Origin of the sequence: Leptospira paudalimensis (assembly GCF_026151345.1) — a bacterium.
GTDB lineage: Bacteria > Spirochaetota > Leptospiria > Leptospirales > Leptospiraceae > Leptospira_A > Leptospira_A paudalimensis.
This window is the reverse complement of the sequence record NZ_JAMQPR010000001.1, coordinates 3,524,431-3,582,101: the sequence shown is the minus strand read 5'-3', so window position 1 is coordinate 3,582,101 and position 57,671 is coordinate 3,524,431. Positions and strand designations below refer to the sequence as shown.

Below are 57,671 nucleotides of genomic sequence, written 5' to 3'. Positions count from 1 at the left end.
TAACCTTTCCTCTTCTACTCTTAGAGTGGTTTCCTATTCTTTATTTCCGGAATACCAAAAGAACATCCAACTTCAATTTTTAGATCAATACTTTGATGCTTTGGACAAGTTCCAACATACAGATGATGAAAACTACTTGGATGCATTTGCAAAAAGTTTAACACCCGATTTTTGTACGGATGAAACTTTATTAATCTTAAAAAAATTCACAAACAATCACCCAAAATTGCCAGCTCCAGTGAAAAAAACCTTACTCAAACAAATCGATTCAGAGAAGAAATGCATTCAAATGAAATACAAACATAAAGAATTAATGATTCAATAAAGGTTCAAACTTTGGTTCAAAAAAAAATATTTTTGAGTTTTCTATTGTTTGCACTTTTTCATCTGATATTTGTTAGTTGTGCGTCACCAGGATTTGGTCCAAGAGGATTTATTTTTACAAAAACCAAAATCGGTGTTTATGGTACAGGAGAACCTTCTAAAAGACGAATCACTTCCTGTGTCCATTCCATTCTTGGTTTATTTTCATTTGGAAATGCATCATTTGAATTTCTAAAATCTAGGTCCAAAATCCAAACTGTCACTGAAACCAATTGGACAACTCTTGTTGTACTTGGTGTGTATGCCAACCTATGTGTTGAGATCTCTGGAAACGAATGAAAGTGAAACTTCAAAGGATTCAATTTTATTTTGTCTTTTTGATCCTCTTAGGATACCTTAGCTCTTGCGCTAATTTAGGCCAACCACAAGGTTTAGGTCCAACAGGGCTTCTATATGCTTCCTATACAATTGCTGTTTCGGAAAGACCTCTCCCCAAACAGTCATTAAAACAAGGAAAGGCATGCCTAAAACGGATTGGATTCTTTTATGTGACGGGAGATGGTAGCATTTTATCAGCAGCACAAGAGGGAGGAATCCAAGAAGTGTTTCGAATCGAAAAAGAGGCAACGAATTACCTCTCTCTCTATTCTACTTTGTGTACGGTTGTTTGGGGGATTTAGTTTTTTTTACGAACCACTTTATCTAACATATCTGGATAATCGGATATAATTCCATCAACACCACAAGTTACCAAACGATTCATTTCCTTTTCGGTATTAACCGTCCAAGGAATCACCATCATCCCTTTGTCATGAGATGTTTTGACAAATCTTGGTGTTACATATAAAAAATATGGTGAAACGATATCTGCTTGTTTCTCTTTTGCTAAACCAAGAATTGTCTCCCTATATCCATTCCCAAGTCCAATGGTCATTAAAAATCCTTGGAAATATGTTGGTACGAACAACGCACTTGTTTTAATTTTTGGATTCTTTTGTTTCGACACTGAAAGTGTTCTCATATCAAATGATTGGATTGTCGAACGATCTACCACTTTATATTTTTCTATGATTTGAATGAGTTTTTCAGTATGTTCTTTGACTAAACTATCAGGTGCGGATCCATCATCTGGAAATTTGGTTTCGATATTAAATTCATATACTTCTTTCGATTTTTTTTCATGTCTCAAAACTAATTCAAAAAATTCTTCGAGTGATAAAAGTTTTGTTCCAGGTACAGGAATTTGTTTTGGAAAATTAGGATTTTGTTTAGAACCACAATCTAATGCTTGTAATTCAGCAAGTGTAAGTTCATATAATGATTTTTTTTGGATTTGAGTTCCATCAACATTTTGGCAAATGACTGGATTGGTATCAGAATCATGATGGATGACCACACGTTTGTCTTTTGTTAAAACGGTATCTAATTCTAAAGTAACCATTTTATATTTGATTGCTTCTTCAAACGCTGGCCATGTATTTTCTGGTTTTAATCCGCGTGCACCACGATGTCCCTGTAAGTCGATGTCTTTACGCAAACGATTGGGAGTTTCAACTGTAGCACAATTCACAACTAACAAACTAAAAAAACTCACGGCTATGTAGAGTTTACTAAATGAGAGAATCAATTTCATCAAAGGTTACCTGCTTTTACAAAATTCCATTGATTTATTTTATTGCATCAAGTAAGAAAAAAGTTTCGATTTTACAAAAAAAATGAAATGATTCGCAGATTGAAAAATTGAATGGATTGTTTCTTTTTGTCTTCTTTTGCCAGTCTCAAAAAGGAAAAGAATGGAAAAAACGAGCACACCACCTACGGTAACATCGGTGGTGGCTCCAGAAAGGAAATTTAGCGTAAATTCAGCGTAACGCAAATTTTCCAATCTAAGTCAACCTTATCCATGCGAATCTTATACATCCAAACCGTTCTTAACGTTTTTGGAGCCTTTTCAGAACGTAAATAACGGTTTTTTACAATTTTTTTTGGGAACTCATGGAAAAATTAAATCATTTCAGAAATTATAGAGAGAGAAGAAATCTCACACGCATTCAATTATCAGAAAAATTGAATATTCCACGATCAGCTATTGAGTTATTGGAATCAGAAGATTGGATCCGCTCTAAATTTGATTATGTCGTTTTGGTCTCTAAAGAGCTTGGTCTATCACTCATTGATCTCATTCGAAATGAATTTGATTACGATTTAGAAAGAGAATTTTTTAATGAGGAAGAATTTGAAGAGATTGTAGCTCGTTATGCCAATGCGAGAGTCACTTTGATACTTTCAGAACTCAAACTTTTCTGTCGGAATGCCAAAGTGCGATTAGATGATTTTGATGTGACAGAACTTTCCTTTTCCATGGGAAGTTTACACAAACTCATCACACTCAATCAAAAATTGGAACGTGGTGAAATTAGCACAAAGGATGCGCTTGTTGAATTTCCACCGAAGTGGGGAAAATTTAGCAACCGAAGTAACTAAAGAAAAATTCGAAACGAAACCTGTGGACTAAACCACAAGTTCGTCTTCTCCCGCACGAGCCACAACGATCTCGCCCGCTTCTTCCAGTTTACGGATGATGTTTACAATTTTTTGCTGAGCGTCTTCCACGTCTTTCAAACGAACAGGTCCCATAAAGTCCATATCCTCTCGGAGTAAGTTGGCAGCACGTTTGGACATGTTTTTAAAGATTTTATCTTGTACTTCGGAATCTACGGACTTGAGTGCTTTCGCCAAATCTGTGTTATCGACTTCTCGCATTACCTTTTGTATCGCACGGTCATCGAGTAAAACGATATCTTCGAATACGAACATTCGTTTTTTGATCTCTTCGGCAAGTTCCGGGTCTTCTTCTTCCAAGGCTTCGATGATGGTTTTTTCTGTTCCGCGGTCTACTAAGTTCAAAATTTCCACCACAGAATCAATACCCCCAGCAGAAGTATAATCTTCAGAAGCAAGAGTAGAGAGTTTACGCTCTAACACACGTTCTACCTCGCGAAGTACGTCTGGTGAAACACGGTCCATCGTTGCAATCCGTTTTGCCACTTCCGCTTGGATTTGGTGTGGAAGGTTCGAAAGGATATTGGATGCTTTTTGCGGATCCAAATAGGATAAAATAAGGGCGATGGTCTGAGGGTGCTCCCCCTGGATAAAGTTGAGAAGGTGGGCCGGGTCTGTTCTACGAATGAAGTCAAAGGGCCTAACTTGCAGAGACGAAGTGAGCCGGTTAATGATATCTATGGCTTTTTGGTTCCCGAGTGCTTTTTCAAGTAGTCCCCGTGCAAAGTCAATACCACCATTTGTGATAAACTCTTGTGCCATCATGAGTTCATTGAACTCAACGAGTACCTTCTCTTTGTCTTCAGGAGTGATTTTATCTAAACGAGCAATTTCGAACGTGATTTGTTCGATCTCATCTTCACGAAGGTGTTTAAAGATTTCGGAGGCCACTTCGTTTCCAACCGCAACCAAAAAGATGGCGGCCTTTTGTCTTCCTGTGAGCGATGGCTTCTTATTGATCATACTTCGTCCCGAAATCCGTACTACTTAGTTTATCGGCGGACTCTGAAAAAAACAATGAGATTTATTCTGGGAGAAATTTCCCACCTTCTGCCAAATTTTGTTACGCACAGGAGATGGGCATTTTTTATGTTGACCGGTCTATTATTTTCTTAACGAATGGGTTTTGTGGGCAAAAAGGGAAGTGTTACCAAACAAAGGATCATTGAGGTCATGGCCGGACTTTTGGAAGAAAACGGGTATGAAACAACAGGCCTCAGCGAATTGGGAAAGGAAACAAATACTCCGAAAGGTTCACTGTACTTTCACTTTCCTGGTGGGAAGGAGGAACTGACGAGTCTTGCCATCTTACACTCGGGAGTACAATTAAATGAATTTTTTCATCTTATACTCTCAAAAAGTGAAAGTCCAACTCATGCCATCAAACAAGTGTTCTCTGCTTTGGAAGATCGGATTGTAACAAGTGATTACAGAAAAGGATGTCCCATTGCCACGACAGCAATGGAAGCCGCGAATCAATCAATCCCAGTGGCAAATGCTTGTAAAGAGGTGTATGTTTTATGGTCAAAAACAATTGAATCTTATCTAATTCAAAATGGGTACAACCCGAGAGTTGCAAAAACACTTTCTGTTTCCATCCTTTCCTTATGGGAAGGAGCCCTTCTCTTATCAAAACTCCAAAAGTCTCCCGAACCCCTTCGAATGGCGCAAAAAACAGCAGATCTTTTGCTAAAAACTTAAAATGAAAAACGATTTCATCTAGAATTCAAAATCAAAGTTACAATCAAATATAGGAAATGAAACAAATGAAACCTCTATCAAAACAAAAGTCCATCTCGATACTTACCATCATTGTCTTGGTATGTTTTACATTGTATTTTTTAGGATATCCGAATGAAACCATCCAAATGGATTTAACTTCCAATCCAAGCATAAACCAAATTCCAAAACCGAAGGCTAAATCCAGTTTGGTATTTTCCATCTTAAAAACAGGAGAAGCAAAAACTCTTGAAGGGTTTGTGATTGAAGGTGGCTCAATTTTGAATATAGTCACTGTTTCTCATTCTAGTTTTTACATCCAACACCCGAAGGGAAATTTTCTTTTTGATACTGGCCTTGGAACCAATATCGAAGAACAGTTCACGGTATTTCCTTTTTACTTAAAACTATTAATGGAATATAAACTGAATGAAACGACAAAATCACAATTACAATCCAATAATGTTAATATCAATTCGATTGAAGATGTATTTTTTTCACACCTACATTGGGACCATGCCAGTGGGCTTAAGGATTTTCCAAATGCAAACATTCATAGTGTAAAAGAAGAATTAAACAATCCAAAGATCGAACTAGGTTACATTCCTTCGCAATTTGAAGGTGAATCTGTAAAATGGAAATATTTAAATTTTACGAATACACCTTATGCTTCTTATGCGAAAAGTATCGATTGGTATGGAGATGGAACTGTTGTTTTTGTTCCTATGAAAGGTCACAGTGAAGGTTCAGTTGGTTTATTTTTACATACAGAAAATGGAGAAACATACTTTTTAACAGGTGATATTGTTTGGCGAAAAGAAGGATTTGTGAATCTCAAACACAAACCTCGTGGCGCAAGATGGATTGTCGATTTTGATACAAAAGAGTTAGGAGAAGAAATTGCCCGTGTCCATCAGCTTCTAATCGATAACCCAGGACTCAAAGTCATCCCTGCTCATGACTATGATACACAATTCCCACTTGGGTTTTATCCAAAAGTAATTGGTGGAACCAAACTTTTGACAATGGAGTGAGCAACAAAATTAGAAAGGTAAAATCCATTGGGGTTTCAAAATCAATGAAAGAAACTGAAAATTATATTAAGATTCCCCAATCCAAGTGTTAAAATTAACCGTTCGTATCTTTGTTTTCCGACTCCACCGACTTCTTTTGGAGTAACAGTCCTTTGATCCCTTGTAAGGATTGTTCCAATCGTTCGATTTCTTTTTGAATGGAGTCACGATTTTCTTGGATCACATTGTGAAAACCATGTGCTTTGCCCATAAACTCGTGGTAGTCAAGTGATACTTGGTGGAGAGCTGCATCCCATTGTTTGGGAGCAATTCGTCTTTTTTTCCAATACACCTTTTTGCCAATACCATAGAGCCATTGGCCCATACCAATAGCATGTAAAGGCACAAGGATATACAACGAAGCAATGATGACCTTGCTATAGGTTACTTCTTTGGCGAACAAACCCCAGAAGTAAAGCCAAAGTGCAGAAAGTAAAACAACCGAAATAGTCAAATTGGTTTTCGGTGTACTAGGAGAGATTGAGTTAAAAATAGAAAGGAGGATGACAGAAAAGATCAGTAAAAGGAGAACTTCCCAAGGGACTAATGTAAAAAATAAATCCCAAAACTTTTGAAAGTTTTCCCAACTGGTTTTGATCTGATTGATCGTGGTTTGGATTTCAACAATTTGGTTTTGGATTTTTTGAAAGAAGTCTGTGATTGCTGACATGAACCAAATACTAAACAAAATCAAAAATCAGGCAAGTGGTTTCTTTGTCCGATTTATCTCACCTAGCACCACAAGAAATTTACTCGTATTGTATGCGATTTTGGTGATACCATTTTTCGTTTATCACGAATCCCATCTTCCATGGCATTATGTGTTAGTTTTATGTTTGGTCTCTTTATTCGTCGGACTTCTCATTACTTACATAAGTTTATACATCATCCAATTGTACTGGAGAGAAACGTTTCATCCATTGGTTGAAATTGGAGTGTTAATCCTCTTTATCTTTGCTCTTTGGTTAGCAGAAGTGTTAATTTTTGAAGCAGGCACCGTCTTTTTATTTATCTTTGTTATCATCGCATTTTTCATTCGTATTTTACAATTAACAGAATATGCTAGGCTTTTACTCGCATTTTGTCTTGTGGCGAGTAATGCATTCATTTCATTTAAAGCGTTACAAGGTGCTGAAGTTTTATCTGCCTATTTACTCTTTAAAAACAAATACCAAATAGAAGAAAAAAACTTAAACAATTGGGTTATCATCAATGAAAAAGAACATTGGAATGAAGAACTTCAATTTGGATTTACTTTACCAGAGGGAATGTTTTTTTATAAACCAGATGATTTAACCTTGGAAAACAAAACGGGTGTAGGTCAAATTGCTGGTCTCTTATCATTTAGCGATCATGATGCAGAACGGTATCCATTTGTAAGGATTTTTTATTTTCCTGATTACGTTGGGTTTCAAAAAGAACAAGCGATCCAGGAATTTTCAGAATTTTTAAAAATACAAGTCAGTAAAGGTGACATCGAGGACTTACAAGAAATCCAACAAAAAGAAATCGAAGAATTTATCTTAGTCAGTAAATTTTGGACATTTTATGATTTGTTACGGCCCCGTTATTCAAAAACCGGTTTTATGATCATAGAAACAAATAATCACGATAAACTTTTGTTACATATTACTGAAAATTTAGAAAAAGGAGAAATTCACGAATCAGTCATTCGTGAATTTTTGGCATCAATTCGATTCAGAAATTGATTGTAACGCAATGAGTGAAAGTGGATCAACTAACACTCCATTAATTTTTGCACCCAAGTGTAAGTGAGGGCCAGTGGACATACCAGTAGTTCCTACTGTTCCAATCTGCTGTCCTTGTTTCACTTGTTCACCAACTTTCACTTTAATCTCATCTTGGTGCATATAAAAAGAAAAGATTTTATTCCCATGATCGATGATGGTAAAATTTCCTTCATAATAAGTTTTTTGTGCTAAAACAACTGTTCCATCTTGAATCGCATACACAGGTGTTCCTGTTTTCCCTCTAAAATCAACACCACCGTGAGGGCGACCTTGTTTGTTATTATAATCTCGTCTTACATAGAATTTACTTGTGATGTAAATAGACTCTAAAGGATTTTTAAAATTCTTTTGGAATTGTAATTGGCTCGATTTTGAAAATGCTAATTCTTTTGCGTTTTTACATTCTTGGATAAAATCTAAGACTTCCTTTGGCAATTCCTTTGTGACAAACTTTTCATCGACTTTGATTTGTTGGTTTTTTTTGATCACTTGGAACTTGGTTGGTTCCAAGATAATTTGGTATTGTTTTTGGCCACGTTTGACAAAAAAGATTTTGGAAACTATCTCTAAGGTCATCGCTCCTGCTGGAGTGTCTGGAGAGATTGGTAAAAATGCGATCATACTATTTTCGCGTTTGGTTAATATGACGTCTTTTCCTAACCAACTCACTTTGTAGGATTCATTGATCCATTTCTTATCTTTTGGAGTTAATCGTAAAAAAATTACTTCACCCCGACCAAACCTGCGAGCTTCCATTAGAAGCGAAAAATTTTTCTCTTCTTTTTTTACAAAATAATTTCCTGAAGACGTTGTATGTTTGGGAGATTTCTTTTTATTTTCACGTGATTCAGCAGGTACTGCTTGGACAAAGAAAATGATTATGAAGAATATAGAAAAATAACGAACCATCTCTCCAAATTTCGGCTATTTTGTTTTCGCGGATTCGTTAAATTTTTGTACAAACGCAACAAATTCTGGCTCAGGTAGTGGTTTGCTGTATAAATACCCCTGGATCATATGACAACCCAAGTCATGTAACAAATCCCTTTGAGCAGGGTTCTCAACACCTTCTGCAATTACTTCTAGACCTAGAGAATGTGCCATATTGATGATTGCCTTACAAATAGCGCGATCATCTTCATTGAGTTCTAAATCAACAACAAAGGATCGATCAATTTTGATCACATCCGCGTTGATTTTTTTGAGATAACTCAAGGAACTATAACCAGTTCCAAAATCATCAATTGAAACTTTGATCCCGAGTTCGGATAAATACTCAAATGCTTCGATGCTTTTTTCTGGATTTTCCATGATTGAACTTTCAGTGAGTTCTAACTCAATTTCTTCCGGATTGATTCCATATTGTAAAATCGTTGCCTGTACTCGGTGAGACCAATTAGCACGCGCTAGCTGTTTACCACTCACATTGATACTGAGTGGAAAACTTGGTAAATTCATTTCGCACCAAGTTTTTTTCAAACGACAAGCTTCTTCTAAAACCCAATCCCCGATCCGCTCGATGATACCCGAGTCTTCTGCAACGGGAATGAATTCAATTGGTGGAACCCAACCCCTTTCTGGATGTTTCCATCGGATGAGCGCCTCAGCTCCGCAAACTTGGTTGGTAATCGTAGAGATTTTAGGTTGGAAAAATAAAATTAACTCTTCGTTTTGGATGGCCTTTCGAAGTGAGTTTTCAATGTACAAACGTTTTTCGGATCGTAAAATGAGTTCGTTTGTATAAAATTTATAATTATTTCTGCCTAATTCTTTTGCTTTGTACATGGCCATGTCAGAATTTTTTAGTAACTCGGCAGATGTTACACCGTCATTAGGTGAAAGAGCAATTCCCATACTGACAGTCGTGAATAAATCTCTTCCCATGATATGAAATGGTTGGCTTAAGATATCTAAAATTTTTTGCGCAAACTCAGCAGCCGCACTTTTATTTGGAACATCAACTTTCAGAATTGCAAATTCATCTCCACCAAAACGAGCAACGGTATCCACTTCTGTCATCACTCGTTTGAGTCTTGCTCCTACCATTTGTAATAAAATATCACCTTTGGTATGACCCAAACTATCATTGATGAATTTAAAATTATCGATATCAAAAAAGTAAAACGCGAGTAAGGTTTCTGTTGATTTATGATTTTTGAGTGCTTGGTTCGCATGATCAATAAATAGAGTACGATTTGAAAGTCCTGTTAATGCATCATAATAAGCTAGGTAGGTAATTCTTTCTTCCGATAATTTACGTTCCGTAATATCTACACCAAAACTAATAAATCGTTTTTGTTTGGTTTCGGAATCGTCAATAGGAATGTACTTTCTTAAGAGATAAGTAACTTTATCATTATGATCTTGGATGAGTTCTTCGAATTCAACGATTTCATTTTCTTTCGCTGCAACTTCTAAGAATTTTTTCCTACGTTCATAAAACTCTGGAGGTAAATCTAATTTTTCAGCAAGGTCAACATCTGTTTTTTTGAATAACCATTTGCGAATTTCTTTATTGGATAAAAATACTGGGTTTGTATATTCATATTCAAAATTTGAATTTAGCACTGCAATGTCAGAGTCCAAATTATCCAAAATAAATTCATAAAATGCTTTTTGGTTTTTGACTTGTTCTTGTGATCGTTTCCGTTCCGTGATATCTCGGAACGTAGCCCATATCGCCATCTTACCATTCACTGGAAACAACCGGAAAGAAGACTCTGTTGGGATCAATCTACCTGATTTTGTTCTGAGTGCAGCACTTTCGATTAAGTTTCCTTCAAACTCTGCATCTTCATCAACTTCAACCGGTGGCATAAAGTATGAAAATTCTTTGCCAATAATTTCATCTAGTGTATATTCCAATACAACAACTGCTTGTTTGTTTGCATTGATGATTTGTTTGGTAGTTGGATCAATTTGCATTAGAATGTCCAAAGACTCTTCAAAGACATTTTCTAAAACCACAACCTTTTCGCGAATTTTATCATAGGCAATCGATCGGTTCATATCTTCTATCAAGCGTTCTGCGAAGTTTAATACCAAATCCAAGTTTCCTACTGAATATGTAGGTTCCGCTAAATGTAAAAATGTAGGGTGTGCAACTTGGGATAGTTCTTCTGGTGAAAGAATGTTAGGCGATAAAATGATATAAGGAGATTCAGGAAAATGTTCAAAAATAAATTTTTGTTTTTCCATTGCATTGGAATCATTCCAAAATAAAAACACAGCTGATTCTTGGATAGAGCCAGGTTTGATTTTTAAGATCGATGGGAAACTATGTACATGACAAGTTTCAATGTTCGTTATGTCACGTAACAGCCGATTGTAGAAGTTATGATCAGATTCTTCAATATAGATTGTGATCTGTTTCAGTGACATGACCTAGGCATAGTAGACGAAAAATCCTTTTCCTTACAATAGATTTTTTTAACCATACGCGTATGCGACATGAGAGTCATCGATCCTTTATGTATGAGTATTGTATGACCAATCATAAGGAAAATAGACTCTTTCTGTCACAGTACTGTCATGGTTCGAAAAAAAGATCATTCCCTATAAAATGAAATTGATTCTCAATAACAGTACGGAAGTTTGGATAAAAAAGACCGAGGTTCTCATGAATTTCTTAGCTACAAAGTTTAAAACATTACTTCTACTGGCTCTCTTAGGTGGACTCACCTTCCAGTGTGAAAAAAAAGAAGATAACCAAGATACAGTGACTGTTGCGGCACTTGCTGCGATCTTTAGCTCAGCAGGAGACTGTACAGTCAATGCCCCTCCAAGAGCAAGTATCAACACATTTACGACATCCATTACTGCAAATGGGTCTGGGACAATTTCTCAAACTGGAACTGTACCAGTTGTAGCGCATAAAAACGCAGCTTTAAAACTCACTGCGAAAAACACAACTGCAGTCGCATTTTCAGGTGGAAGTGCCTTCCTAATCGTATACCAATCATCCTCTTGTCCTTTAACGACTTCAACGACATCAGGTTTTACGACTAGTATCTCCTCTTCTACTGAATTTACCAATTCTTATCTATTGAGTAACTCAGGTACGATCACGTTTAATACTGCGGGAGATTATTACATATTCATCTATGCAATTCCTTCCAGAGGACAAACTGCAAATTTATCCTATACTGTAACTAACCTATAAACACTTTGAAGTACATTGTTTTTGGGATTCTAATTCTATTTGCGTCATGCGCAAGGCAGAAGGCTGCCTTGACAGACCAAGATTTGCTTGTGAATAATTTAATCACGAGCATTGTGAATGCTGGGAATCCCAATGCATTGGATAAAATTGTTTTTTCCCGTTCCAATGGGGATGGGAGTTATACAACAAGGTTTAACGCAACCAATTTAGATTTTTATATTTATTTCCAATTTGAAGCGAATAAACAAATTCCTTTTTCAGACAAAGACAAACTCACATGGGATATTGCATTTAATCGTTATAAGGTGGCTACAAATTCAGGCGACACAAATCGGTTTGGACTAGGTGGTGGATGTAAAAGTAATACAACTGATTTTGGAATCGCTAGTTCCACTTCTGCCACTTCTCAAGGTTGTACAAATTTCACAACAGACATCTCCACAACGACACAAGGGATTGGTGGAGCCGGTGCAGTTTACATAGGCAATCCACTCGTGACTGAATGGTATAATTATACGATTGGTTTTTTATCGCCAAAAACTGATATCTTTCTGATCCGTTCTGGTACAGGAGCGGCAATTTACGCCGTACATATTGAAAATTATTATAGTGATGCAGGAACTTCTGGGTATCCTACCATCCGTTGGAAAAAACTTCCTTAATGATAACAAATTTACAATTCTTATTCCCAATAATATGTTTGTTTTTACTCTTTTTAGGGGAACTCCATGCACAAACTCGCACAAATGGAAAAACAACAAAACCTACACCTAACACAGAAACTACAGCACCAAATCCACAACCGAATCCTCCCGTAGAACCAAAATCCAACCCAGGACAAGAACAGGGGCAGGAAAAAACTCAAACAGGAACTTTTGAAACAAAACCAGAAGATAACACAGAAGAGGATCGATTTAAAGAGTTAGATAATAAAAACGGAATTGTTGTCACTGGTTCCCGTGGAGAACGTCGGCTCAAAGACTCTGCTGTTGCCACAGAAGTAATTTCCCGCAAACGAATTGAACAAACAGGTGCGCGTAACCTAGGTGAGGTGTTAGATACCCAACTTGGAATCAATGTAACTCCATTTTTCGGCGGATCACAAGTTCAAATGTTGGGCCTTGATTCGAAGTATGTATTATTTTTAGTGGATGGACAACGGGTTGCAGGGCGACTCAACAACACAATCGATTTGACTCGATTTAAAGTGCAAAATATCGAACGGATTGAAATTGTAAAGGGTAGTTCTTCTTCTTTATACGGTGCCGATGCCATTGGGGGTGTGATCAATATAATCACCAAACAAGCAGAAAAACCAGAACATTACCAATTCCGTACTTCTTATGGAAATGGCCGACAAATGAATTTTGGATCCCAAGGCGAAAAGAACATGATTGCCGATGTTGGTTTCAAAAATGATTTTGTAGCGACTAATTTTTTTGGTGGGTTCAATCAATCCGCAGCATACGACTTAGATCCAAGAACTCCTGCAACCACTGGAAACTCTTTCCAAGACAATAGTCTCGGTGGGAACATGACATTTAATCCGGATGGGCAATTCAAAGTAAAAACTGGAATAAATTATTTAAATCGTAACCAAGCTGGTGTAGATTCTCGTGCTACTGGTGGTGTGTTTGACCGTACCAATATGACAAACGACTTCCTAGCATTAGGCGCTCTTGAATACACATATGGAAAAAGAAATATGGTTTCACTGCGAGGTAATTTTTCTCGTTGGGAAAACCATTACAAATTGGACCAACGAAATTCAAATGAGCTCGATGTAAAAGAAATAACCAATGAATTTTCTTCGCAAGGTGTCGCACAAATTGATCATGAAGTTCACAAAGATCATATGATCACAGCTGGTTTTGAATCGTTTTCCGAAGAATTACAAACAGATCGACTGGAACGAAGGAATGCATACCGAACAAGACGTGCTGCTTTTATCCAAGATGAATGGGTAGTTTGGCGCCAAGGTTTTGTTTGGCGGTTGGTTCCTGGAGTGAGACATGATGTGGATTCGCAATTTGGTGGCCAAACCACTCCTAAAATTGCAACAAAAGTAGATATCACAAGTAATCTTGTATTTCGAGCCAGTTATGGAAAAGGATTTCGACCACCTTCCTTTCGTGAATTGTACTTACGTTTTGAAAACCCTGGTGTTGGTTATACCGTCGAAGGAAATGACAAACTCCGACCTGAAAAATCAACCACAGTGAATGCGGATATCGAATACACTCCATACAAATTTTGGACACTCTCTCTCAGTGTGTTTCGAAATGATATCACCGACCTAATCCAATATAGTTTTGGAACTCGTACAAGTGAATTTGCCACCTTCCAACTTAAGAACGTACAACGTGCATATACAAGAGGTGTGGAAGCAGGCTCACGTGTTCGTTTTTTAAAGTATTTTGCATTAGAACTTGGATATAACCAAACTGATACAAGGGACCTAACAACGGATAGGCCTTTAGAAGGCCGAGCTCTCCACCAAGGTACTATGAATTTTTTTGTGAATGCTCCAGGTGGTTGGGAATTCGCTCTACGTGCCAAACGGCTTGATAAACGTCCGTTTTATAGTACAACAAACGATTTTACGGCAGGGACAAGTACAGCTCTCATTGACCAACAAACAAAAAGTGTTGAAGATAACAACAAAGTGGTGTATGGAAAAGCGTTCACTCTTCTGAACGTACGAATGGAGAAAAAATTTTTTGAAGGGAGGATGTCGCTATTTTTCGGAGTAGACAATGTTTTGGACCAATACGAGCTTACTTACAATCCTATTCGTCCAAGGTTTTACTATGGCGGACTCCAAGCTACATTCTAAATTCAGTTCGCTTTTCCTTTTACCCTTAGGCATTTTTCTATTTATTTTCTCGATCAAACCTTTATTTTCCGATGAATCGAAGTTAAATGCAAAACAGAACAAAATTCTAAAAGAAACGTTTGCCTATTTAGAAACATTAGAACCCAAACGAATCAAAATCGATAAAACCACTTACAACCGACACAGTCAGTTCGAATCGTTTTTTAAATTTCCTTTTTCGGGCAAAAAACTTTCCCGTTGGATCCAATCACGCAGCAAAAAATATACATTTGGTTCCACTGGGGATTATGTAGCCATGTACCAAGACGGAGAAATTCTTTTAGGGAGGGGGTTTTTTAGTCTCAATCGATTGGATCGAGTACTTGTTTTATTACATGAAGCAAGGCATGCAGATGGTAAAAATTATAGCCATGTAGTTTGCCCTGATGATTTTCCTTATCTGAATACTCGCGATTGGAAAATCCACCCTGCCGGTAAAAAAGGATGTGACTCTGTTCCAGATGGAGGTTACGGAATCACAGCTTCTTTTTTATTTGAATTAGGTGCTTATGGATTTTTAAGCCAATCAGATGCTGCGTATCGTTATAATTCGGAAATTTCCCGAGTGATACGTGACTAGTGCATACAAACTAATTTTAAATTGGAATGCGATGCAATTTGAGTTTTAAGACGAGTTAAAATTTCCTTCGATCGATATTGATTTTCCAAATCTGTCTTACTAAATAAATACGAATGATTTTCTTTCATTAATTTACCCAATTCATTTGCATGAGTTGGACAACCAAGAAGAGTCGCCATAGCTCTAATCCTTTCACCACTCCCTTTTGTTGAATCTAACTCTAATGCACTTTCATTATAAGCAATGAATACTTCCTGTGCCATTTCTTGTTTCACAATACCATCTGTTGTACAATTGGATGTGCCTGAAGTAATTCCAAAGGTTTGAGATGAAAAACTGACATTCGTTGTCGCAGCTAGAACTTGCCCAATGTCATTTTTCCAAACAGGAACCATGGAACCAAGTCCACATCCCGCCATTCCATAAGATTCTGCATACATTGGATGATTGTTAAAAAATAATATTAAACTAATAAATGTTATGTGGAGAAAAAAAAATGTCCTGCCCCGAAAGTGATGCATAAAAAACTCCTAGTTTAAAATGTAAATAGGGAATCGGAACTTTGGTCGATATGAGGGTGCTCGGAACCTCGAACCAAAACCTCTCCTGTCATAGAAATCACAGCCCAAGTGGTTTCGGTTTTGGATTCTGTTTGCAGAGATTGGAGCATTGTATTGGTAAAACTCTCCAATTTTTGGTGAAGGACGGAGTTAGGAAATGGATAGGACTTCTTTTCTTGTACTTCTGTCGATCTCATGCAAATGATTTCCCTTTGGTTTAAGGATCGGCGGGAGAGCCGGAATGACTAAAGTTTAAAAAATCCAAATTTTGAGTCAAGGAAGAGACATAATTCTTCGGACGAAAAATGAAAGATCCAAGTTCTCCTTTTCCCGAACCCCAACCTTGCCAAACTTGACGTAAAACCACCTGTTACGAGGACGACTTTGCTTACCCCTCAGATTAATTTATTCAAAAAATCCAATCCCATCCAAGCCCAAGTCTTAGCAAACACCCGTTTGACTCCCGAACTCGGCAAAGGAAAACGCCAATCCAAGGAAGGAGAGGCCGCAGTCCACCGCATCACAGTTGCCATCGACCATTCTGTGTACCCGTATATGATTGGGCAAAGTGCTGGGATCATCCCTCCTGGGCTTGATCCAGAAAAACAGGCAAAAGGCTTAGCTGATGCCAGTTATACGGTGCGGCTTTATTCCATTGCGTCTCCATCCTATAGTTTTGGCCAAACCAAGGACAATATCGAATTCATCGTCAAACGTGACAATGTATATGATGAAAACGGAAATCTTGTCCATAAAGGGGTTTGTTCCAATTATATCTGTGACTTAAAACCTGGAGACGTCATAACGATGACTGGTCCTGCAGGGAAAAAATTCCTTTTACCACAGACGGATTTTAACGGTGATATTTTCTTTTTTGCAACAGGAACAGGGATCAGTCCTTTTTTTGGAATGGTGGAAGAGTTACTCGTCCAAAAACTAATCCAATTCCAAGGCCAACTTTGGCTCATTTACGGAGCACCTTATTCCGATGAAATTGTCCTTCGCGATTATTTTGAGGAAAAAGCAAAAGAACACTCTAGGTTTCATTTTGTTACGGCAATCAGCCGCGAAGAAAAAAACAGTTTTGATGGTGGAAAGATGTACATCACCCACCGTGCAAAAGAAAATGCCGAAGCCATTAAAAATGCTGTGAATGGAAACGGTAAGTTTTATATTTGTGGCGGTCCTAAGGGAATGGAGAAGGGAGTGATTCAGGAAATCATGTCTGCATGCGGAACTGAGCTCACTTACGAAGCATTCAAAAAAGACCTAGAAGAAAAAGAACAATTATTTGTAGAGACGTACTAACATGGCAAAAACAGGAATCATCCGAGACATTGACAAGGGAAGAGGGGAAGTCATCCGAGTTGAGATTTCCGAATACAAAGGACAAACTTTTTTTAACATTCGAGTTTGGTATACAGATCCCAATGGAGAATTAAAACCAACCCAGAAAGGGATCGCCATTGCACCTACTCTTGTCAGTGAATTAAAAGAAGCAATTGAGGAAGCCGAACGCTGGTTAGCCTAACCAATTCAAATGATTTGATCCCCTTCATTCGCATAAACGATCCTCTGTAAAATTTCTTTTGCAGAGGGCAAATTTTCTGCTACTCGGATGTGATTGTACAACCTCGTAATCTCAAAGATTTTTTTCACTGAGTCACGAATGTTTGTGACAACAAGTTCTCCACCTCTCCTCCGTAACCATCCCACAATTTGAATTACCATACCGATTGCGGAAGAATCGATGTGAGACGTTCTGGAAAAATCAAATATCATATAACGGAAACCTTCTGCAATTTTTTGTTCCATCAGTTGTTTGATCTCAGGACATTTATACAAATCAATATCACCGATTGTCTGGTATTCAAAAATTTGGTCATGAACCACTACATCTTTTAAATCAATTTTATCAGTTCCTTTTGATAAAAATTGTGAATTCATAAATAAATGTTTATGTAAATCATCAGACTTGGTTGCCATTTTGGATTCCAATACTAATAATCTATTGAGTAATGAACCCAATGCATTCGGTGCAAAATGAAGATTATTTCTGATGTCTTGGATTAAGCCAAATAACATCGTTTTGGCATCTTCAATTTGTTCTCGTTTTACAAACTCTGTGATTTCTTTGATACCTAAAGTTGCATTGGCAATTAAAATTTCAACAAGCACATCTGGGTCTTGTTTCCCTCTGGTTTTTCCTCTTTCAAACGAATAGGATTCTTTTACGTTCTCTAAATGATTTTGTTTCAATAAATTGTAATAAGAAACATTCACCTCGCAAAAGGGAGTATCTGTTTTATGAACACGATCATCAATCTCTAATCGTAATACTAAATTCCGAAGATCATCGGCTCTCAAATCACCTAACTGTAGATTGATTTTTTGACGAGAAATGGTTTTGGCATCTCCTATAAATTCATCAAATTCTTCAAAGACTTGGTGGGTTGTTTCTGACAATACCTGTTTCAAACGAACACCTGGTGCTAGTTGGAGTTCTACATCAATTGCTTGTGCATACAAAGCTCCAATGTCACCAAATTCTTCAAAAAAGATATCGGATGCATTTTCTGGATTGTCGATGTAATGAAAATTACCCCCACCTGCCTTTGCTATTTCCACCAACATTTCTTCGTTAAAATCATTCCCCACACCAATCGTTGTGGTAGAGATTCCCATTGCTAAATGATCACTAGCAATACCTACAAGAGCTTCCTTTTCTTTTAGTCCTGATGTAGGATTTCCATCTGTTAATAGTAATACACGTTTGTATGCATTGGGAATTTTGGTTTGAGTAAGACTCTTAAGTGCAGATAACCATCCACCACTTAAATTGGTAGATGTTGCCACCTGAATGTTTCGAATTTTATCAGTGACAGAAACTTTTTCTGTTAGGTGAGTGACTGGTTGGATCAGTTGAACATCAGAAGAGTAAGCTACTATGGAAACAGCATCATGTCTCGTTAACCAATTGACAAGAGCACAAGAAGCATCAATCACTGCTTCCATTTTTTCTCCTTTCATTGACCAACTTTTATCAATGGCAAGCCCAATCACGAGAGGTTTTCGATCTTCTACCTTTGGATTGGCAGGAGTTCGAAATCTTAACAAGAGATGGTTTTCTTGGATTTCTCTCTCTAGGATGATTGGGTATTCCAATTTTGCTTCTAAAAACATAACCTCAAAAGCAAATTCCGAATTAATGTTTTCGCAAGAACAATTTCAAAGAAACTGACAGGAAGGGAAACGACCATGTACGGAAAAATTCATGAAATTTATTCATCCATTTCAGGGGAAGGAATCTCCCAAGGAATCCCTACTGTTTTTGTAAGGTTTGCTGGGTGTAGTTTACGTTGTGGTAAAACAGAATCAAGGACCTTGTGGTGTGACACTCCCTATGCTCTTGGACCAAACCAAGGAGAATCAAAACCATTTGTTTCCATCATGGAAGAAATCGAACAATTCGACAAAGACCATGGATTCCAAATTTTACTCACCGGTGGTGAACCTTTAGAAGGCCAAAACCGAGATTTATCCATTTCCATTGCAGAACATATTTTTACATACCGTACACAAAATGGAAAACCTTATCCAGCTTCACGTGTGGAAACCAATGGTAGTGAAAAAATCACTCTCGATCCATTTTTTATATTCACCATGGATTATAAATTACCTGGTTCCGGGATGGAAAATCGTATGGATTCAGAAAATTTCAAGATCCTAGAAAAGAGACATAATTCACTTGACGAAATTAAGTTCGTTGTGCGAGATAGAATCGACTTTGAGAGAAGTACCGAAGTCATTCGCGAACAAAAAATACAGACAAATATATTGTATTCGCCAGTCCACGGTGAAGTGGATGCCAAAGAACTTGTTGAATGGATAAAAATAGACAACCCACCTAAGTGTCGTTTGTCGCTTCAGATTCATAAAGTGCTTTGGGGAAATCAGAAAGGAGTTTGATGGATATCCCTACTCAATTAAGTTTAGATTTTGAAACAACGGTTGAACCAAAACAATCGAAAGAGTACGGGTTTTTAATCGACGAACCAGAGTTAGGTCTCGCAAAAGTTACAAAAGAAACTGCCACCTCAGTAGAATTATTCTTTGAATCCAAAGAATTATTTAGAACTGTCACTAAATCCAATCGTAATTTACATTTTTTAAACCAATACCCTGAATCTCTTCGAGTATGGGAAGAATTTCCCAAAGCGATGGATTTAGCTCTTACCGCAAGCCAACTCAAACTTACTTATAATTTTAATAAACTTTCATCACTATCAAATTCTAGAACTCGTTTACTCCCTCACCAAATCGAATCCACTTTTATCGTCGCCAATAGTTTAAAACCTCGTTTCATTTTAGCTGATGAAGTTGGCCTTGGGAAAACCATTGAAGCAGGCCTTGCTGTCAAAGAATTGATGTTTCGGCGCGGATTGAAACGTGTGTTAGTTGTAGCTCCATCACCTCTACTTGTCCAATGGCAACAAGAGATGAAAAACAAATTCAACGAAGAATTTGCTATCGTTCGTCGCCGTAATTTTGTGACAAACGGCCCTGATCATTGGAAAAATTTTAATAAAATCATCACTTCCATCGACTTTATCAAAAACCCAAGGTATGCAGAAGAAATTTTGGCAACTAAATGGGACATTGTTGTGTTCGATGAAGCACATAGGCTCCGCCGAGATTATTCAAAGATCACACGTGGGTATCTTTTTGCTGAAAAAATAGCACGTAAGACTGAATGTTTACTCCTTCTCACTGCCACACCATTTCGTGGAAAATTAGAAGAGTTATTTTATCTCATGCATTTAGTAGATCCAAATATTTTGGGACCTTATCACACGTTTATCAACGATTATGTTGTTGGACAAAAAGGTGACCTAAAGGAAAAAATCTCCAAAGTATTACTCCGCCGTCGAAAAGTAGAAGTGGGTGGATTTACCAAACGATTTGCCAAAACGGTTCGAATCGATTTATCCCCCATTGAACGTGCGTTCTATGATGAAACCACTGAGTATGTAAAACGTGAATACAATATGGCGATGGGAACTAAAAACCGTGCCATTGGATTTGTAATGGTGGTTTTCCAAAAATTGCTCGATTCATCTGTCATTGCCTTACTTTCTGCTCTCCAAAAACGAAAATTTATGTTGGAATCCAAATTCCATTACATGAAGGAACACGAAACAAACCTAGATGATTGGGATTTAGATGAAACGGAAGGTGTTGAAGATTTTATAACAGAACTAGAAGACGAAGAGATGTCTAGTTTCCAAAGGATCAAACGTGAATTATTCACACTCAATCGTCTGATCCATTTAGGCAAACAGATCAAGGAAGATAAAAAAACTCAGAAACTCAGAGAAACTCTCTATCGATTGAAAAAAGAAGGTCATAAAAAGTTTATCATCTTCACACAATTTCGTACCACACAAGACCATTTACAATCGGTATTGGAACCAGACTTTAAAGTTTCTCCTTTTCATGGTTCACTGAGTATGGATGAAAAAGAAGTTGCGATCCAAAAATTCAAAGAAGATTACGAAATTTTAATTTGTACAGAAGCTGGTGGAGAGGGTCGTAATTTACAATTTGCAAACATTCTTTTCAACTACGATCTACCATGGAGTCCCTTAAAAATTGAACAAAGGATCGGTAGGATTCATCGTTTTGGACAGAAAGACAATGTGTATATCTTTAACTTCGCTTCCAAAGATACAGTAGCGGAACGAATTTTAGAAGTATTAACTAACAAAATCCGTTTGTTTGAAGAATCCATTGGTGCATCTGATGATTTACTCGGTACAATCGAAGAGGAGTTAGACTTTAACTCTAGTTTGATGAAATTTATCACTGGAACCAAAACCAAAGAAGAATTGGAAACCGAATTTGATCTTCGTATTCAGGTTGCTCAGAAAGGTTTTGAAAAACTGAATGCCCTTGTAACACCGAAGGTATTGGATTTTAATTTAAAAGATTATTATGATCACACTCTTGAAGAAAGAGAATGGAACAATAGCCACTTGGAAGAAGTGGTTTCCGAAGGATCTAAATTTTTCCAAAACCAACTCCCTGGTTCATTAACGGCCGTTAGCAAAGGCGCTTATGAGTATAAAAATTTAGAAGGAAAAGTTAAAAAAGCAACTTTTGATTCTGATTTGGCACTTACAAACGATTCATTAGAATTTATGGCATTTGGTCATCCATTTGTGGAGAAAGTAACAGAACTTCTAACCCACAGTGATGTCGGTCGAAAGAAAAAATACTTATTCTCAAAAGATCTAAGTCAAAAAATCCTTTTTGTCTTCCAAGTTGAGTTTGATTTTTCACTCAAACGAAAGGATTTATTTTTCATTGAATACGATTTAAAGAAAAAGAGATCAATTGTGCTCACAGACAAACCCAAGGAATGGATGGAGGGCAAAACTTACGTACCTGAAAGGGAAATTGCCCTTTCGAAACTTGAAGAAGCATTCATTCAATGTTATCCCATTGTAGAATCAGAAGCAGAAAACAAAAAAGAAATCTTACGAAAAGAAACACTCTCCATTTTCCAAAAAGAAGAATACAAAGTGGAACTCTCCCACCAAAAAACCATTCGACAATTGGAAGAAAAATTAATGCGCCAAGAGGCTGCTTACAAATGGGACAACCGACCTGAAAAAAAAGCAGTACTTCATAAAACAATGAAGGAAATCCAAAGGGCAAAGGATGAATATACTGTAGAAATGCGTAAAATTAAAAATGGAGCGAAAATTTTCCACAGGATCCAACTCTTCCAAACGTATATCTGCATTTAAATTCATTTACATAGAATTTCAAAAGGTAAAAATTTGGGAATGTCACTTCCCAAAATTGCCTTTTGGAAACAAATTCTCATCTCTCTAGTGTTAGGTTTAACTTTAGGAATTAGTTTAAATCCTGAATCAGGAATCGTTTCAAAAGAATCGATAAATCCCTATTTACCGTGGCTGAAACTACCAGGTGATTTATTTTTAAACCTTTTACAAATGATCATGATTCCACTTGTGATCGTCTCCATTGCATTAGGAGTATCTAGTTTAAAAAATCTCAAAGACCTTTGGAATTTAGGAAGTAAAACCTTAATTTACTTTATCTTCACAACAATTATTTCTGTAAGCATTGGAATTTCTCTCACGATGGTTTCCAAACCTGGGAATCAAATCCAAAACAAAGTTGGAAATCAATCAATGACAGATTCCCTCTCAATCAATGTGTCCAAAGAAAAGGAAAAATCGATTCCTGAGATCATAACAAATATCATCCCGAAAAACATAATTAATGTTTGGTCGAAACAACAAATGTTATCGATCGTTTTTTTGGGAATGATGTTAGGTATTTTTTTTCTAACATCCAAAGAATCTGGAACAGCCCTCAAAGCATTTTGTCATTCCTTAGAAAGTTTTTGCCTCTGGGTGGTTTCTTTGGCAATGAAACTTGCCCCACTCGCTGTATTGGGTCTGATGAGTTATGCTATGGTTCAAATTGGTTTTTCGCTAGTGATGGGGTTGATCACTTACATTTTGACTGTGTTAGTTGGACTAGTATTGATTTTGTTATTTTATGGATTGATGGTGTTCGTTTTTACAAAACAAAACCCAATCCATTTTTTTTACTTAATTCGTGAGATCCCAATTTTGGGTTTTTCCACATCGAGTTCCAGTTCTGTTTTGCCCTATTCACTCAAAGTCGCAAAAGAGAAGTTAAAACTAAAAGAAACAGTAGCGGATTTTGTTTTACCATTAGGAGCCACAATCAATATGGATGGAACAGCCCTATACCAAGCAGTGGCTACTGTGTTTTTAAGTCAGGTGTACCAAATTGAATTAAGTTCAATAGATTTGTTTTTGTTAGTTGGAACAGTGACAGCAGCTTCCATCGGAACAGCAGCCACTCCTGGAGTCGGCCTCGTAATTCTATCATCCATCCTTTACACCTTCCATATACCCATAGAAGGTATCACAATTCTTTTTGGTGTTGACCGCTTTTTGGATATGTGTAGAACTTCAGTAAATCTGACCGGCGATCTCTCTTGCGCTTATATCATGGACCATATCTGGAAGGAAGAAAAATAATTATGAAAAAGCTTAGATTCATATTTTTAATTGGGGTCACAGTATTTCTCATACACTGTGACAAAAAAAAGGATCCAGTAAATGATTTTGAAACAAATTTACTCTGTACTACCCTTGCAATTTGTAATGGAGAGACACCAGCAAAAACCGGAATCATTGGAGATAGTTGGACTGACCTTTTATTAGGTTTCCCATTCGTCGAAACCTTAAGACCACAATTGGAAAACCGATACAATTACAAATTTGCGGGTGCAACTTTGGGTGGAAAAACTCTACAACAAGTTGTTAGCCAAGGACTCCAATTCCAAGTGATCGACCAAGGTGGAGCAGATATGAAAGTCGTTTTGCTTTCACTAGGTGGAAATGATATACAGGCAAATTTAAGCGAATACATTGGAAATATCAACACTGTCCAAGCCCAAAGATTTGCTACCTTCAAAGCTAATTTAAAACAACTCATCATCACTGGTAATGCATATAAAATCTCGCGTTTTGGTGGTCCGCCGATCAAGTGGATCATTCATGGTTACGATTATCCAAATCCATATATGACTCCAGTCATTGCAGGTTCTGATGAAGGTTGTAAATCTAAATTCGATCGAATTGGATTGATTGTTCCTGATGCAGGTGTATTTACTTCCACTCAGCTTGATGCTTTTAACAACTTACTCGTTGATATCACAAGAGAAGAACCTTCGCTCATTTATGTTGATTTAAGAAATACCTTAGGTGGGAAACCAGCTTCAAGAGCCGAATTCATGTTAGATTGTATTCATGCCAATAATTTAGGGTATACTCTTCTAGCAGATAAATTGGCGAGATTGATTTACCCAGTCACTAATATAGGATTATAACCATGAAACATATATATTTATTTCTAATTTTATTTTTCAGTTTTGTTTCGAGTGTATTTTCACAGTTTAATAACAAAGGATTTGCTCATCCTCTTCAAATAGAACCTGTTGCTGTGTATTCCAAGGTGAGAGGAAATTTAAGTTACTGGGACAAAGATTACAACCAAGTAAAAGAGATTAACAAAAACGTTGGTGTCGAAGGTGAATATAAGTTTAGCGAATCTTTTTCCGTGATTTCGTCTGTCGGACGCACTGAATACTCACAAACAGATACAACCAAGGAATTCACTTGGGATAGATATAATGTGGGTCTCAAATATGGAAAAATTTTTGATGCTGGCAATTCTCAATTTTTAATTGGTGGTGGTCTCCGGATTTACGACAAAAAAAGAAATTCTTTGTTCAGAGAACATGAAAACCCTGAATATTATTTGATTCGTCCCAATTTTGGACTTGGTTATAAATATGGAATTTTCCAAATCATGACCGAAATACGTTTCCAAACGGAAACAAACAAACAAGGACGTGAGTCAAAATTAGATGAATTTAAACGTTATTACCAAATTGGTATCGCACCATCCTTTGGAATCGCAGACTCAGTTCGCATCTTCACTGAATTAGAATACCGAGAACCGATTGATAAAACAGCTGATAAAAATCTTCGTTACTTTAATTTTTTCCCAGGTATCTCTATGAATACAGAGAGTATGGGTACATTTAGTTTTAGTCTTATGTTTGGTATGTTGCCAAAAGCAGATAACGCTATGGACCGAGGGATTCGATTTTCCTATTTTTACTTTTTTGACACCAACTAATTTCGTATGAAGAAATTCCTGTGTGTTGGATGGATTTTTTTTTTAGGAAACTGTCTGAGTATCCAAATTGGAAATCCATCTTTCACTGTTTTGCAAAACAAAGGACAATCAGGATGGTATACCCCTGGAAAAATTCCAATTCCCGGGGATACTTACGTAGAATCTTGTACCACTAATTATTTTGGTCTTGTGAGTGTAGGGAACGCAAGTTACGAATGGGTAACAAAAAAATCGCAACTTAAAGAGATCCATAGTGTGGATCATATTTATAAAAACCAATATTTCTTTTTCCAAGAACTTTGTTTGCGGGTGACAGGGATATGAAACAAAACATCGATTCATTGAAAGAGTTTTCGAAGAAATTAAAGAGTGGTTTGATTTACGAAGAAATTGAATCTAAACTGAAAGAGTTTCACTCCAAAAAGAATACAAAACCAAATAAATCACTTGATGCTTTGTCCTCAAAAATTCGAAAAAAAGAAGAACAAATCGAAAAACTTTATGATGATATCATCCTTTTACAAAACCAACTTTCCAATCTCTTGGACAAAGAATTACAAAAATAAATTCCTAATTCTCTCACGAGTCAATCCTGCACGATTTCTTCCAATTTCTGTTTCCAAACGAATCATTCGCTTATTCCTATTTTCTTTGCCTTTTTTTTTCCAACAATGTGCGAGTTCAGGATTTGGTACCCAAGGATTGTTGTATGAAAACCAAAGAATTTCCATGTTGGAAACCGGAATCACGGCTTCCAAAGAAGGGTTTGCTTGTTCGAAATCCTATTTAGGGCTCATCGCTTTTGGGGACGCATCAATTGAAATGGCACAAAGACAAGGAAACATCAAAGAAATTACGTCAATTGAATTAGAAACCTATAATTTCTTCGGGATTTACGCAAAACTATGTACGGTAACTAGGGGAAATTAGTCGAAACTAAGGGTAGAGCCAATGGTCATGTGGAAAAGAATCAGATTGTTATTTCTATTTGTTTTTTCTTACGTACATTGTTTGCCGGAACCATCTCCATCCTTACTAGGTGTGCTCGTTTTACCTTTGGTCACCCAAACCTCTACAACCTTTACCATTGAATCCACAACACCCGCCAATGGAGCAACTGGTGTGAGTCTTAATCCAACGATCACCATCATCATGACGCAAGCCATTGAAGCCACATCTCTCAATACCAATATTTCCTGCTCTCCCTCTTGCCCAAGCCTGACAGGTGGATCATCGAACCGTACGATCACTCTCACACCAACAAGTGCACTCACATCCGGGATTACGTATACAATCACCTTAAACCAAAATATCCAATCTACTTTTGGACTCACCCTGGGAACCAATACTAGTTTTAGTTTTACAACCTTATAAAATAAAAAAGCCGACGAAGTTGCGCCGGCTTATCCAAAAATCTAATTCATCTAAATAAATTGGTAAATCAAAATGGAAACTGCCCTTCCGTTTCAGAAGGACAATCTCTTTTCGATCTGATTGAATGTATTCCTTTCTTATTTAAAGAAATTTAATACGATTCCACCTTTTGTCACAAAAAATTCAGCAAACACAAGCGATGTGATTGCCATCAGTTTGATAAGGATGTTGATTGCTGGACCAGAAGTATCTTTAAACGGATCACCTACAGTATCACCAACAACAGCAGCTTTATGTTTTTCAGAACCTTTTCCACCAGCAGTTTTTTCGATGTATTTTTTCGCGTTGTCCCATGCTCCACCAGAGTTAGCAGAAGAAATTGCAAGAACCACACCTGATACAAGTGCACCCGCAAGTAAACCGGCAAGGGACTTCACTCCAAACAAATAACCAATCACAATTGGGCTAAGAAGAACTAATAAACCTGGAGGGATCATTTCTCGAAGTGCAGCGGAAGTGGAAATATCCACACATTTTGCATACTCAGGTTTTGCTTTTCCTTCCATAAGACCAGGGATCTCTTTGAATTGGCGACGAACTTCTTTGACCATGTCAAGTGCTGCTTTTCCAACTGACTTCATGGTCATAGCAGAGAAAATGAAAGGTAACATCGCTCCAAAAAGAAGACCACCAAACACCAATGGATCAAGGAGTTCGATCGAAGTTAAATCAATCGCACCCTCTCCCATTTCTTTGGAAGCATTTTGAGTTCTTGTGATAAACGCAGCAAATAAGGCAAGGGAAGTAAGAGCCGCAGAACCAATCGCAAAACCCTTTCCTACAGCTGCCGTCGTGTTTCCAGCCGCATCAAGGTTGTCAGTTCGATCACGAACGTCTTTTCCCAGTTCTGCCATTTCAGCAATTCCACCTGCGTTATCAGAAACAGGGCCGTAAGCATCAATGGTAAGGCCAATGGCAATGGTAGAGATCATACCAATTGCAGAAATTGCAATTCCATACATCCCAGCAAGGATATTGGAAACCACAATTACAATCACAAGTAAAATCACTGGAACTACAGTGGATTTGTATCCAAGTGCTAAACCGTAAATGATGTTGGTTGCAGCACCTGTGTCACAAGCATCAGCAACTTCACGCACAGGTTTGTAGGAGTGAGATGTATAAATCTCTGTGATCCAACCGATGAACATACCAGCAAACAGACCTAATGCGACGGAAGTGTATACATTCCATTTTGTGATGGTCTTGTCTCCAATTTGGAAACTATCGATCATAAAGAGGTCAGTTGCAAAATACAAAGCACCCGCAACAATAAATGTTGAAATCCAAAGTTGGAGTTTGAGAGCTTTTTCTACGTTTCCACCTTCTTTCACTCGCGCAAAAAACGTTGTGATGAGGGACGCAGGAATTCCAATCGCAGAAATTAAAAGCGGATAAAGAAGAGCAGAGTTATTGTCTGCAAGCGCTGAAGCTGTTGCTCCAATCACAAGAGCCGCACAGGTTGCTTCTGCAGCAGAACCAAAAAGGTCAGCACCCATACCAGCAATGTCACCCACGTTGTCTCCTACGTTATCTGCAATGGTTGCAGGGTTACGAGGATCATCTTCTGGGATTCCTTTTTCTACTTTACCAACAAGGTCAGCACCCACGTCAGCGGCTTTTGTATAAATTCCACCTCCCACGCGACCAAATAGTGCCACTGATGATCCACCAAGACCAAAACCAGCGAGTGATTCCATGAGGATGTGTTTGGCAACTGCAGGATTGGAACCAGTAAAAAGTAGAAATAATCCAATCATACCAAGAACCGCAAGACCGATGAGACCAAATCCCATCACAGCTCCAGAATCAAAAGCCACTCGGAACGCTTTGGAAAGGGAAGTTTTTGCGGCTTGTGCCGTTCTTACGTTTCCAGCAGTCGCAATTTTCATCCCGATAAAACCAGAAAGGCAAGAAATAAGAGCTCCGGAAACAAAAGCGATCGAAGTGTAAATTCCTTCGTTGAATTCTGTATTCGGGTTATCTAATAATAGGTAAATGAGAACCGTCATGAAGCTGATAAAAAGCAGAATGACACGGTATTCTCTGAGAAGGAAGGCCATAGCCCCTTCTGCGATCGCGGCTGAGATTTCTTTTAATTTGGCGGTTTCTTTGTCGTTGCCACCCTCTGCGCCCACTTGGATACGTATTACACGTGCGGCGTAGAAAATCGCCGTGGCGATGGAGACCAGTGCCATGACGATAATGATTAACTCTACATTCATGAGATCCTCTTTGAGATTGTTTATTTGTATTTCTAAGATATTTTAGAAGATGACCGATGAGAATCCATAGATGATACTTCGGTCTAGGAGAATATGGCAATTTAGTGTTTTGGTAACAAGTCTATTTCTTGTCTTACCTTCAATTTTAGCTGAACCAAAGCCCTTAAATCCCGTAAAAGCATTTTATGGTTACGAGGACCTACTGCGGATGGCAGAAGACAAAATTGTCCAAGAAACTCCTGCCAAAGCCTTTGATTTTCTCATCAAAGCAAAAGAATTAAACCCTGACCCCGATTACAGATATTACAATCTATCAGCCCAGGCCCACATGAAACTAGGGCAAATCTTCGATGGAATCCACGCTTACGAAGAATCTATCAAACGGAAAAAAGACCAATTGGATTTGGTATTGTACATTGCGGATTTTTATGAAAAAGAGAAAAAACCAAGAGAAGCACTTTTTTATACCAAACTGTATTTAGAACAGAAACCAAATGCTAAGTACAGATTGTACTTAGCAGCAATCCTTTCCCGCCAATTGGGTTTAGAATCAGATTACGAAATGTATATGCAAACATTGGAAAATGACAAAACATTCGTGTCAGAAAAAGACGCCTTACAAAATAGCCTTCTCAAAAATATCAAAAATAGAAAATGGAAAGAAGCAGATGATCTAAGTTTACGATATCTTGTGTACTTCCCACGAGAAGAAGGAATGTATGAAACTTTAATTTTAGCCAGGCGTGGTCGAAATTCGGATTCTCTTGAACAAGCATACATTTGGACCTCTACAATTTTTTTAAAGGAAACAAGATACTTCACACGTTATGGAGTATACCTTCAAGAAAAACAAAGGTACTTAGAATCCTTAACATTGTTTCGGCGAGGATTTTACAATCTTTTGAGATATGATCCAAATTCAGATGCAAAAGAAATTTTATTTCTCATACGCCAAAGTTATGCGAATCTTGGAAAAGACCGTGACACCTTAGCAATTGATTCTTTAGTCAAAGATTTCCAAAATCAGAAAAATCTAATTGGAACTGATCTTGAAAACCATGTGTCCACTTATCGAAAAAACAGAGAATATTTGCTTTTTGCCATCCATTGGTTTTCTTCGCGAAATGAAACCAAGGCAAATGAGTACCGAAAAAAACTAAAGGAACGTGATTTAGAATTTGAAGAATCAGAATTTCTGCGTGTGATGGGACCGTTTGCGGCTCTACCGCAAGAGTTATAAGGGATACGAATTTGATACTTTTTAATTTTTGGACTTGGTGATTGATTTCTGACTATTGATTTTTCACCCTCCTCCCAAAACCAAATCAACCAAATTCGTTTTTGGAAGGAGTGAACGCTTACGAAACGATCTTTTTAACTATGATATTTCTTTTTATCATCAATTAAGGATTGTACTACAGATGGATCGGCAAGGGTACTAATATCACCTAACGTATCAAATTCGTTGTTAGCAATTTTTCGTAAGATCCTGCGCATGATTTTCCCTGAACGAGTTTTGGGAAGTCCCGGAGCCCAATGGATCACATCGGGTCTAGCAATTTTCCCAATCATCTTTTCCACCATGGCAATAAGTTCTTTTTTCAATTGGTCGTTTGTCACAACCCCTTGTTTCACTGTGACATAGGCATAAATCCCTTGTCCTTTGATATCATGTGGAAAACCAACCACCGCTGCTTCTGCCACGGATTTGTGTTCAACAAGGGCACTCTCTACTTCAGCGGAACCAATGCGGTGTCCTGAAACATTCAGCACATCATCGACTCTTCCCGTGATACGAAAGTAACCTTCGTTATCTCGGTTGGCACCATCTCCTGTAAAATAATACCCTTTGAATTGGGAAAAGTAAGTATCAAAGAATCGTTTTGGATCTCCGTACACACCTCGCATCATAGATGGCCAAGGTTTTGCGATACAAAGATTACCGGAGATTTCTCCCTTGCCTTTGATCTCTACTCCTTCATTGTCCACAAGAACCGGTAGGATTCCATAAAATGGCCAACTGGCCGAACCAGGTTTTTGTGGGATTGCTCCCGGGATTCCTGAAATCATAATGGAACCCGTTTCTGTTTGCCACCATGTATCAACAATCGGGCATTTTGATTTCCCTATATTGGCATAATACCATTCCCAAGCTTCCGGATTGATGGGTTCTCCCACAGATCCAAGTAACCGTAGTGATGCGAGTGAACGTTTTTTGATTGGTTCGAGTCCTTCTCGCATGAGGGCACGGATGGCAGTTGGTGCGGTATAAAATACTGTGACTTTGTACTTATCAATCACATCCCAAAATCTACCCATGTCTGGGTAACTGGGAACCCCTTCAAACATCAAAGACGTGGCTCCATTGGAAAGAGGTCCATATAAAATATAACTATGGCCTGTGATCCATCCGATATCTGCCGTACACCAGTAAGTGTCAGTGTCTTTATAATCAAAGATGGTTGCAAACGTAAGATTAGCACCTAACAAATAACCTGCTGTCGTGTGTAAGACACCTTTTGGTTTCCCTGTGGAACCAGACGTGTACAATATAAAAAGTGGATCTTCAGAATCCATAGGAACAGCAGGACATTCTTTTTTTACATCTGGGTCTTTCATAAGGTAATGGTACCAATGATCACGACCCTCTTTCCAATTCAGATTTCCTTCGTCTCCAGTACGTTTGACAACGATGACATCATTCACTTGGAACTTGGTTTCTGATAAGGCAACATCTACATTTTTTTTCAATTCAATTGGTTTGCCACCACGGTACCCTCCATCAGCAGTAATGACGAGTGTTGGTTTACAATCTTCTATACGACCTAGAAGCGCTTCTGGCGAAAATCCACCAAAAACAACAGAATGGACCGCCCCAATGCGAGTACAAGCAAGTGTGGTGATGGCAAGTTCAGGGATCATAGGGAGGTAAATGAGGACACGATCCCCTTTTTTCACTTTGAACTTTTTTAAAACATTGGCAAAGTGATTCACTTCTCGGTGCAAATCATGGTAAGTAAGAACTTTGGATTCGTCCGGATTGTCTCCTTCCCAAATCAGTGCAGCTTTATTTTTGAGAGGTGAATCCAGGTGGCGGTCTAAACAATTATAGGAAACATTCAGTTTTCCACCTACAAACCATTCTGCTTTGGCTTTAGCAAAATCTTGTTTTAATACCTTGGTCCATTTTTTAAACCATGTTAGGCGTTTGGCTTGTTCGGCCCAAAATTTCTCTGGTTTTTCAATCGATTCTTTGTATTTGGCTTTGTATTCTTTTAAGCTAACATTTGCAAGCTTGGCAAATTCTTTGGATGGTGCCACGATTCTTTCTTTCGGCATAGTGTCCCTCTAGAGGAAAAAGACTGAACTTTTTTGGAAAAAAGTCCAGCATGAATCGTAAAAAAAGAATTTAAAAAATGAACTTAGTGGGAACCAGTTCGGATCAGATCTAAAAATTCGCTTCGTGTGGTAGGATCTGTTTTAAAAACACCAAGCAAACTAGAAGTGAATAGTTCCGAGTTTTGTTTTTCGACACCTCTCATCATCATACACAAATGTTTTGCTTTGATGACAACACCAACTCCCAGTGGGTCCAAAGTTTCTTGGATCGCCTGTGCAATTTGGTCGGTAAGTCGTTCCTGGACTTGTAATCTTCGTGCAAATACATCGACAATTCTTGGAATTTTACTAATCCCAATGATTTTTTTATTTGGAATGTATGCAACATGTGCTCTTCCATAAAAAGGAAGTAAGTGGTGTTCACATAAAGAGTACATTTCGATATCACGAACAAGCACCATTCCCGTTGTACTCTCTTCAAAAATAGCCCCGTTTACCAATTGGTTGATGTCCGCTTTGTATCCGCTGGTTAAAAAGTCATACGCCTTTTTGACTCGGTTGGGCGTTTTCACAAGACCCTCTCGATTTGGGTCTTCACCAATTTGTTTCAGGATTTCTTCGATTAAGTTTTCCATCCGATTCCTTTTTGAAAGTAAGTTCTATGTGAACCTGCCTTTCAAAATTTGAATGCAGAATATTCACTACTTATTTGACTAGACTTGGCTTCTAGGGAAAAGATACATTTCCTTTTTTTGATTCGAAAGGACATAATCATCAAACAAATGCAAAAAAAAATTGGCTATGATGCAAGGATGATCGAAAATTCTGGGATTGGAATTCGCATCCAACATATACTAAAATTTTGGCCCTTAAACGAAAAGGACGCCAAACTTTATCTATTCGGAGATCCCATCCTTCTCAAAAAATATGAAGTTCCAAAACATGCAGAAATCATAGAATACAAAGCAAAAATTTATTCTCCAAAGGAATTTTTAGGCCATCCCCAAATGGCGGAGATGGATGTCTTGGACATACCCCATTTTAATGTTCCACTCAAGTACCTTCGTAAATGTATCGTTACAATTCATGACTTAATCCCTTATCACTTTAAGGAAACCCATAGTTCCTTTATAAAACGATTGTATATACAAATCGTTTTTCGTTCCATTAAATGGTTAGCCAAGAGTATCATAACTGTTTCTAATTATACAAAAGAAGATTTAATCAAAAGTTTTGGTTATAGAAGGGATCGAATTACAGTTATTTATAATGGAATTGATTTAAAAAATTTTTCAAAACGATCAGAGACACAACTGGATGTGTTTCTTAAAAAACATAAATTACCAAATGAGTATCTCTTTACCGTTGGGATCGGTAAATCTCACAAAAATTTTCCATTCTTATTATCGCAATTGGAATCGTTATGGAATGAGAAACACCTCAAACTTCCCCTTGTGGTTGGAGGGATTAGTAAAGAAATCCCAAAAGAATTATTGGATTTCCAAAAACAAAATTCAAAACGAATTTATTTCCTCTCTCATCTACCTTATGATGAGTTACCTCTTGCTTACCAAGGAGCAACTTTGTTTGTCTATCCTTCACTCTTTGAAGGGTTTGGTTTTCCCGTTTTAGAGGCACAAGCCATGGGAACTCCCGTCTTTTCTTCCAATGCGACAGTGTTACCTGAAGTGTTAGGAAAAGGGTTTGATGCGTTTGATCCGAAGGACCCAATTTCCTTTTCCGAACAACTTCTTTCCCTTCTCAAAGACAAAACTCGCCTTTTAGAGTTACGTAAACTCGGGAAAGAAAATGCCAAATCGTTTACTTGGTCATTTGCTTTAAAAACACTCGAGATTTTGTACAAAAAACAATTGGGATAATTTCCGACTCTGTCCCAAAAGTTGGATTCCGTGTTCGTTTCCAATCCCTCGATAGATTATGTCCCATGTTATGGTTCGTTCTGATCCGAAAATTTTCGACTGAAGACCAGGAAAAATTCTTGTCTTTCTCACAAAAGAGCAAGAGACTGATTCTCAGAACCATGATCAAGTGTCACTGTGCAGAAGTTTTCTTTGAAACCATCTTAAATGTTGTCAAAGAAACAAATCGCCCTATACTAGAAGTTGCCCGTGAGATGGGAGCGGCAGATACTTGTACGGCTTGTGTTCCGGATATGTTAGCCTTCATCGAACGAGAATTGGAAGGCCAACTTGCAGGAAATACAAATCATTGATTCCGACTTAATCGGAAACCTCATTTCAAAAGCACAAAACGCTGAACGGAAACGAACAAACCATAACTTCCACGAACAAAAGGAAGTGTACCAAAGGTTTCTCAATGTTCTTTCTAAGAATACATATATTTCACCTCACAGACATTTGTCGGACCCAAAACCAGAAACCTTTGTTGTACTCGAAGGGGAAATTGGATTTTTAATCTTTTCAGAAGATGGAAAAATCAAAGAATCCCACAAATTATCTTCGAAAGGACCAAAACGAGGGATCGATTTACAACCTGGTGTTTGGCATAGTTTGGTCTGTTTGTCAGATGTAGCAGTCTGTTTCGAAGGAAAATCAGGTCCCTACGATCCAACTGTTGATAAAGAATTCCACCCGAAGTATCCACTCGAAGGAGATACCAAAGTCAAAGAAACAATTCAATATTTTGAGTCCCAATTCATATGATGGGCATTGTTAGGCGCATTTTTCTTTATTCAAATGTATTCATGTTAACGATTCCATTTTCTTTTGTTTGTAAATCTCTTCCTTCTATTGTTCCTGTAAAGGACCATACTTTAGAATCCATAGTGTCTGATGGGATCATCCGTAATTTCCGTTATTACATTCCAAAGAATAGAAATGAGTCGAAGTTACCTATAGTTTTTGTCTTACATGGTGGCGGTGGAAGTGGTGAGGGAATGATTTATCTTTCTCGCATGACAGAAAAAGCAGAAGAATACGGATTTATTGTCGTTTATCCAGATGGATATGGGAATCGATGGAATGATGGAAGGAAAATTCCACATTCTCTCACTGACAAAAGAAACACAAAAGATGTTCAATTTTTTCGGGATATGGTCTATTTCCTCGATAAAAAAATACCTGTGGATACAAGTCGTATCCATGCAGTAGGTATTTCCAATGGTGGATTCATGACACAACGTTTGTTATGTGAAGCAAATGATTTGTTCCGTTCGGGATATTCTGTTGCTGCCGTAACATCCAAAGGTCTAACGGAAATTTGTCCCAAACCACCAATCAAATCAATTGGTTTTATCATGGGTACCTCTGATGATGTTGTTCCTTATACAGGAGGAATTGTATCCATACCAAAAGATATGAGTCCAAAAGCGGAACGAATTCCGGCTGGTGAAGTTTTGTCATTTGTAGATTCACTTTCGTATTGGAGTTCTGCCTTTCCCTGCAAAGAAGAAATCAAAACAAAAAAACGTCATATGAATCGTTTTTGGAAACGAGACATTGAATATTCAAAACTGTCCGATTGTTCAGGTGACGATGTTGTGGAAGGTTATTTAATTCCTGGTGGAGGGCATATTTGGCCTAATGGATTTTATTACCAAAATGAAAAACAATATGGATACCTAAGTAAGGACTTGGATACGAGGGAGATTGTGTTACAATTTTTCCGAAAAACAGAATCTAAAGAAAAGTTGGTAAACAATGCATCATTCGGAAATTAGAAATTCATCCACTGTATTTACCACATTAGAAACAGGTTCTGGTGACCCTGTCTTATTTTTACATGGTTTTCCTGATAACCATAAAACATTTTCTCCCATCATGGAATCGATCGCTAAAAAAGGCTATCATTGTATAGCACCTGTGATGCGAGGATACGAACCATCTACTATTTCACATGCGAACAAACTACATGTTGTTGATTTAGTGAATGATGTTTTAGGATGGATGGATGATCGCAGATGGGATACTGTTCATCTTGTGGGACACAATTGGGGAGCAATCATTGCCTACGCTGCCGGAATGTACTATCCAAATCGTTTTCGATCCATCACAAGTTTGGGAGTCCCGTTACTCAAAACCTTTCAAGATTCTTTTTTTTGGGCGCCGTTACAAACATTCCATTCGTGGTATGTTGCTCTATTTCAAATTCCCTATTTAGCAGAATTAACCATTCGTTCGAATCAATTTGCCTTGGTTGATTTTTTATGGAAAGACTGGTCACCTGGATTCACGCCTAACCAGGACCATTTGGCCGAAATCAAATCGAATTTCCAAAATCCAGGGATCCTTTCCTCGGCTCTGGCGTATTACCGAAACTTAAATGATTTATTCACAGAATCAGGGAGAGAAAGTATAGTAGGGATTTTTGATACTCACATAACAGTTCCCACCCAAGTGCTTTATGGTTTGAATGATGGATGTTTCCATAAGAATTTATTTGAACACTTACTCGATGAATCTGATTTTCCTCGTGGATTTCGAAAGATTGGCTTTGATCATGCAGGTCACTTCCTCCATTGGGAAAAAAGAGAAGAAGTTACCAAACTGATCATAGAGTGGTTAGAAAAAAATAGCTAGAAATCTGCGCAAAATATCGTCTGATTGGGTAAGGAGACTTAGTATGTTTCAAAATATGGGATTATATGACAGAGTCATTCGTGTTGTAGTGGGCCTTGTGTTAGGTGGTTTGTATTTAGGTGGTATTGTGGAAGGAACCACTGCAATTGTATTGTTCGTAATTGGTTTAGTAATGATTGCGACTTCTGCAATTGGCTTTTGTCCAGCATACTTACCTTTCAAAATTTCAACCAAAGGAAAATAAATTTATATTTTCCTTTGCATTTTTACCAAATGATAACAACTCATTGAAAACAAAATGAGTTGTTCATTTCCGTTTTCGTAATCGCACCAACACCTCATAATGATTGGTTCTAGGAAAAAAATCAAACAAACTCAAATGGTCCATTTCATAACCTATCTCTTTCAGGGAAGTTACGTCCCTTCGCAAAGTACTTGGATTACAGCTGGAATAAACAATCTCCTTTGGCTTTAGCATTTCTGCTGTCTCAATGATTCCTTTGGATAACCCAGCTCTTGGTGGATTCACAATCCATGTAGGAAAAGTTTTAAGATCTTTGGGTATATGTTTTTGGTACAAATCCAAAACTGCATATTGATAGGTTGTGATTCCATTGGCTTTTGCATTTTGATTAGCATATTGAATGCTTTTTTCATGAGATTCAATTCCATAAAGCGATTTGATTCGATCGCGTAAGGTAATACCGATGGTTCCACATCCACAAAAGAGTTCCAAAACATTTGCATCCTTGGGTAACAAGGACTTAATTTTCTGAATCCAATTTTCCAATAAGAATTGGTTGATTTGAAAAAATCCTTTTGCAGGAACCGTGAGTTTAGTACTCAAAAATTCAAACTTTGTTTCTTCTTTTTCGTACTGCACCACTGCATTTTGGGACAAACGTAGTGAAAGGGAATTCGCTTTGTTTTGTGTTTTTGGCAATCGGGTCTGTTTCGGCTTTTGTTTGGAAAGAATAGCAAAATCGTTTGGGTTTTCAATTAACAATCGTTTATCGACATTCTTACAATGTGAGGATGAATCGGGAATGATTCGGTGGGTGTTTTTCGCAAAAAACCCAATTTGTCCACCTTCCACTTGCCATTGTACATTATTGCGATACCCAACACTTGGTCCGGTTACCACCTCTACTTTACCAACCCATTCCCGGAACATCAATTCCAATAGGGAAGTTTTCACTTTCACTTCCTCTTCGTAGGAAATGTGCCGGTAACTACACCCACCACATTCCAGATACACAGGGCAGTCAGAAGGGACCCTTAGTGGTGAGGATTCAATCACTGAAGTCACAAATCCAAACCATTCCTTGTTGCCTTGTTTCGTAAGACTTATGTCCACAGTTTCACCTGGGATTCCACCTTCTACAAACACAGCATGCCCATCATGGTGAGAAAGACAGTAACCACCATTGGCCCACTTTTCTAATTTTATCTGCAACTTTTCCATTCTTGTAGACCATTCATTGAATATTCATTTGACACTGCACTCGCATTTAACATAACGGATAGGTACTCTTGGAGAAGTGGCTGAGTGGTCTAAAGCAGCGGTCTTGAAAACCGTCGTGGTAATCCCACCGTGGGTTCGAATCCTACCTTCTCCGAGTCGCTGGAGACGTGCCTGAGTGGCCGAAAGGAGCGGTTTGCTAAACCGTCGTACGAGCAATCGTACCCAGGGTTCGAATCCCTGCGTCTCCGATGATACCGCCATGAGATTCACCCAATTCAAAGAACAATTCCAGAAAATTAAGTCCTACTTACTGACTGATGAAGCGGCAAAAATTTTTGCGAGCCTACCACTTTATTTTTCCTGGGTTCCCATTTTCACTTGGAAACGCCAATTTCCGGAATTTGTGAACGTTTCTTTGTATTCTGCAGTTAATACCTGTTTGTTTTTAGTTGGGATTGTTATCGCACAAGTCCTATCACTCCTCCCTTTTGTGGGTCTTTACCTCGCGACTACTTTACATCTCATTTCCGTACTACTTTATCTAGGAATTGCGGGATTTTTGATTTACTCCATCCGCTTGCAAAAAACCATAGTGATACCCGTTCTTTCGGACTGGGTAAAAATGCTCCAAGCATTCATTGCGCCCATAGCTCAACTGGATAGAGTATCTGACTACGGATCAGAAGGTTAGAGGTTCAAATCCTCTTGGGCGCGCGTGGACATCTATGAATCGTTTTTGAAACGATACACAATAGAAATCTCCAAACATAAAAACGAAATCCCTTCTTATTCGGAAATTTTAACAAAAGATGGGGAGTTTTTAACTTCCTCTTTTAATTCCGTCGAACAAACATTAAATCCAACAAAACACAGCGAAATTTTGGCCATTGAAGCTGCACTTTCTCTTACCGATGGGCGTTACCTTTCAGACCATATCTTACTCACTGCTCTTGAGCCATGTTTACTCTGTGCTGGTGCCATTTTACGAGTGAAACTTCCCGAGGTAGTCTACTTTGTTCCTGCAAAACCAGGAGAAGGAATTTCCTCTTACACAACAGAATCCATTTACCTCTTGAACCATTTTCCAAAATGCACTCTCATACCAAAGTCGCACATAAAATTTGAATTTCTTAGTTTTTTCAAAGAGAAAAGGTAGAATTCCTAAGACCGTTTCTTTTTATGGAAGGCAGTAGAAATCACTGGAGAGATGTCAGAGTGGTCTATTGTGCATGCTTGGAAAGCATGTGTGCCAAAAGCACCCCGGGTTCGAATCCCGGTCTCTCCGCCACTTTTTCCACCCACAACTCCCTAAAATTGCACCTCACTTAGAAATAATTTCATTGCTTCCAAGCCATGAATTTTCATACTCAAAGGGAAATCCAAAATTCAAATCTTACAAAAAGTAAAACAAAGAACTAAATGAGCGAAAACCACCAAGTACTCTTTCGAAAATACCGACCACAGTTCTTTCGGGATGTAATTTACCAAGACCTTGCTGTTGGTTCTTTACAAAACGCATTTAAGTCGAAAAAAATTGGACATGCTTATATCTTCATTGGCCCAAGAGGTGTTGGAAAAACAACGATCGCAAGGATCCTTGCAAAAAGGCTCAATTGTGAACGCCCAGATGGTGTTGAACCTTGTAATGAATGTACTTCTTGTTTAGAAATCACAAAGGGAAATTCAAATGATGTTTTTGAAATTGATGCGGCATCCAACAGTGGAGTTGATAATATCCGTGAATTAAGAGAAAATGTAAAATTCAATGCGATGGGGGGAAAGTACCGCGTTTATATTTTGGACGAGGTACATATGCTCAGCGGAGCTGCCTTCAATGCACTGCTCAAAACACTAGAAGAACCTCCTGCCCATGTCGTTTTTATTTTAGCAACAACAGAGTATCATAAAATCCCTGAAACAATTTTATCACGTTGCCAAGACTTTCATTTTCGAAAAGTACCTGTGACCGTTTTACAATCTTACATTGAAACACTTTGTACGAAGGAAGGACTTAAATACGATTCGGAAGGATTATTTTGGATCGCAAAAAAAGGAGATGGTTCTGTTCGAGATACCTTATCCTTTATGGAACAAGCGGTTATATTCACTGACGGGAATTTAACAGGAGCTAAATTAAGAAAAATGATTGGGTATCATGGAATCGATACCTTTACTGATTTTCTGAACCAACTCATTGATACTTCACAGAGTGCTCAAATATTCGAAACCTTAGAAAATTTATTCCAAGCAGGAATTGATCTTAGTAAATTCATATGGGATTTTATCGAATTTTTAAATTCACTACTTCTCATCAAAGACAACTTAGCGGATCGCGAATCAATTAACATTCCTCAAGAAGACTTACAAAAACTCAAACAAAACTACCGCGAACTTGATCGTGAAATTTTAGTTTTACTCGCTGAAAGAATTTTTTCCATTCACGAAAAATTGAATTTAATGAAACTTCGAAGTTCCTATGAGATGAAAGTGTATCTGGAAATTCAATTTCGAAAATTAATTTTAGACAGAGAGAAACCAAGTGTTTCTGGTTTATTAGCAAAGATTTCAGAATTAACAAAACTCGTACAAGGAGACATTAGTATCCTTCCTGATTCGATTGAACCGGTTAAAAAACAAATCCAAACTCCAGCTACCACTCAAGAAAAACAGATTCCAAACCCAATTACACAACCGATTGCAAAAATAGAATCTCCAACACCAGAGATCAAAACTCAAATTCCGAATGCTCCGACAATGGAAAAGAATCCGAATGCCAAAGATTCCAATGCTAGCGGAAATAATTCAGAGGATATGGAGAAATTATTAAAGGAAAAATTCTCTGGTATGGAAGTGGATCCAAAACAATTTAAAAATTTATAAGTCCAAAGGTTAGTATGGGAATTTTTGACCAAATGAAACAGATGCGAGAAGCGTTTTCGCAACTGGGAAACATCAAAGAAAAACAAGAAGAACTTCAGAAACGACTCGCGCAGATTCGAGTCACTGCTTCGGCTGGGGCAGGAATGGTGGAAGTAACGGCGTCAGCAGATGGAACTCTTACAAATTTAAATATCAATCCCATCATGTTTAATGCGGATGATAAAAAAATGTTAGAAGATTTGATTTTATCAGCAACTAACGAAGTACAACGAAAGGCAAAAGAGACCATGGCACACGAAATGAAAAATGTCTTAGGTTTTAATCCTAGTGATTTTGAGGGTGTCTTCAATCAAATCCAGAAGGATGGAGGGTTTCCTCCTGTCTGATCCACAATTCCAAAAACTAATCCAAGCATTTTCAAGCCTTCCTGGTATTGGAAAAAAAAGTGCCACTCGTATCGGATTTCATATTCTACGAATGGACCCTAGTACATTCCAATCATGGTTACATCATATTGAAGAAGCCAAGACCAAACTTCGATTTTGTGATGAATGTGGAGGGCTTACAGAAGAACCAATTTGTTCTATTTGTTTATCTGATCGAAGGGATAACGGGATTCTTTGTGTTGTGGAACAACCAGAGGATATCTTTTTCATCGAAAACACAAAAGAATACTCTGGAAAATATCATGTTTTAAATGGAGCCATCTCTCCATTGGATGGAATTGGACCAGAACAATTGCGCATCAAACAACTCATGTCGCGATTGGATACTGGTGAGATCAAGGAAGTTCTCATTGCAACAAATCCGACTCTCGAAGGGGATGCAACTGCTTCTTACTTATCAACAGTGATCAAGCCCATGGAAATCAAAATCACAAGGATAGCTCACGGGATTACGATTGGTGGCACTTTGGAATATTCCGATCAGTATACATTAGGAAAAGCAATCAAGTCTCGATTAACATTATAACTATTTTCTTTGGGTCAAAATAGTTTGAATCTATTTTGATTCAACAATTTCAAATTCTAATTTTTCCCCAAAAAAATGGAATTTAACTTTTCTTTCAATTTCGAAATAACCAACTAAAGAAATATAAATTAAAACTATATAAATGGGAATCGATACATATTTGGGATAATGAAATTTGATTGAACATAAATTACGAATAATTTTGTTTTCGTTTTTCTTTAAAATCGGTGTTCAAACACAATAAACGCCTCTCGTAACACACGCCCATATTTTGAATCTAATAAAACAAACAAAGCATCACCTGCGACAAAATAACCCGAACGAAAGATAATTTGAAAATCGGAAGTCACGTTGTAACGAATATTGAAATTATATTCCATACCCATGTATGTTGAAGTGCGATAACCATTCCTTTCACTGAACTCGCGGTTAATTTTAATTTCAGGTGATTTTGTAGCCCAAAGTTGGTAATAACCAAGTGTAAATTGATATGGTCCAAAAGCGATGATATTAGAATACAAACCATACTCATTCAATCCTGAAAAACTAGATCCATTGAATAAAGCATAACCTCCAGTGAAGTCCGTTGCAATGTTGGAGATGGAAAATCCTGGTGCAAGTGTTCTATAACCATTTCCTTTTAAATTTGCTTCTTGGCCATTCGCATCATAACCTGGTCGTCCTGTTGTTCCTAAGGCGATAAGGTTAAAATTTAAAGATTCATTCCATCGGTATGTAAATTGAAAATCATACATACCACCTTTTACAAAGTGTCTTTGGGTTGTGTTATAAATGGTTACATCATTTGAATCGTTGATGGGTTTTAATTTTTTTACAGTTCCTGTATTCAAAATACCATGCACAATGAATGAAAATTTTTGGAAATTAAATTCATTATGTAAACCATACCAAGCAAGCCTTGCTGTTTCATTATCTGATTTATCATTATCATCCAAAAAGTATGCATACACTTCATTTCTGATATTCCTAAAGTATTCGAATTTTAAACGGTTGTAGTAGATATTTGAACTCTGATAATTTTTATCAGCAAAACCATTTTTATCTACATCTAAAAAACTTTGGTCTCTTGCTCTAAGGATACCTCCTTCTAGTGATAACCTTAAAAATTGGAAATTTTTCAGAATACTAACGCCTGTTCCTGTAGAAAATAGAACACGACCTTGTGCGGAACTAAATAATTGTTGTCCGACTTTGATGAATAATCCTGATTCAGGAATTCTAAAATTTAAATATAAAAAGTTAGTTTGTACGTTCACAGCAGCAGTTCGACCACGTTCCCCACCTGAACCTGGACCAACTAAACCAGGATCAAATCCATCTGGACCTGTTGACCTTAAGCCTCTACCTCCAAAAGGAATATCTCCTACTTGCATCCCCCAAATCCCTTCCACATATTTGTTTGCGGAAAAGCTCATATTATAAAGGAAACGTGAATCGTAATAACTCACATCTTCTTTACGAGGTGTGATTTGACTTGGTAATCCTTTTTGCCTTCTCTCTAAATCAGTTTGAACTGTTTGTTGTTCGGATTGTAATCGTTCTGCATTTTCCTTTTCTAAATTTGTGATTGGTGTTACAGGCGTTTTACGTTCAAGTAAAACATCTCGTCCCACATTCGTTGCTCGAACACGAAACGAACCATTAAAATTCATAATTGTTCTTTGAGATTCTTCTTCTTGTGAATATAAAAATCCCAATGGAAGTAAAAACAAAATACAGATAGTAAGTAAACGAGTGAACATTTTCAAATTACTCTTTTTTTACCCATTTGTTAGATTTAAAGTATTTGTTAATCAACTGTTGGATTTTGCCGGTCCGTTTTAGTTCCTTAATGAAAAAGTTGAGGTTATAAAGAAATTCAATGTCTCTTTTAGCAATCGCCATACTGATGTGATCTTCTTGGACCACACCTAAAATTGGTAAATAATTAGCTCGAAGAGAAGAATCTTTTTGTAGTAATGCTTGGATGTAAAAAGAATCAGCAACAAATGCATTTACGTTATTTTTCTTTAATTCGTTTAAGGCAGCTTCATTTGTGAAATAAGAAAAAACTTGTGCCTTTGGAAATGCTTCTCGTAAAAATTGATGGTTGGAACTATTTGCTAAAACTGAATACGAAATTCCTGTAATGTTTGTTAAATCATTTAAATTTCTAAAAAGTTGTACCGTTACAATTTGCCCTTCCGGTTCTGGCGGTAGTGCTGTACGATTAACCAAGGCAGCTGGTGTCGAAATTAAATATGGGTCTGTAAAATAAACATCTCGGAAACGATTAATCGAAGAAGAGATTCCAGCCATTGCTATTTGGCTATCTCCTTTTTCTAACATACGAGCATGTTGATCAAACGTTCGTAAGGGAATGATTTTTAAATCAACATCTAAAAATTTCGCATATTCTTGAGCCAATTCAACATCTAATCCTGGATAACCTTCATTGGGATTTTCAATATAAAATGGATCGTAAAATTCATTAACGGATACCGTTAAAGTTTTGGTTTTTTTAATTTTTTCCAGAGTTGGACTGGATTGTCCCATAAGCAATGTTGGGACAAATAGAATGGCGACCAATATTTTCCAAACAATTCGAAGGTAATTAGGGAACATCCAATTAACCTTCTTTTTGGAAATAGAAACGGCAAGGAAAAATTAAGGATTTAGTAAGACAAATTCTGTTCGTCGATTTTTTTTCGAAGGTGCTTCATCTGTTCCCTGCACCATCGGTTGTGTGGGTCCTTTTCCTTCTGTCACCAACCGGTTAGCATCAACACCTTTAGATACTAAATATTGTTTAACGGATTCAGCTCTTTCTTTTGACAAAATCATATTGTCCTCAAAAGTTCCTGTCAAATCAGTATGTCCGATGATTTTCATTTTTTGATCTGAATTTTCATGAAGGAAATCAACGATTGAATCTAAGGAAATTGATGATTCTGGTTTTAAAATAGATGAAGCTCTTTCAAAATAAACAGAATCGAGAGAAATTTTTTTTGTTTCTTCTAATTTCTTTTGCACTAAATTTTCTTGTTTAGGAACTGATGCGGTGAAAATATCAAATGATTTTCCTTCCACTCGTCGGCAGAATAGAAAGGTTTTTTTCACCTGCTGAAACACAATATAGGCTTCATCCTCAGAGGAGTTAATAGGACTTCCTAAATTCTCAACATCCTTAAATTCTTCCCCTTCTATTTTTGCCATATACAAATCAAATCCGCCAAATCCACCAGGACGGTTGGATGAGAAAAAAAGTATTTTGCCATCATCATTAAAAGCAGCAGCAATTGTTGCATGTTGGTCATTGATTGGTGAAGGCAAAAGTTTTGGTTTTGTCCACTGATTGTTTTTAATCTGACTATAATAAATTTTTGCTAAGTTTGGTTTTCCGAACGGGTAACGAGTGAATAAAAGAGTATCACCTAACAAATGCGGATTTTCTTCAATTTCCTCTGTATTGATTGGAGAAGGTAAAGCAGTAGGAACAGACCATGTTTTTCCGTTCCAATTGGAAACATACAAATCTCTCGAAATACCGACTTTACCATCTGCTAACATCACTTCAATGGAACCATCTCGATTTGATGAAAGAAGGATCATTTTCCCATCGCGAGTTATAAACGGACTCTGGTCATCAAAAGGGGAATTTAAAACACTGACTTCTTCAGGAAAATCCCATGTTCCATCTTTCTTTCGTTCTGATTTAAAAATTTCGGTATAACTGCGTTCTGATCGTTTTGAATAAAAATATAAAGTTTTTGCATCTGGGGTCATGGTTGGACCAAACTCTTGAAACTCTGAATTGATAGGGCCTTTGATCGGACTCACAACTAAAGTATCTTCACCTTCCCTTGTTTGGGCAAATACTGATGAAGCCAAAAGAGATAAAAATAAACCGATCGTCCATTGGATGAGTTTTTGTTTATGAAAAAATTGAGGGGATTGATTCGTAATACGTTTAAAAATAAAAAATGATGCGTTATTTGTAGCTCGTTTAAACGCCTTCGTTGGTAAGTTAATTCTAATTCGTTTAATTCCACATCCAAAGTTATTAACCGATTTACGTTTAATACCAGATTTAATGCTTATAATGGATTTTTGTTTTTTGATCGCAAAATCGAAATTTAGGTGAGTGAGTTGATTGGGCATTTGACACCTCGGTCATCTGCCCAAAAATTCTTATCGGATATATTGTTTTAACACATCCGGAATTTGGAAGGTTCCATCTTCTAATTGGTAGTTTTCAATCACTGCTGCCAGTGTTCGACCGATCGCAAGACCAGAACCATTCAAAGTATGGACGAGCAGGTTTTTTCCTTCCTTTGACTTGTATCGAATTTTTCCTCGTCTTGCTTGATAGTCTTTGAAGTTCGAAACAGAAGAAATTTCCATAAATCGCCCAAGTCCAGGCATCCAAACTTCGATATCATATGTTTTGGAGGAAGCACTCGACATATCTTTGCTACAAAGTAACATCACACGATACGGTAGATTTAATTTTTGCAAAATGGATTCTGCATCTTTTAACATCTTTTCGTGTTCTTCCACTGACTTCTCAGGTTCTACAAATTTAACAAGTTCGACTTTCTGGAATTGGTGAACTCGCACTAACCCACGTGTGTCTCTTCCATAAGATCCAGCTTCTCTTCTAAAACAGGATGTGTGGGCACAAACAGAGATCGGTAATTCTTTTTCTTGGATGATTTCATCGCGGTAATAATTCGTAAGAGGCACTTCTGCTGTTGGAATGAGATTCAATCCATCTTTTTCCAATCGATAAAAATCTTCGGCAAACTTAGGAAGTTGGCCAGTAGCCGTCATGGATTCGTCGTTCACAAGAACAGGTACCCACATTTCCTCATACCCATTTTCAGATGTGTGGGTATCAAGCATTAAATTCATTAATGCACGTTCTAATTTCGCACCTAATCCGTGATAAGTGTAAAATCTTGCACCAGAAAGTTTGACCCCACGCTCAAAATCAAAAATACCTAGTTTCTCACCAATATCAAAATGGGTTTTTGCCTCAAAAGAGTGTTTTTTAATCTCACCCCATTGTTTGACGAGAACATTGTCTTCTTCCGATTTCCCTTCTGGAACCGAAGGATCTAGTAAATTAGGTAGTCCCAAATTCAGTTCATGTAAAGATTCTTCTTCTTTTGAAAGTTCTTCTTCGATTGCTTTGATGCGATCTCCAACTCCTTTCATTGCATTAGATATTTCTGTGATGTCTTTCCCTTGCGATTTTTGAATTCCAATTTCTTTAGAAACTCGGTTACGTTCCGCACGGAGTTCTTCTACTTCTAATTTTAATTTTCTTTGTTTTTCAGAAACGGTTTTGATTTTTGCTTCTATGTCAGTAGAGACAACACCACGTTTTTGTAAGGTGGAAAGTAGTTCTTCTGGGTTCTGAACAATACGATTGATATCAAGCATGGTGATAGGCCTTTCTTTCTGTAAATTTTAGTGAATTTTTATAAATACGTTCTGCTACTTCTGTATTAGGTTCGGTTCTTAATGAATACATTTTCTCTAATACAAAGGGCAAATGTGAGGAATCATTTCTTTTTCCACGATGAGGCATCGGTGATAAAAACGGTGCATCTGTTTCAATCAAAATGGATTCGAGTGGAATTTTTTTGGCAGCTTCTTGGATATCGACCGCCGATTTAAAAGTAACAATTCCTGAAAAAGAAATATAATACCCAAGATCGACAAATTGTTTTGCCGCTTCATAATCATAAGTAAAACAATGGATCACTCCAAATGCTTTTGTCTTATATTCTTTTAATGCTTCATACGTATCCTGAAAAGCATCTCGTGAATGGATGACAACGGGCATTTGGTACTCTGAAGAAAAATCCAAAAACTTTCGCAATACATCATTTTGTTGGGAACGAGTGCTAGCGTCATGGTAAAGATCCACACCAATTTCACCAATCGCTGCAAACTTAGGATCATTCATTCGGGATTTGGCTAAATTTAAAATTTGTTCTGCATTGGGAAACTCATGCGTTTCCGTCGGATGACAACCAATTGAATAAGAAATTTTTAACGCATCAGTTGAATAGGTTTCTGATATACGAACAGCTTCGTTTGAACTTGGCAAATCAATACCGATTTGAACCAGTTGGTCTACTCCTGCCATTCGGGATTTCTCCAGGGTTTCTTCGATACTTTGTCCTTGTTCTCGAATTATGTCTAAGTGGCAATGTGTGTCGATCAACGAATATCCCATAAATAGCAAGATTTGTAATTTCCACTGGATGAAAATGAAAATTCAATCGAAAGATATAGTGGGTAGATTAACTTTTGTTTAAATCATCGTAGGTCTATAACGAACGTGGAAGTAAAACAAAGACTACATTTAATTTTTTACCGACTTCGGTATAAAGTCCAGGAATGGAAGCTTAAGTTGTCCCAACGTTACGAAGATTTGGACAAAAAAGGTCGTGAAAAACTGACTATTATGGTCATTCCTCATACTGACCGAAAAACCATCAACTTTGTCATCTCTTACAAAGCCATTTCTATCTTCATTGGTATCATGGTTGTGTTACTTGTCATCAGTGCGGTGAACGTTTTATCACATAGTGGATCCATCCACCAACTCACTGAACTCAATTTAACCAATAAAGACTTTATTAGACAATCATCAAAGATGAAAGAAGAGGTAAACTCTCTTCATGAAACCATCCAATACTACTATGACCGTATTTCTAATCTTTATATCAAATTAGGTGGAGATCCATCTCGTGTATCCAAAGGGATGGGTGGACAAGCGGGCCAATTCCTTGCACTCCAAGGAACACCTCAAACTGACATTACAGATGAATCCTTTCGCATTAAAGAAGACATTCATAATTTAAAATTATCTTCAGAGCTTTCTGAAGAAATCATCAAACTCATCAAAAAAAGAAAGAGCATTATCAAAAACACACCATCGATTTGGCCCACAAAAGGGTATGTATTGTTTCCCTTTGGAAAGTACATTTCACCAATTACTGGCAAAGAAGAAATCAATCGTGGTTTGGACATTGGCTCTTTCCCAGGAGCAGAGGTCATTGCTACGGCACCTGGTTTAGTGTTTGATACTGGTTACTCACCAGCGACTGGTTATTATGTAAAAATTTCCCACAGATTTGGTTGGAAAACGATCTACTCAAATTTAGATCGAATCCGTGTGAAGAAAAACGAAAAACTCTCAAAGGGTGACATTCTGGGATATGTCGGAAAATCTCCTGAAAATCCGATTTACCACCTTCATTATGAAGTACATGTTGGTACCCAAGCGTTGAATCCGTTTTCGTTTCTCAACCAAATCCAAGAATAATGTCGAATCCATCAACAGAAGAAGAATTTTTAGTTAATAGCATCATCGGAGAAGGGGCTGAATTCACTGGTGAATTTAAGTTTCCTGGCCTTATCCGTATCGATGGAAAATTCCGTGGAGTTCTAGAAACTACAGGAAAGGTCCTTATCGGAAAGTCCGGAATCGTCGATACTGATATCAAAGCACGAGTTGTGGTGGCTGGTGGAGAAATCCGCGGAAATATTTATGCAACAGAACGTGTAACACTACTTTCAAGTTGTCGATTAGAAGGGGACATTGTCACTCCTCGCCTCATCGTTGAAGAAGGTGTAGTGTTCCATGGGAAATGTACAATTAACCCCACTCGTCATTAGGCGGGTTTATGATCATCCAAAACAACAACCCTAAGTCGGTCTCGACTCAGGCAAAAAAAGGTTCCAAAGAAAAACTAAGTTCTTCCCTTGCGCCCGTCGATGAAGCCAAACAAAGTTTTTTAGAAATCTTAGAATCGATTGTCCCTTCTGGAAAAGAAGAAACAAGAGAACTGAATGAACTTTGGAAAGATTTACCTGATTTGGAAAAAGACCTAATCAAAGATCCCAATCACAAAAACCTCGAATCGTACAAAAAGCATATCAAACAAATAGCAGAACTCATTCTCAAAAAAAACTACAAAGTAATGCAAGCACCCCAACGCGGACGAAATGACCAAAAAGACGTTCGTTATGTGAAGGTAGTGGATGAAAAATTGGATCTTTTGGCTAAAACCATGTTTTCACCCAACAACAGTGCCTTTGTAATTTTGAAACAATTAGATGAAATCAGAGGTCTACTCATTGATCTAAAAGGATAATTCTTTGCAAACACCCGACCGACCTAAGTCAAAAAACCTCCGAGTCCTTTCTAAAACTTTTTCCTATTTAAAACCATACCGAATCCAAATGATCCTCTCTTCGTTTGCACTCCTTTTCACAGCGGGTGTGACATTGGGTCTTGGCCAAGGATTACGCCATTTGGTAGATGCAGGATTTTCTGCAAAATCCAAACAAGAATTAGGTTATGCTCTTGTCTTCATCATCTTAGTAGGAATCCTTCTCGCAATTGGAACTTACATTCGTCATTATACGGTTTCCTGGATCGGGGAAAGAGTCGCATCTGACATTCGTAAAGATGTGTTCAAACATATCATCTTCATCCATCCTAGTTTTTTTGAATCCAACTCTCCTGGGGAAATCCAATCCCGAATTACAACCGATACCACCCTCATCCAAACTGTAATCGGCTCTTCCGCCTCGATTGCATTACGAAATATTTTGATGTTTGTGGGTGGGATTATTTTTCTTTTTATCACCAATGCAAAACTCACAATGATAGTTCTTGTCAGTGTTCCCTTCATTGTGTTTCCCATTCTCTTTTATGGAAAACGAGTGAGAAACCTTTCCCGAAACACTCAGGATAAAATTGCAAATATAGGAACGTATGTAAGCGAATCTCTTCTCAACATCAAAATCTTACAATCCTTTCACCACCAAAAAGTAGATATCGATGTATTCTCCAAAACAGTGGAAGATGCTTTTGCCGTTGCAGTTGCCAGAATTAGACAACGGGCACTTCTCATCGGAACTGTCATTTTATTCATTCTAACTGGAATTAGTTTTATGTTATGGGTTGGTGGAACAGATGTCCTCGAAGGAAAAATCACAGGGGGAGAACTCATTGCGTTTTCCTTTTATGCAATCATGGTTGCAAACAGTGTTGGAGCCGTATCCGAAGTTCTAGGAGATTTACAAAGGGCAGCAGGTGCAACAGAAAGACTCATGGAACTTTTGTTATCCGAATCTGAAATCAAAGATCCAATTCTTGCAAAACCTATTTCAGAGGTATTCCATTCCCAAGACTCTGTAGTTTTCAAAAACGGTTCAGGGAAACAAAATGGACTTACGATCCTTTTAAAGGATTTAACATTTTCGTATCCTTCTCGTCCTGAGACAAAGGCTATCAAAGGAATCAATTTAGAAATTCCTGCCAATAAAACCACAGCACTTGTTGGACCATCAGGAGGAGGAAAGAGTACATTATTTGAACTCATCCTTCGTTTTTATGATCCAACTTCCGGTTCCATTTCCATCGGTGGAATCAACATCAAAGATTTAGAATTAGAAGACTTACGTTCCCTCATCGGATTTGTTCCCCAACAACCAATTCTATTCAGTGGAACCCTAAGAGAGAATATTGCCTATGGAAAACCGAATGCAAGTTTCGAAGAAATCCAAACAGCAGCAGAAAATGCTTATGTGATGGAATTTTTAAACCAGTTACCAGATGGTTTTGATACAAACCTGGGACACTTGGGTACTAGATTATCTGGCGGACAAAAACAAAGGATAGCAATTGCAAGGGCCATCCTCCGAAATCCAAGAATTCTTTTACTCGATGAAGCGACATCAGCGCTTGATTCAGAATCCGAACAGATGATCCAAAGAGCTTTGGATTTTTTAGTGAAAGAAAGAACAACCATTATGATAGCACATCGTCTTTCGACAGTTGTGAAATCAGATCAAATTGTTGTGATTAAGGAAGGAGAAATTGAGTCCGTTGGAACACACGACGAACTCTTACGAACAAGTGAATTGTATGAACGTTTGGCGAAATTACAATTTCACACCGAGTTGCTCTAAGATTCTTTCCATATCACTTAGGTTGGCATAGGAAAAAACAATTTTACCTTTGCCATTGGTTTCATTATGAGACACTTCTACCTTAGAACTAAATTTGTTTCTTAACTTAGTTTCCAGTTTCACAATGCTCGCATCACGTTTGTCCAATGCACTTGCTAGGGAACTGGATTTTTTTTCTGGGTTCAACAGATTGGAAACATAGTTTTCCACCTCGCGAACATTCCAACCTTCAATGATTACCTTCTGTGCGACTTCAAATTGTTTTTTAGAGTCGGGAATTGAAAGTAGGGGGCGAGCTTGTCCTTCTGAAAGTTTCCCTTCCTTTACCCAATCTTGTAGTGGTTTCGGTAATGCAAGGAGTCGGATCAAATTGGAGATGGTAGCCCGATTTTTTCCAACACGAGTGGCAAGGTCGGTTACCTTTAACCCTCGTTTGTCGATTATGGCTTGGTAAGCCAAAGCCTCATCCATTGGATTTAAATTTTCCCTTTGGATATTTTCTATCAGGGCAAGTTCCATCATATCCGCTTCGGAAAGATCACGAACGATCGCAGGTATCTTTGCAAAACCTGCAAGTTTACACGCACGCAATCTTCTTTCACCAGCTACCAAAAGGAAACCCGAACCAGATGGATTTTTTTGTACAACGATCGGTTGGATCACACCATGTTCGACAATTGTATTCGATAACTCTTGGATGGATGCGTCTGAAAATTGTTTTCTAGGTTGATGAGGGTTTGGTGCAATTTCAGAAACTTTGATTTCTCTAAGACCCGTTTGTTCGTCCTTAGAAATTTCAACATTGTTCTCATTGACTGGTATTAAATTTCCAAGTCCTCTCCCTAATACTTTTCCTTTGCCGAGTGCCATACCTTATGCCCTCCCTACAATTTCTTCCGCTAAACTTTTATAACTTTTTGCACCAACGCCATCAGGATCATAGTAGTTGATAGGTTTTCCAAAGGAAGGAGCTTCTGATAATTTTACATTACGAGGAATGACAGTTTCATAAACTTTTTCTTTGAAATAGTTTCTAACATCATCCGCAACTTGGTTTGCGAGGTTAGTTCTCTTATCATACATCGTAAGAAGAACACCTTCAAGAGCAAGAGAAGGATTCCATTGTGACTGCACTAAGGAAATGATTCTCATAAGTTGTGAAAGTCCTTCGAGTGCAAAGTACTCTGTTTGTAAAGTGATCATCACTGATTGAGAAGCACAAAGCGCATTGATGGTTAAGACACCAAGAGAAGGGGGACAATCGATTAAAATATAATCATAAGATTCTTTGATGGAAGCAAGAGCATCTTTGAGTTTGAATTCTTTTTTCTCAATTCCAAGAAAGTCTACTTCAAGTCCTGAAAGGTTAATATTCGATGGAATGATATCTAGATTTTGAACAAAAGTTTTTTGGATCGCCTCTCTTGCTGATAACTCTCCGATCATTACTTCATAAGTTGTTTTATTCAGTGATTGTACTTCTAAACCAAGTCCAGATCCTGAATTACCCTGTGGGTCTATATCAAGTAGAAGAACTTTTTTTCCCAGATCAACAAGATTGGATGCTAAGTTGATCGCAGTCGTTGTTTTTCCAACGCCGCCCTTTTGGTTACTGATCGATACGATTTTACCCATTCTTGTTTTTTGTCTCCTTTACGATTTCTTTCCAGTCACGGGGGTATCCCTTTTTCGGAAGTGAATTCTTTTGCAGTATTTTGATATGTCTCTTTCCAACAAACTCTAATTCAGGAATGGGAATTTCTTTTTTCATCACAAACCCATTATTCGAGAGAACTTCTGTTTCTTTTTCTATATCCTGATACGGTTGCGCCAGAAAGGGACATAAGATTCCTTTCTGTTTTACCATTCTTGATGTGACTTCAGCGATGTAAGGATAGGGAACCATTGCTCTAGAAGTGACCACATCAAAATTAGAATTGATCTCTTCTGTGCGCGCATAGATAAACTCAACTCGTTTTGAAACTTTAGAAAGACTTCCAGACGTGACTTCCGTTTCCAACAAAGCTAACTTTCGTTTTTGAGAATCAACTAGGAAGACATGCGGTGCTTTTTTCAAAAGGGCAAATAGGAAACCTGGCAGTCCTGGTCCTGTTCCGACATCAGCTACATTTGTTTCACGTGAAACATATCCTGTAGTTTTCAATTTCCAAACAAAGATCATCGATTCTATAATATGTCTCTCTAGAATCTTTTCCGAATCATTTCTGGAAAAGAATCCTCCTTTCTCATTATCTCGTTTTAAAAACTCATAAAAGTTTTTCAAAAGTTCCCAATCAAATTCTGGTTCAATTAATGGAAAGAGTTCGGGAATGATTGTTTGGATTTCTTCTTGGATGGTTTTTTCTGACATAATCGTATTATCGTTTTATAGAATTTCGCCGATGTCTCCTGTAGGAGAAATCATTTCCATGTTTCGAATTTTTATTTTTTTCATCATCTTATCCTTCCCAATCTTAGGTTATACTCCAGGCAAATGGTCCCACAAAGATGCCTACCTCTTTAAAAAAGTGAAAAGAGTTCCGAACAAAGAGATCGTTCGTAATGCCGAAGGCCAAGTGATTTATGTCGCAGAATATGAATACAACTCAGATGGAAAATTAATCTCCGAATTTTATTCAGACAAAGAAGGGAAGGGTGATGGTAAGACAACCTTCCGTTACACTGATGGATTGTTAACAAGTGAAGAAGTGTATGATAATGGCGGTCACCTTGTTGAACGTAAGGACTTTCAATTTAAAGGTCGTGCATTGAAAAAGATGAATGTTAAAGATGCTGAAGGTAAACTTGTAATGGTATATTCCATTGAGAGCGATGGAGAAGGAAACGTCTTTGCTGCCGAAGGTAAAAATTTAGAAACCAAAGACACTGAATCCTTTCGCTTTGAAATTGATCCGAAACGACCAAATGTACAAATCCAATATTTAACCGACGATAAGAAGAAGGGAATAGGTGAAATTCATTTCAAATTTGATTCCAAAGGAAACTTAGTCGAGAGAGAATTCTTCCAAGGCGAGAATCGTAGGGTTCACAAATTGAAATACAAAGCGGATGGAAGTTTAGAGTCCCACTCGTTTCACGTGAAACAAGGAGACAACTGGATCCTTGAGAAAACACACGTCCTTGTTTATGAGTAAGATTTGAATTATATTGAAATGGAATTTCGTTGGCTTAACAGATTATTAGGCCAACGAGAGTCTTATGAAACTAAAGAGTTCTTTCCTCTCTATCAAAACAGATCTCGAAAACAATTCATCACTTGTTGTCCTGAGGTTCGCCCCGCTTTTAACTTTGAACAATCAATTCTAAAAAATCAAAATAGAGAATTCATTGATTTTGAATCAATCAACTAAGAATCACAGCTTAGTTCAGTTCTGGTATTATCTGTTCTCGTTGGATGCACATCGAAAAAGGAGAGGTTTGGTTGTTCTTAACCTTAAAACAAATCTGAATCCCCTTTGATCAAAACTGCTCTTGAAGAATACGTTTACTTAAAACTCTAGTGAGTCCCTCTAGGCATAAAAAAACCAAGAAGGGAAACCTCCTTGGTTTATAAACTTCCATTCATTTAATAAGGAAGTGGTAATTGGGAGACAGTAAAATCACTCTATTATCTACGATCCACTAAGTGGTAGAGCAGTAGATCCACATCCGATGGATCCACACCTGAAATATGTAAGGCAGTTTCCAAATTGAGTGGTCTATGTTTTTCCAATTTAACAATCGCTTCCGTCTTCAAACCTTTCACACTTGCGTAATCAAAGTCGGTTGGAATTTGAAAGTTTAAAAACTTCTTACGGTATTCAATCGTTTCCAGTTCTCGTTTTAAATACCCTTCATACTTAACTTCCATTTCCAAAACAGCTTTCTCATCTTCATTCAAAATCGAAAGTTCAGAAACAATTGGTTCAATGTCTTTGATTTTGATATCCGAACGTTTCAAAAAAGAAGCAAGTGAATGACCAAATTTATAATTGGTGATCTGTTTTTCTTCCAGGACCTTGGTCAGTTTTTCAGAAGGTTTCATTGCCGAAACAAAAAGATGGGATTTGATTTTTTCAATTCTTGCGTAGCGATCCTTCATCTCTTTATACAAAGACTCTTCGACAAGACCCATCTCATATCCATACTGCATAAGTCTTTGGTCAGCATTGTCTTGTCTGAGAAGTAGTCGATATTCGGCACGGCTTGTGAACATTCGATAGGGATCTTCCACACCCTTGTAGACAAGATCATCCACAAGAACTCCGATGTAAGATTCACTTCGTTTGAAAAGAATTGGTTCTTCTTTTCTCACAGACCGAATCACATTATAAGCGGCAACAAGTCCTTGGGCAGCAGCTTCTTCATACCCAGTGGTTCCATTGATCTGACCTGCATGGTATAGACCCTTTACCTTTTTTGTTTCGAGAGTTGGGTTGAGTTCTGTGGGATCCACATAATCATACTCAATGGCATAACCAGGTCGCATGAGTTCTACTTCTTCTAAACCTTTAATGCTTCGAAGAAACTTCCATTGTACTTCTTCTGGTAAACTAGTGGAGACACCATTGAGATACATCTCGTTTGTTTCGTAACCTTCAGGTTCGATAAAAATTTGATGACGGTCTCGTTCTGCAAAACGAACCACTTTGTCTTCAATGGAAGGGCAATATCTTGGACCTATACTTTTGATCTGGCCTGAATACATAGGAGAGAATTCTAAGTTTTGTTTGATCAGTTCATGAGTGGTATCGTTTGTGTAAGTGATGTAACAAGGAATTTGTTTACGATCAATCTTCTTTGTGGAGAAAGAAAACGGGCGCGGGTTTTCATCGCCGTCTTGGATTTCAAGTCCATCAAAGTTGATCGAGTTTTTGTGAACGCGAGCAGGGGTTCCTGTTTTCAAACGACCCAGTCGTAATTCGAATCGTGCCAATGTGTGAGACAAACCTTTTGTGGTTGGTTCACCAATCCTTCCTGATTCTTTTTGGTAAGTTCCAATATGAATCACACTGGATAAAAATGTTCCTGTGGTCAGGATCACATGGTTTGTATAAAACGTAAACCCACGACCAGTGATGACACCAGTCACTTGGTTTCCATCCACAATCAAATCTTCAACTGTATCTTGTCTGATGGAGAGGTGTTGTAATTTTTCCAACTGGTGTTTCACCATCAGCTGGTATTGTTTTTTCTCTGCTTGTGCACGTGGTGCCCAAACGGAAGGACCTTTGGATGTATTTAACATCTTGAACTGGATCCCTGTTTGGTCGATCACTCTACCCATAAGTCCACCAAGGGCATCCACTTCACGAACCATATGCCCCTTTGCAATCCCGCCAATCGCTGGGTTACAACTCATCTGCCCAATTGTATCTAAGTTCATTGTGATGAGTAAGGTTTTGAGACCAG

At 37.7% G+C, this 57,671-nt stretch carries 59 protein-coding genes and 4 tRNA genes (2 of these 63 only partly in view); 42 read left to right on the top strand and 21 right to left on the bottom strand.

Translation table 11 applies throughout. From position 1 onward, the window contains the following. The 3 genes in view from pepN to ND855_RS16645 are tightly spaced (at most 11 nt apart) and all read left to right on the top strand, a layout consistent with a single transcriptional unit that may run on beyond the window. Positions 1–325 carry the end of an aminopeptidase N gene (pepN, locus tag ND855_RS16655; RefSeq protein WP_265359251.1) on the top strand. The gene continues 2,318 nt to the left of window position 1, outside the view, so the window shows 325 of its 2,643 coding nt (coding positions 2,319–2,643); its start codon lies off the left edge, out of view; its stop codon occupies positions 323–325. An 11-nt stretch (positions 326–336) separates the two neighbouring features. Beyond that, positions 337–663 (top strand): TRL-like family protein, encoded by a 327-nt coding sequence (locus ND855_RS16650; protein WP_265359250.1) that lies wholly within the window; start codon positions 337–339, stop codon positions 661–663. Next, positions 660–1,004: a TRL domain-containing protein gene (locus ND855_RS16645; RefSeq protein ID WP_265359249.1), complete on the top strand. Its 345-nt coding sequence runs from the start codon at positions 660–662 to the stop codon at positions 1,002–1,004. The genes ND855_RS16650 and ND855_RS16645 overlap by 4 nt, the downstream gene beginning before the upstream one ends. Here ND855_RS16645 and ND855_RS16640 read toward each other — a convergent pair. Beyond that, positions 1,001–1,957 (bottom strand): glycerophosphodiester phosphodiesterase, encoded by a 957-nt coding sequence (locus tag ND855_RS16640; protein WP_265359248.1) that lies wholly within the window; start codon positions 1,955–1,957, stop codon positions 1,001–1,003. The two genes, ND855_RS16645 and ND855_RS16640, sit on opposite strands and share 4 nt — an antisense overlap. Before the next feature lie 362 nt (positions 1,958–2,319). Here ND855_RS16640 and ND855_RS16635 point away from each other — a divergent pair, with 362 nt between their 5' ends. Further along, positions 2,320–2,808, top strand: coding sequence for a helix-turn-helix domain-containing protein (locus tag ND855_RS16635; RefSeq protein WP_265359247.1), 489 nt, complete (start codon positions 2,320–2,322; stop codon positions 2,806–2,808). A gap of 27 nt (positions 2,809–2,835) precedes the next feature. On the opposite strand, the gene fliG is transcribed toward ND855_RS16635, so the two are convergent. Continuing rightward, the gene (gene fliG / locus ND855_RS16630; RefSeq protein ID WP_004785217.1) at positions 2,836–3,849 is read right to left on the bottom strand and encodes a flagellar motor switch protein FliG; all 1,014 of its coding nucleotides are present in this window, start codon (positions 3,847–3,849) and stop codon (positions 2,836–2,838) included. Positions 3,850–4,014: 165 nt separating this feature from the next. On the opposite strand from fliG, the gene ND855_RS16625 reads away from it, so the two are divergent. Next, positions 4,015–4,587: a TetR/AcrR family transcriptional regulator gene (locus ND855_RS16625; RefSeq protein ID WP_265359246.1), complete on the top strand. Its 573-nt coding sequence runs from the start codon at positions 4,015–4,017 to the stop codon at positions 4,585–4,587. A 65-nt stretch (positions 4,588–4,652) separates the two neighbouring features. Beyond that, the gene (locus tag ND855_RS16620) at positions 4,653–5,639 is read left to right on the top strand and encodes an MBL fold metallo-hydrolase (protein WP_265359245.1); all 987 of its coding nucleotides are present in this window, start codon (positions 4,653–4,655) and stop codon (positions 5,637–5,639) included. 94 nt (positions 5,640–5,733) lie between these two features. On the opposite strand, the gene ND855_RS16615 is transcribed toward ND855_RS16620, so the two are convergent. Continuing rightward, positions 5,734–6,348, bottom strand: coding sequence for a hypothetical protein (locus ND855_RS16615; protein ID WP_265359244.1), 615 nt, complete (start codon positions 6,346–6,348; stop codon positions 5,734–5,736). Between ND855_RS16615 and ND855_RS16610 the strand changes: the two genes are divergently transcribed. Continuing rightward, positions 6,347–7,387, top strand: coding sequence for a hypothetical protein (locus tag ND855_RS16610; protein WP_265359243.1), 1,041 nt, complete (start codon positions 6,347–6,349; stop codon positions 7,385–7,387). The two genes, ND855_RS16615 and ND855_RS16610, sit on opposite strands and share 2 nt — an antisense overlap. Here ND855_RS16610 and ND855_RS16605 read toward each other — a convergent pair. Both ND855_RS16605 and ND855_RS16600 read right to left on the bottom strand, forming a co-directional pair. Next, on the bottom strand, positions 7,367–8,338 hold the full coding sequence (locus tag ND855_RS16605; RefSeq protein WP_265359242.1) for a M23 family metallopeptidase: 972 nt from the start codon (positions 8,336–8,338) through the stop codon (positions 7,367–7,369). The genes ND855_RS16610 and ND855_RS16605 overlap by 21 nt on opposite strands. Before the next feature lie 15 nt (positions 8,339–8,353). After that, positions 8,354–10,810, bottom strand: coding sequence for a sensor domain-containing protein (locus ND855_RS16600; RefSeq protein ID WP_265359241.1), 2,457 nt, complete (start codon positions 10,808–10,810; stop codon positions 8,354–8,356). A gap of 238 nt (positions 10,811–11,048) precedes the next feature. Between ND855_RS16600 and ND855_RS16595 the strand changes: the two genes are divergently transcribed. The 4 genes from ND855_RS16595 to ND855_RS16580 all read left to right on the top strand — a co-directional run bounded on the left by ND855_RS16595 (position 11,049) and on the right by ND855_RS16580 (position 15,046). Continuing rightward, entirely contained in the window at positions 11,049–11,591 is a 543-nt protein-coding gene (locus ND855_RS16595) for an LIC20153 family lipoprotein (protein WP_265359240.1), read from the top strand. Between the two features lie 68 nt (positions 11,592–11,659). Beyond that, the gene (locus ND855_RS16590) at positions 11,660–12,253 is read left to right on the top strand and encodes an HmuY family protein (protein WP_265359239.1); all 594 of its coding nucleotides are present in this window, start codon (positions 11,660–11,662) and stop codon (positions 12,251–12,253) included. Continuing rightward, complete coding sequence (locus tag ND855_RS16585) at positions 12,253–14,427, top strand: TonB-dependent receptor plug domain-containing protein (protein WP_265359238.1); 2,175 nt, start codon at positions 12,253–12,255, stop codon at positions 14,425–14,427. The genes ND855_RS16590 and ND855_RS16585 overlap by 1 nt, the downstream gene beginning before the upstream one ends. Next, positions 14,402–15,046, top strand: coding sequence for a hypothetical protein (locus ND855_RS16580; RefSeq protein WP_265359237.1), 645 nt, complete (start codon positions 14,402–14,404; stop codon positions 15,044–15,046). Before ND855_RS16585 ends, ND855_RS16580 begins: the two co-directional genes overlap by 26 nt. On the opposite strand, the gene ND855_RS16575 is transcribed toward ND855_RS16580, so the two are convergent. Both ND855_RS16575 and ND855_RS16570 read right to left on the bottom strand, forming a co-directional pair. After that, entirely contained in the window at positions 15,043–15,567 is a 525-nt protein-coding gene (locus ND855_RS16575) for a DUF3015 domain-containing protein (RefSeq protein ID WP_265359236.1), read from the bottom strand. The two genes, ND855_RS16580 and ND855_RS16575, sit on opposite strands and share 4 nt — an antisense overlap. A 14-nt stretch (positions 15,568–15,581) precedes the next feature. After that, entirely contained in the window at positions 15,582–15,803 is a 222-nt protein-coding gene (locus ND855_RS16570; protein WP_265359235.1) for a hypothetical protein, read from the bottom strand. A 187-nt stretch (positions 15,804–15,990) separates the two neighbouring features. On the opposite strand from ND855_RS16570, the gene ND855_RS16565 reads away from it, so the two are divergent. Both ND855_RS16565 and ND855_RS16560 read left to right on the top strand, forming a co-directional pair. Continuing rightward, on the top strand, positions 15,991–16,914 hold the full coding sequence (locus ND855_RS16565) for an FAD-binding oxidoreductase (RefSeq protein ID WP_265359234.1): 924 nt from the start codon (positions 15,991–15,993) through the stop codon (positions 16,912–16,914). A 1-nt stretch (position 16,915) separates the two neighbouring features. After that, positions 16,916–17,137, top strand: coding sequence for a transcriptional coactivator p15/PC4 family protein (locus ND855_RS16560; protein WP_100716083.1), 222 nt, complete (start codon positions 16,916–16,918; stop codon positions 17,135–17,137). A gap of 5 nt (positions 17,138–17,142) precedes the next feature. Here ND855_RS16560 and ND855_RS16555 read toward each other — a convergent pair whose 3' ends face one another. Continuing rightward, complete coding sequence (locus ND855_RS16555) at positions 17,143–18,789, bottom strand: VWA domain-containing protein (RefSeq protein ID WP_265359233.1); 1,647 nt, start codon at positions 18,787–18,789, stop codon at positions 17,143–17,145. A gap of 75 nt (positions 18,790–18,864) precedes the next feature. Here ND855_RS16555 and ND855_RS16550 point away from each other — a divergent pair, with 75 nt between their 5' ends. Genes ND855_RS16550 through ND855_RS16510 form a run of 9 tightly spaced genes read left to right on the top strand, consistent with a single transcriptional unit; the run spans position 18,865 to position 26,757 of the window. Continuing rightward, a complete protein-coding gene (locus ND855_RS16550; RefSeq protein WP_265359232.1) occupies positions 18,865–19,575 on the top strand; it encodes a 7-carboxy-7-deazaguanine synthase QueE in 711 nt (236 codons plus the stop codon). Then, positions 19,575–22,418, top strand: coding sequence for a DEAD/DEAH box helicase (locus ND855_RS16545; protein ID WP_265359426.1), 2,844 nt, complete (start codon positions 19,575–19,577; stop codon positions 22,416–22,418). Before ND855_RS16550 ends, ND855_RS16545 begins: the two co-directional genes overlap by 1 nt. A gap of 39 nt (positions 22,419–22,457) precedes the next feature. Continuing rightward, positions 22,458–23,714, top strand: coding sequence for a dicarboxylate/amino acid:cation symporter (locus tag ND855_RS16540; RefSeq protein WP_265359231.1), 1,257 nt, complete (start codon positions 22,458–22,460; stop codon positions 23,712–23,714). A 2-nt stretch (positions 23,715–23,716) separates the two neighbouring features. Then, the gene (locus ND855_RS16535) at positions 23,717–24,568 is read left to right on the top strand and encodes an SGNH/GDSL hydrolase family protein (protein WP_265359230.1); all 852 of its coding nucleotides are present in this window, start codon (positions 23,717–23,719) and stop codon (positions 24,566–24,568) included. 2 nt (positions 24,569–24,570) lie between these two features. Then, positions 24,571–25,383 carry a hypothetical protein gene (locus tag ND855_RS16530; RefSeq protein ID WP_265359229.1) on the top strand — a complete coding sequence of 271 codons (813 nt, stop codon included), beginning with the start codon at positions 24,571–24,573 and terminating at the stop codon, positions 25,381–25,383. Positions 25,384–25,389: 6 nt separating this feature from the next. Further along, positions 25,390–25,707: a TRL-like family protein gene (locus ND855_RS16525; RefSeq protein WP_265359228.1), complete on the top strand. Its 318-nt coding sequence runs from the start codon at positions 25,390–25,392 to the stop codon at positions 25,705–25,707. Beyond that, a complete protein-coding gene (locus tag ND855_RS16520; RefSeq protein WP_135358391.1) occupies positions 25,704–25,949 on the top strand; it encodes a hypothetical protein in 246 nt (81 codons plus the stop codon). Before ND855_RS16525 ends, ND855_RS16520 begins: the two co-directional genes overlap by 4 nt. Next, positions 25,834–26,313, top strand: a complete 480-nt coding sequence (locus tag ND855_RS16515) for a TRL-like family protein (protein WP_322113548.1) — start codon at positions 25,834–25,836, stop codon at positions 26,311–26,313. The genes ND855_RS16520 and ND855_RS16515 overlap by 116 nt, the downstream gene beginning before the upstream one ends. A gap of 21 nt (positions 26,314–26,334) precedes the next feature. Beyond that, the gene (locus ND855_RS16510) at positions 26,335–26,757 is read left to right on the top strand and encodes an Ig-like domain-containing protein (RefSeq protein WP_322113547.1); all 423 of its coding nucleotides are present in this window, start codon (positions 26,335–26,337) and stop codon (positions 26,755–26,757) included. A 137-nt stretch (positions 26,758–26,894) separates the two neighbouring features. Here the strand turns inward: ND855_RS16510 and ND855_RS16505 are convergent, their stop codons facing one another. Continuing rightward, positions 26,895–29,042, bottom strand: a complete 2,148-nt coding sequence (locus ND855_RS16505) for a sodium-translocating pyrophosphatase (RefSeq protein ID WP_265359226.1) — start codon at positions 29,040–29,042, stop codon at positions 26,895–26,897. 208 nt (positions 29,043–29,250) lie between these two features. On the opposite strand from ND855_RS16505, the gene ND855_RS16500 reads away from it, so the two are divergent. Next, positions 29,251–30,282, top strand: coding sequence for a tetratricopeptide repeat protein (locus tag ND855_RS16500; RefSeq protein WP_265359225.1), 1,032 nt, complete (start codon positions 29,251–29,253; stop codon positions 30,280–30,282). 134 nt (positions 30,283–30,416) lie between these two features. Here ND855_RS16500 and acs read toward each other — a convergent pair whose 3' ends face one another. Next, positions 30,417–32,381 carry an acetate--CoA ligase gene (gene acs, locus ND855_RS16495; protein WP_265359224.1) on the bottom strand — a complete coding sequence of 655 codons (1,965 nt, stop codon included), beginning with the start codon at positions 32,379–32,381 and terminating at the stop codon, positions 30,417–30,419. Positions 32,382–32,464: 83 nt separating this feature from the next. Then, positions 32,465–33,016 (bottom strand): GTP cyclohydrolase I FolE, encoded by a 552-nt coding sequence (gene folE, locus ND855_RS16490; protein WP_108960381.1) that lies wholly within the window; start codon positions 33,014–33,016, stop codon positions 32,465–32,467. A gap of 147 nt (positions 33,017–33,163) precedes the next feature. Here folE and ND855_RS16485 point away from each other — a divergent pair, with 147 nt between their 5' ends. The 6 genes from ND855_RS16485 to ND855_RS16460 all read left to right on the top strand — a co-directional run bounded on the left by ND855_RS16485 (position 33,164) and on the right by ND855_RS16460 (position 37,184). After that, complete coding sequence (locus ND855_RS16485; RefSeq protein WP_265359223.1) at positions 33,164–34,261, top strand: glycosyltransferase family 4 protein; 1,098 nt, start codon at positions 33,164–33,166, stop codon at positions 34,259–34,261. A gap of 161 nt (positions 34,262–34,422) precedes the next feature. Continuing rightward, the gene (locus ND855_RS16480) at positions 34,423–34,614 is read left to right on the top strand and encodes a (2Fe-2S)-binding protein (protein WP_108960975.1); all 192 of its coding nucleotides are present in this window, start codon (positions 34,423–34,425) and stop codon (positions 34,612–34,614) included. Next, entirely contained in the window at positions 34,592–35,065 is a 474-nt protein-coding gene (locus ND855_RS16475; RefSeq protein ID WP_265359222.1) for a WbuC family cupin fold metalloprotein, read from the top strand. The genes ND855_RS16480 and ND855_RS16475 overlap by 23 nt, the downstream gene beginning before the upstream one ends. A 41-nt stretch (positions 35,066–35,106) precedes the next feature. Further along, complete coding sequence (locus ND855_RS16470) at positions 35,107–36,081, top strand: alpha/beta hydrolase family esterase (protein WP_265359221.1); 975 nt, start codon at positions 35,107–35,109, stop codon at positions 36,079–36,081. Next, on the top strand, positions 36,062–36,940 hold the full coding sequence (locus ND855_RS16465) for an alpha/beta fold hydrolase (RefSeq protein ID WP_265359220.1): 879 nt from the start codon (positions 36,062–36,064) through the stop codon (positions 36,938–36,940). Before ND855_RS16470 ends, ND855_RS16465 begins: the two co-directional genes overlap by 20 nt. A gap of 43 nt (positions 36,941–36,983) precedes the next feature. Continuing rightward, positions 36,984–37,184, top strand: coding sequence for a YgaP family membrane protein (locus tag ND855_RS16460; RefSeq protein WP_265359219.1), 201 nt, complete (start codon positions 36,984–36,986; stop codon positions 37,182–37,184). A gap of 63 nt (positions 37,185–37,247) precedes the next feature. Here ND855_RS16460 and ND855_RS16455 read toward each other — a convergent pair whose 3' ends face one another. Then, positions 37,248–38,405 carry a class I SAM-dependent RNA methyltransferase gene (locus ND855_RS16455; RefSeq protein ID WP_265359218.1) on the bottom strand — a complete coding sequence of 386 codons (1,158 nt, stop codon included), beginning with the start codon at positions 38,403–38,405 and terminating at the stop codon, positions 37,248–37,250. 70 nt (positions 38,406–38,475) lie between these two features. On the opposite strand from ND855_RS16455, the gene ND855_RS16450 reads away from it, so the two are divergent. From ND855_RS16450 to recR, 8 genes are all read left to right on the top strand, one after another. Continuing rightward, positions 38,476–38,559: transfer RNA gene (locus ND855_RS16450), tRNA-Ser, on the top strand. A 7-nt stretch (positions 38,560–38,566) separates the two neighbouring features. Beyond that, positions 38,567–38,653: transfer RNA gene (locus ND855_RS16445), tRNA-Ser, on the top strand. Positions 38,654–39,045: 392 nt separating this feature from the next. After that, positions 39,046–39,119, top strand: a tRNA-Arg gene (locus ND855_RS16440). Positions 39,120–39,141: 22 nt separating this feature from the next. Further along, a complete protein-coding gene (locus ND855_RS16435; protein WP_265359217.1) occupies positions 39,142–39,561 on the top strand; it encodes a nucleoside deaminase in 420 nt (139 codons plus the stop codon). A 45-nt stretch (positions 39,562–39,606) separates the two neighbouring features. Next, positions 39,607–39,693 (top strand) — tRNA-Ser (locus tag ND855_RS16430). 131 nt (positions 39,694–39,824) lie between these two features. Then, positions 39,825–41,285 carry a DNA polymerase III subunit gamma/tau gene (gene dnaX / locus ND855_RS16425; protein WP_265359216.1) on the top strand — a complete coding sequence of 487 codons (1,461 nt, stop codon included), beginning with the start codon at positions 39,825–39,827 and terminating at the stop codon, positions 41,283–41,285. A gap of 20 nt (positions 41,286–41,305) precedes the next feature. Further along, the gene (locus ND855_RS16420; protein ID WP_174705084.1) at positions 41,306–41,671 is read left to right on the top strand and encodes a YbaB/EbfC family nucleoid-associated protein; all 366 of its coding nucleotides are present in this window, start codon (positions 41,306–41,308) and stop codon (positions 41,669–41,671) included. Then, on the top strand, positions 41,649–42,257 hold the full coding sequence (recR, locus tag ND855_RS16415; RefSeq protein WP_265359215.1) for a recombination mediator RecR: 609 nt from the start codon (positions 41,649–41,651) through the stop codon (positions 42,255–42,257). The genes ND855_RS16420 and recR overlap by 23 nt, the downstream gene beginning before the upstream one ends. A 218-nt stretch (positions 42,258–42,475) precedes the next feature. On the opposite strand, the gene ND855_RS16410 is transcribed toward recR, so the two are convergent. The 5 genes from ND855_RS16410 to ND855_RS16390 are packed head-to-tail and all read right to left on the bottom strand — an operon-like array spanning position 42,476 to position 48,507. Beyond that, the gene (locus tag ND855_RS16410) at positions 42,476–44,020 is read right to left on the bottom strand and encodes an alginate export family protein (protein ID WP_265359214.1); all 1,545 of its coding nucleotides are present in this window, start codon (positions 44,018–44,020) and stop codon (positions 42,476–42,478) included. A 7-nt stretch (positions 44,021–44,027) separates the two neighbouring features. Beyond that, positions 44,028–44,882, bottom strand: coding sequence for a substrate-binding periplasmic protein (locus tag ND855_RS16405; RefSeq protein WP_265359213.1), 855 nt, complete (start codon positions 44,880–44,882; stop codon positions 44,028–44,030). Between the two features lie 42 nt (positions 44,883–44,924). After that, positions 44,925–46,418: an OmpA family protein gene (locus tag ND855_RS16400; protein ID WP_265359212.1), complete on the bottom strand. Its 1,494-nt coding sequence runs from the start codon at positions 46,416–46,418 to the stop codon at positions 44,925–44,927. 30 nt (positions 46,419–46,448) lie between these two features. Further along, positions 46,449–47,705, bottom strand: coding sequence for a serine--tRNA ligase (serS, locus tag ND855_RS16395; RefSeq protein WP_265359211.1), 1,257 nt, complete (start codon positions 47,703–47,705; stop codon positions 46,449–46,451). Then, positions 47,698–48,507, bottom strand: a complete 810-nt coding sequence (locus ND855_RS16390) for a TatD family hydrolase (protein ID WP_265359210.1) — start codon at positions 48,505–48,507, stop codon at positions 47,698–47,700. The genes serS and ND855_RS16390 overlap by 8 nt, the downstream gene beginning before the upstream one ends. 105 nt (positions 48,508–48,612) lie before the next feature. On the opposite strand from ND855_RS16390, the gene ND855_RS16385 reads away from it, so the two are divergent. Genes ND855_RS16385 through ND855_RS16370 form a run of 4 tightly spaced genes read left to right on the top strand, consistent with a single transcriptional unit; the run spans position 48,613 to position 52,259 of the window. Then, positions 48,613–49,602, top strand: coding sequence for a M23 family metallopeptidase (locus tag ND855_RS16385; protein WP_100725620.1), 990 nt, complete (start codon positions 48,613–48,615; stop codon positions 49,600–49,602). Beyond that, positions 49,602–49,955 (top strand): bactofilin family protein, encoded by a 354-nt coding sequence (locus ND855_RS16380; protein WP_012390385.1) that lies wholly within the window; start codon positions 49,602–49,604, stop codon positions 49,953–49,955. The genes ND855_RS16385 and ND855_RS16380 overlap by 1 nt, the downstream gene beginning before the upstream one ends. Before the next feature lie 8 nt (positions 49,956–49,963). After that, positions 49,964–50,434, top strand: a complete 471-nt coding sequence (locus ND855_RS16375; protein ID WP_135593205.1) for a YaaR family protein — start codon at positions 49,964–49,966, stop codon at positions 50,432–50,434. A gap of 4 nt (positions 50,435–50,438) precedes the next feature. Then, on the top strand, positions 50,439–52,259 hold the full coding sequence (locus ND855_RS16370; protein ID WP_265359209.1) for an ABC transporter transmembrane domain-containing protein: 1,821 nt from the start codon (positions 50,439–50,441) through the stop codon (positions 52,257–52,259). Here ND855_RS16370 and ND855_RS16365 read toward each other — a convergent pair. Genes ND855_RS16365 through ND855_RS16355 form a run of 3 tightly spaced genes read right to left on the bottom strand, consistent with a single transcriptional unit; the run spans position 52,233 to position 54,630 of the window. Next, positions 52,233–53,129, bottom strand: a complete 897-nt coding sequence (locus ND855_RS16365; protein WP_265359208.1) for a ParB/RepB/Spo0J family partition protein — start codon at positions 53,127–53,129, stop codon at positions 52,233–52,235. The genes ND855_RS16370 and ND855_RS16365 overlap by 27 nt on opposite strands. A gap of 3 nt (positions 53,130–53,132) precedes the next feature. Continuing rightward, positions 53,133–53,894 (bottom strand): ParA family protein, encoded by a 762-nt coding sequence (locus ND855_RS16360; RefSeq protein ID WP_135593212.1) that lies wholly within the window; start codon positions 53,892–53,894, stop codon positions 53,133–53,135. After that, a complete protein-coding gene (locus tag ND855_RS16355) occupies positions 53,887–54,630 on the bottom strand; it encodes an RsmG family class I SAM-dependent methyltransferase (protein WP_135593214.1) in 744 nt (247 codons plus the stop codon). The genes ND855_RS16360 and ND855_RS16355 overlap by 8 nt, the downstream gene beginning before the upstream one ends. Positions 54,631–54,688: 58 nt before the next feature. Here ND855_RS16355 and ND855_RS16350 point away from each other — a divergent pair, with 58 nt between their 5' ends. Further along, positions 54,689–55,414 carry a hypothetical protein gene (locus ND855_RS16350; RefSeq protein ID WP_265359207.1) on the top strand — a complete coding sequence of 242 codons (726 nt, stop codon included), beginning with the start codon at positions 54,689–54,691 and terminating at the stop codon, positions 55,412–55,414. A gap of 473 nt (positions 55,415–55,887) precedes the next feature. Here ND855_RS16350 and mnmG read toward each other — a convergent pair whose 3' ends face one another. Further along, positions 55,888–57,671, bottom strand: the 3' portion of a protein-coding gene (gene mnmG / locus ND855_RS16345) for a tRNA uridine-5-carboxymethylaminomethyl(34) synthesis enzyme MnmG (RefSeq protein WP_265359206.1). 91 nt of this gene lie beyond the right edge of the window; the window shows 1,784 of its 1,875 coding nt (coding positions 92–1,875); its start codon lies off the right edge, out of view; the stop codon is at positions 55,888–55,890.

Coding starts and splice junctions, on each gene's coding strand:
- ND855_RS16645 (WP_265359249.1), top strand. CDS start 660: ATGAAAGTGAAACTTCAAAGGATTCAATTTTATTTTGTCTTTTTGATC.
- ND855_RS16640 (WP_265359248.1), bottom strand. CDS start 1,957: ATGAAATTGATTCTCTCATTTAGTAAACTCTACATAGCCGTGAGTTTT.
- ND855_RS16635 (WP_265359247.1), top strand. CDS start 2,320: ATGGAAAAATTAAATCATTTCAGAAATTATAGAGAGAGAAGAAATCTC.
- fliG (WP_004785217.1), bottom strand. CDS start 3,849: ATGATCAATAAGAAGCCATCGCTCACAGGAAGACAAAAGGCCGCCATC.
- ND855_RS16620 (WP_265359245.1), top strand. CDS start 4,653: ATGAAACCTCTATCAAAACAAAAGTCCATCTCGATACTTACCATCATT.
- ND855_RS16610 (WP_265359243.1), top strand. CDS start 6,347: ATGAACCAAATACTAAACAAAATCAAAAATCAGGCAAGTGGTTTCTTT.
- ND855_RS16615 (WP_265359244.1), bottom strand. CDS start 6,348: ATGTCAGCAATCACAGACTTCTTTCAAAAAATCCAAAACCAAATTGTT.
- ND855_RS16605 (WP_265359242.1), bottom strand. CDS start 8,338: ATGGTTCGTTATTTTTCTATATTCTTCATAATCATTTTCTTTGTCCAA.
- ND855_RS16600 (WP_265359241.1), bottom strand. CDS start 10,810: ATGTCACTGAAACAGATCACAATCTATATTGAAGAATCTGATCATAAC.
- ND855_RS16595 (WP_265359240.1), top strand. CDS start 11,049: ATGAATTTCTTAGCTACAAAGTTTAAAACATTACTTCTACTGGCTCTC.
- ND855_RS16585 (WP_265359238.1), top strand. CDS start 12,253: ATGATAACAAATTTACAATTCTTATTCCCAATAATATGTTTGTTTTTA.
- ND855_RS16580 (WP_265359237.1), top strand. CDS start 14,402: ATGGCGGACTCCAAGCTACATTCTAAATTCAGTTCGCTTTTCCTTTTA.
- ND855_RS16575 (WP_265359236.1), bottom strand. CDS start 15,567: ATGCATCACTTTCGGGGCAGGACATTTTTTTTTCTCCACATAACATTT.
- ND855_RS16570 (WP_265359235.1), bottom strand. CDS start 15,803: ATGAGATCGACAGAAGTACAAGAAAAGAAGTCCTATCCATTTCCTAAC.
- ND855_RS16560 (WP_100716083.1), top strand. CDS start 16,916: ATGGCAAAAACAGGAATCATCCGAGACATTGACAAGGGAAGAGGGGAA.
- ND855_RS16555 (WP_265359233.1), bottom strand. CDS start 18,789: ATGTTTTTAGAAGCAAAATTGGAATACCCAATCATCCTAGAGAGAGAA.
- ND855_RS16550 (WP_265359232.1), top strand. CDS start 18,865: ATGTACGGAAAAATTCATGAAATTTATTCATCCATTTCAGGGGAAGGA.
- ND855_RS16545 (WP_265359426.1), top strand. CDS start 19,575: ATGGATATCCCTACTCAATTAAGTTTAGATTTTGAAACAACGGTTGAA.
- ND855_RS16540 (WP_265359231.1), top strand. CDS start 22,458: ATGTCACTTCCCAAAATTGCCTTTTGGAAACAAATTCTCATCTCTCTA.
- ND855_RS16535 (WP_265359230.1), top strand. CDS start 23,717: ATGAAAAAGCTTAGATTCATATTTTTAATTGGGGTCACAGTATTTCTC.
- ND855_RS16530 (WP_265359229.1), top strand. CDS start 24,571: ATGAAACATATATATTTATTTCTAATTTTATTTTTCAGTTTTGTTTCG.
- ND855_RS16525 (WP_265359228.1), top strand. CDS start 25,390: ATGAAGAAATTCCTGTGTGTTGGATGGATTTTTTTTTTAGGAAACTGT.
- ND855_RS16520 (WP_135358391.1), top strand. CDS start 25,704: ATGAAACAAAACATCGATTCATTGAAAGAGTTTTCGAAGAAATTAAAG.
- ND855_RS16515 (WP_322113548.1), top strand. CDS start 25,834: ATGCTTTGTCCTCAAAAATTCGAAAAAAAGAAGAACAAATCGAAAAAC.
- ND855_RS16510 (WP_322113547.1), top strand. CDS start 26,335: ATGGTCATGTGGAAAAGAATCAGATTGTTATTTCTATTTGTTTTTTCT.
- ND855_RS16505 (WP_265359226.1), bottom strand. CDS start 29,042: ATGAATGTAGAGTTAATCATTATCGTCATGGCACTGGTCTCCATCGCC.
- ND855_RS16500 (WP_265359225.1), top strand. CDS start 29,251: ATGGCAGAAGACAAAATTGTCCAAGAAACTCCTGCCAAAGCCTTTGAT.
- acs (WP_265359224.1), bottom strand. CDS start 32,381: ATGCCGAAAGAAAGAATCGTGGCACCATCCAAAGAATTTGCCAAGCTT.
- folE (WP_108960381.1), bottom strand. CDS start 33,016: ATGGAAAACTTAATCGAAGAAATCCTGAAACAAATTGGTGAAGACCCA.
- ND855_RS16485 (WP_265359223.1), top strand. CDS start 33,164: ATGCAAAAAAAAATTGGCTATGATGCAAGGATGATCGAAAATTCTGGG.
- ND855_RS16480 (WP_108960975.1), top strand. CDS start 34,423: ATGATCAAGTGTCACTGTGCAGAAGTTTTCTTTGAAACCATCTTAAAT.
- ND855_RS16470 (WP_265359221.1), top strand. CDS start 35,107: ATGTTAACGATTCCATTTTCTTTTGTTTGTAAATCTCTTCCTTCTATT.
- ND855_RS16465 (WP_265359220.1), top strand. CDS start 36,062: ATGCATCATTCGGAAATTAGAAATTCATCCACTGTATTTACCACATTA.
- ND855_RS16460 (WP_265359219.1), top strand. CDS start 36,984: ATGTTTCAAAATATGGGATTATATGACAGAGTCATTCGTGTTGTAGTG.
- ND855_RS16455 (WP_265359218.1), bottom strand. CDS start 38,405: ATGGAAAAGTTGCAGATAAAATTAGAAAAGTGGGCCAATGGTGGTTAC.
- dnaX (WP_265359216.1), top strand. CDS start 39,825: ATGAGCGAAAACCACCAAGTACTCTTTCGAAAATACCGACCACAGTTC.
- recR (WP_265359215.1), top strand. CDS start 41,649: ATGGAGGGTTTCCTCCTGTCTGATCCACAATTCCAAAAACTAATCCAA.
- ND855_RS16410 (WP_265359214.1), bottom strand. CDS start 44,020: ATGTTCACTCGTTTACTTACTATCTGTATTTTGTTTTTACTTCCATTG.
- ND855_RS16405 (WP_265359213.1), bottom strand. CDS start 44,882: ATGTTCCCTAATTACCTTCGAATTGTTTGGAAAATATTGGTCGCCATT.
- ND855_RS16400 (WP_265359212.1), bottom strand. CDS start 46,418: ATGCCCAATCAACTCACTCACCTAAATTTCGATTTTGCGATCAAAAAA.
- serS (WP_265359211.1), bottom strand. CDS start 47,705: ATGCTTGATATCAATCGTATTGTTCAGAACCCAGAAGAACTACTTTCC.
- ND855_RS16390 (WP_265359210.1), bottom strand. CDS start 48,507: ATGGGATATTCGTTGATCGACACACATTGCCACTTAGACATAATTCGA.
- ND855_RS16380 (WP_012390385.1), top strand. CDS start 49,602: ATGTCGAATCCATCAACAGAAGAAGAATTTTTAGTTAATAGCATCATC.
- ND855_RS16375 (WP_135593205.1), top strand. CDS start 49,964: ATGATCATCCAAAACAACAACCCTAAGTCGGTCTCGACTCAGGCAAAA.
- ND855_RS16365 (WP_265359208.1), bottom strand. CDS start 53,129: ATGGCACTCGGCAAAGGAAAAGTATTAGGGAGAGGACTTGGAAATTTA.
- ND855_RS16360 (WP_135593212.1), bottom strand. CDS start 53,894: ATGGGTAAAATCGTATCGATCAGTAACCAAAAGGGCGGCGTTGGAAAA.
- ND855_RS16355 (WP_135593214.1), bottom strand. CDS start 54,630: ATGTCAGAAAAAACCATCCAAGAAGAAATCCAAACAATCATTCCCGAA.
- ND855_RS16350 (WP_265359207.1), top strand. CDS start 54,689: ATGTTTCGAATTTTTATTTTTTTCATCATCTTATCCTTCCCAATCTTA.